Raw genomic sequence first — 57,671 nt, forward strand, 5'->3', positions numbered from 1 at the left:
TTTTTACCACAAGAATATGAAGAAGAAAATGAGCAAAAGGATCTATTAGGAAGTTTAATTGTGTTTGCCCTTACAGTAAGAGATTATATATTACAACTGGACTATAAAGAGGATTTAGAGGACTACATTGATAATCTTAAAAATTTCTGGAATGGATTAGAAATAAAGTTAATTCAATTTATATTAGAGAATGATCAAAATTATTATGCATGGGTACCGAAAGAAGCAAACATCCCAAATATGTATGAAGTGAAGATAGAGGTTGTCGAAGTAGAAGAAATTCAATAACCAGTACATCAAAAACATATAGAATTCAATAAATAAAAGAGGTTATAAATAGTGGTAGTTTGGGGAATCCGACTGTCACTATTTTTGTATTTACATACGGCTATGTGATTTAAGTAGAGTGTTGAAAATTTTCCGGAAAACGAAAAATCATATAAAGAGCATAATAGCCTTGTCTTTAATACAACTTAGATGGGAAAACTGAATCATCATAGTTGATTAAATTTTTATGGACAGGTTAATAGATAAATAATGGGTTATAACCTAATGAACTTAAATATGTAGAGGAGGACTACTAGGTGATTAATTGGAAAGAAAAGATAACAACTTTAGCTTTAGTGAAGCAAGATTTAATGAAACAAGATGTAGAGAAAATATGGCCACATCACTTTCCTGAAGTAGGAGCAAGTGAAGAGTATGTGTATGCTCTTGAACAAGAATTGGGTTATAAACTGGATTTAATATATCGAGATTTTCTACAACATGCCAATGGTTGGAAAGGTATTTATCAAACTGTGGACTTATTTAGCATTGAACAGCTGAAGAAATCAGCTATAATGGATCACGCTCAAATGTTATTAACAGTTATTGATGACGATGTTTTAAAAGAAAGTGATGTTTTAAGACAGGAGCTATTACCAATAGCGGTCGCTGAATTTGATAAGGACTTATTTGTTTTATGTTTATCAAATTCACGTAAACCAGGTGAGGTAATTTGGTTTGCAGGGGAAGAAATAGACAGATTTGAGAATTTTGAAGAGTATTTCTTGGCAATGGTTGATTACAATAGAGAAGAAATATTGGCTTTAAAAGGTAATCAGCTAAAGAGAGAATTAAATTTTGAAATACCTGTATACAAAAATAGTTCCTCAAAAAAATATTGACGAGGCTAATGAACAAGGGGGTATTATTCGTGATATTAAAGGAAAGGTGTATAACATAATGGGAATTTATTATTACGATAAGTGGTCTAATCTACAAAAGAAATCGTGGAATAGAATTAATGAGAAGAAAGTAAAAATCTTTTTTAAAAATTGTGACCTACATACTACTGTTTTAAGAACTGGAGGGTAGCAGAAGAATATGTGTGAATTAATTTTGAAATGATTAAATAAAGAAATAAATGGAAGGAAGGTATAAATATAATATGAAACAGTTAATTGAAATAATAAAAACATTACCAAATTGTCGGGTTCATGGGCCTACAAGATTACCTGAATTTGATAAGGATAAGCATGTGCTTCCAAGTGATCTGAAAGAGTTTTATAGTCTTTGTGGAGGACTTGTTTTATTTGAAAATGAGGAATACGCTATTCATATTGTGGCGCCAGAGGAATTTGTTTTAGCTAATCCTATAATCATAGGAGAGTTATGTGCGGATGATATTTCATCAAATTGGTATATTATAGGTAAAGATTGTATGGATGGGTATGTAACGATGGATTTAAGTGAAGAGAGATTAGGTAGATGTTATGATAGTTTCTTCGATCGGCACGGTATAGTTGGAGAGTCACAAATTATCGCAAATTCTTTTACTGATTTACTTATAAACCTCATTAACAATCAAGGGCAATATTGGTATTGGCTAAAAAGAAATTTTAAACCACTTGGAGATGCTTATGATGAAGGAGAGAAGGTTATAGATAAACTTTGATGTGATATAAAAGAAAAACGATATTTGAAAAGGTATACATATATTGTTATGAGTTTTTATGTGCAGTGAAATGATTACGTGAAGCTAAGGAAAAGCATTTTTATATTGAAAATATAAATAGAAGCCGCAAAATAAGGAGTAGTAGTTAATGAATAAAGAGGAATTAACAAATTTTATTAAAGAACATGAGGAAATAGACGACTTTACAGGCGGAGTAAATGAAAGTCAAATTTATGCTGTTCAATACAGGCTGAGTGTAGAATTACCAGATAGCTATAAGTGGTTTTTAAATACATATGGTTCTGGCGGGTTATTTGGTGTCGATATATTAGGGATTGGTAAGTCAAATATGGCTTCAGTTGTTATTGTAACGGAGAACTATAGAGGCTTAGAAATGAGTGACAATTTAGTAGTTATTGAAGATGCTGGAGAATATGCGTATTGTTTAGATATGCGTCATATGGAAAATAATGAGTGTCCAATAATTGCCTGGAATAGACAAGGCGGACTTGATGACTATAGTACAGCAAAGAACTTTTATGAATTTTTATCACAAAGGTTAATAGATGCAAAAGAAGTATGGGAAGAAGAGTTTTAATATTAGAAATTTTATTGGTGTTAATAACGAAAGTCTATATAAGGCAAGTTGAGGAATGCAGATTGAGTGAGGAAATTCAATAGAAGTGGAGAATATTGATTTGAAAACAATAATCAAAAATATAGGTAATAAAAATATAAAAGCTAAAGTAGAAGAACCATTAAGTCTTCATGTAAAAACTCTATTTAATTTATTATCTAATGTAAAAGATAAATTAGCAGATAGATTTTCAATACAAATTGGATGGTCTGTTTATAGTTTATATAAGTATGAAGATTATTATCAAATTATCACCCGGGATTATACTAGAAACCCTTTTATAGATACAACGGAAGATTTAACGATTGCATTATGGGTACAACTTGAGCAATCGCATTGTTTACGTCGATTAAATATAGAGGGAGAATTCATAAAATTTAACGATAAGATTGTGATAGCGAAAAATGTGTTGCAACAAGAAGAGGTGTATTTACAAAGATCTAGTGGTTGTGATGAAGGTGATTCAGGTTGGTATATAGGTCCTATCAATGAAGAAGTATCAGGAGAATTGGAAATCATATACGCCTACGAATTATTAAAAATGAAACCTGCAATTATTCAAGTGCTAGCTTTACCGTATGAGTATTTAGTAGTATTTGAGAAGGACAAAATTAAAGCGATTTTAAATGAATGTGATGTTGATATTTGGAGTGAAATAGAAAATAAATGAAGTGACTATAACGGGGAAAGTTTCATGGAGGATTAGAAAATGAATGTAGAAATGAAACCTGAAATTAAAGAAGTTCTGAAAAAAATTAAATTTATAGATAGATATAAAAAATTGTCTGGAAACTTTAGCTCAAATCTTAATGATTTAAATGATAGACTTGAGGGTTATGATATGGAAAAGGTAAATGAAATATTTATAAGGTTGGGATATGCAGCAACTTTTGATAAAAAGGAGAAATTTTTTAAGGTAGGTGTTCTAGATTATTCTCCAAATTATATGGTATGGTTTCATATAATTTTAGAACATGGAATGACAGTGTTTGTATGGGTTGTCTATCATAATAATGAAGTAAGACTAGGTAGTCCTTGGAGTGTTTATTCAAGGTTATTGATGAATGCAAGTGAAAGAATAAAAACACCAGTATATCGAAACTATATGGAGTTAGAGGAAATATTAAAAGAGGCATTTTTAATGTATGATGATTTTAAAAGTGAAATAAGTAATGTGTATAGTAAAACCCACAATTGAAAGTAGTAAGTAATACGATACTGTAAATTATTATACATAAGTGATTCATATACTCAAAACATTATTACTTTGTGTGAATGCAACAACCAGATGAAAAAACTAGAAAATAGGCATGTTTTTAAGAGGTATAGAAGGTAGGGATTATTAACTTTGAAAATTTATTATTGTGACGAATGGTCAGATATTAGAAAGAAACCTTGGAATATAATTGATGCATGTAAAGCATACTTGTGTCATCAAAATCACGAACCATATACGGCCGTGTTAACTGAAGGTGAAAGGATTAAGTATGTTATTAATGTTACAAAAGATTGGGTTTCAGTTGGGTTTTATGATGACTTAGTTCGTAAGTATTTAAATTATGATTTTGAAGTTATAAATGATAATAGAATTTTCTTAAGAACAGCTATGTATTGGGAATATAATGATACGAATGAAAAAGAAAAAGCTAGCATGATTTTCAATTTCCGCGAAAATGGTTATACAGTAATGGAAAAGGTGGATGTGAATAGAGGATTAGTTGAGGAACGAGAGGGTGATGATAATCTTGAAAATCACTGGGATGTGTTTCCTGATTTTGGTCATTATATTCATTTGTGCAGAGAGGAAAGATAGTGAATGTATATAAGGTGTCAAATGCCCAATATGAAAATTACGTGAGTTAAGCACTTCATTGTCAACGGACGACAATAGGTGCTTTTTTTACGTGCAGTGAAGAAAAAATATAAGTTTCCTTTTTGCTCTATTTCATATTTGAATTACATGTTATAATTTGGAAAAAATATGTATTGTTAATTTCCGGATAATAGAAAAGGTGGTAGATACTGTATGAGTACATTAAAGAAAATCACTAACAATATCTCGAAGGTTATTATAGGAAAAGATGAATCGATTGAACTTGCAGCTATAGCTCTTATAGCAAAAGGGCATATTTTATTAGAAGATGTACCTGGGACGGGAAAAACAACATTAGCGAAAAGTTTAGCGAAAAGTGTGGACGCTAAATTTCAAAGAATACAATTTACAGCGGATACTTTGCCTGGAGATGTTATTGGTCTTGAATATTTTAATGTAAAGGAATCGGATTTTAAAACGAGATTAGGACCTATTTTTGCAAATATAGTATTAGTCGATGAAATTAATCGAGCTGTACCGAGAACACAATCTTCGTTACTTGAAGTTATGGAAGAACGTACTGTTACGATTGCGAAACAGACACATTCATTACCAGAACCTTTTTTAGTTATTGCAACGCAAAATCCACTCGAATCAGCAGGTACATTTCCTTTACCTGATGCTCAATTAGACCGATTTTTACTTACGATTCGACAAGGTTATCCTACGAGGGAAGCAGAAAAGGAAATGATGAATCGTTTTCAAAAGAATGATCCGCTAGATACGTTACATTCTATTATTTCAGGTGAAGAAATTATTATGATGCAAAAACGCGCAAGGGAAGTGCTAGTAACAAATGATGTGCAAGATTATCTCCTTGAAATCATTGAAGCAACTCGTAATCATGAGCTGATTGAAATTGGAGTAAGTCCGCGGGGGACGTTGGCATTTATGAGAGCGATTCAAGCACGGGCAATATTAAATGAAAGAGATTATTGTACGCCAGATGATATAAAACTACTAGCTGCATCTGTTTGCGCTCATCGTTTAACGTTAACGATTGAGGGAGAGATGAAAACGACGAAAGAACAAATCATGAAAGAAATCCTTCATACAATTAGTGTGCCAGTGGAGAATGTACGATGAATCAACAGCTTGTGTATACACCTTTAGCGGAGCCTTTCGTAATGGGAGTTATGTCAGTTGTAGCCGTTATTTTAAGTGTATTTTCAAGTAATCTATTGTTTTTATCTCTCGTATTTTTGTATGTAATTTTAATAGGTGCTATGCATGTGTACATGCGTAAAGTATCTCGTGTTGAATGGGAATACAGTCAGGGGAATTCAAACGTTTTTATAGGTGAAACGAATACGTGTAAAATTAAAATTTCAAACAAGTCGATATTTCCTATTCTTAATATCGTATTTCGATTTAAATGTGAAAATAAGCTAACTTGGAATCATGATGAAATAAATAAAAATTATAGTACAGGTTCAAATTATTATATGAATTTTAATTTAAAAGGAAGAGAGTCAGTTTCATTTGATTTACAAGCTGTAGCGTTAAAAAGAGGAATTGCGAAATGGGAAGAAGTTGAAATTGTTATTACTGATCTCTTTGGATTCATAACGAACCATATAACATATAAACAAGTTGATACGCCCTCCTATTTAGTCTTACCAGCTGTTCCGAAAATGCAAGTTCCTGAATTACAAGAATGGTCACGGGGATTTCGAAAAGCGATGTCTTCACCGCTATATGATGAAACGAAAGTAATGGGAGTGAAGTCTTATGAAAATGAAGATTTTCGTTCCATCCACTGGAGTGCAACAGCGAAAACAGGGACGATAACTGCGAAAAAGTACGAGCGAACACAATCAGATAAATATGCGATTTATCTCAACTTGCAAAATAAAAGTGGTGTTTCTTTGCGAAATGATACAGAAGAATTAATTGAATTAACGGCAGGCATATGTAAACAACTGCTCATGCAAAACTGTTCATTTGAAGTATGGATCAATAGTGTAAAAGATAACGGTTTGCTACATATAAAAAATGGGGATAATCGGAAACATTTGCAAAATGTATTAAAGGTACTTGCCTCAATATCGAATCAGGACACGCCAGTATCTTCTTCTTATTTTTACACAGCAGGCTTTCGTCGAAAGAAACTGGATGCGGTTCCTTTAATTATTGGTACTTCACCAAAGAAATACAGTAGAACGAATAAATGGATTGTAATTAAAGAATAAGAAGGGGCTTATGTCATGGTTAATAAAGCGCGGCATATGAAAGTGAAGTTATGGAGTGTTAGAGTTTTAATGCTACTTTTCTTTACGGTTAGTGCGATAACGTTATCACAAGGTGTGGTGCATGTGCAAGACATAGTAAAAGAACGTTTTTTTAATAAGACGGAGACAATGTTGGAAAGAAACTATGATTTTACTAGTATAAACGAACAGTTTGATGAGCCTGAAAGAATTATAGATGAAGAAACAGGAGTTGTAGATACAAGAACGAAAATAGATAGGAAAATCCCGCTTTTTAAACGGGAGAATTCATGGAGTGATGTGCTTTCTATGCTTTCAAATTCATGGATTAGTATAGGTTTTTATGTAGTTATTGCAGGGGTAATTATATATTTTCTTTATAAATCCGTTAGGAAAAAGTTAACGAAACCAGAAATAGAACAGGAGAAAAAATCGGTAACAAAAGAAAATACGGTAAGAACCGAAAATAACAAGAAAGTCATTCATCAGTTAGAACAGTCGTTACCGACAGATACGATAAGAAAAACGTTAGTTGGATGGGAAAGAACATTACCATTTCATGAACAGAGAAGGTCCTATGAAACGATGCAACAGTGGTTAAAAAGAATTAGTAGAACGAGAAATATTACTTCGTTATATGAGTCTGTTCGTTATGGTGAAAAGACGTATACGGATTTAGATGTGGAAAAAATAATGAAGTGGGTAGAGGGAGATGGGAAGGTGGATATATAAATATCCACCTTTTCTTTTTTTATACGTAAATTTGATTAACATGAATTATTTTCTTATATGAAACCGTCTTCAAATAGGAAAACAAAATTAACTTTATTTACTTATACTTGATTACATGTTAACCTATACTTAATTTTTATAAATTATAATTAATTTTTAAGTTTTTTAAGGGTGTGAATGTGTAATGAAATCGGTATTAAAAAGCATACTTATTTCCTTTGTTTTTTCAGCAGTAGGTATGTGTTGGTTACTGTTCTTATTATTCAAAGGGGACGGAGACTGGTTATTGTCTTGGATAGGCGTATTAATGGCATATTTATCTTTATTCACTTTAATAGATTTATTTTGTAAAAATACATACGATAAAAAAATAAGTAAGTGGCTTATAAAAACAGCGGTGACTAGCTTTAGTTTTGCTGTATTAGGAATCTCATTTTGTATCATACACGAGCTATTAACACCATGGAGTCTCAGTTTAATGGTGTGGTATTGGTTGGTAATGTTAGTTTTATTTTTAACAACCATAATATCGTTAGTCAGTCTCGTATTTGTTAATCGTAAAAATCATAATTTCACCGGTGTATATAGAATACTTATACTTCTAAATGTACTGCTTACGTTAGGACCAGTATTATGGCCACTATTACTTTCTATTATCGGAAATGGTATGAACGCTAGTGCAGGAGGGTAAAGGTGAATATAGATTAGTTGCTTAAATAAAAAAGAACGTGTTTACATAAAAAGTGAAAACACGTTCTTTTTTTATTCATTTTAATACGAACACAATGAATAAATCATCTTAAAATAATTAAGACAAGGTGAAATGAAAATGGGGGCAGTTAAGGGACTGTCCTTATTTTTTTATGCCCTTTTTATTTTCATACATAATTCTTTCTCAGCTTATCGTAACAAAATTTGAACGTAAGTATTTCGTAAGGAATGGATAAGAAAAAAGAGAGGTTTATCATATAGGATTAAGGTATAACTTGAATCAATATGATATGAACAGAGGAGAGAACCTTATGAAAAAATGTACTTCAATAAAGTTAGGAAGTTTGGCAGTATTAATAGCGAGTACTAATTTATTCACGCCAGGTTTTACTGTGAAAGCAGAGTCTACTCAAAATATTTCTACTTCGTCACAAGCGCATGATCAAAAGAATCGGAATGGTTGGAAACGAGTCATGCAGGAAACAATCCAAATTGGAGCGCCAGGGGTATTAGCTAAGACGTATAATAACGGAAGAGTTAGTAGTTATACTGCTGGTTTGGCGGATTTAAATACAAAGAAACCAATGAAATTAGATTATCGTTTTCGGATTGGAAGTGTGACGAAGACTTTTACTGCTACGACTGTTCTTCAATTAGTAGGAGAAAATCGTGTGCAACTTGACGATCCAATTGAAAAGTGGCTACCGGGAATTATTCAAGGAAATGGGTATGATGGCAATCAAATTACGATACGACAACTTTTGAATCATACGAGTGGTATCGCTGAATACTTAAAGTCAAAAGACGCTGATATTATGAATTCGAAAAAAACGTATACAGCAGAAGAAATAGTGAAAATAGGCCTTTCTCTGCCTCCAGATTTCTCGCCGGGTAAAGACTGGTTGTATTCAAACACAGGATACGTCATATTGGGAATGCTTATTGAAAAAATAACTGGAAATAGTTATGCGGAAGAAATTGAAAAGCGAATTATTGAGCCTTTGGATCTGTCAAATACATTTTTACCAGGAAATTCACCCGTCATCCCAGGAAAGAATCATGCTCGTGGGTATATGAAAATTGACGAAACAAGTGAGTTGAAAGACATGACGTATTATAATCCGAGTTTAGCAAATGCAGCTGGAGATATGATTTCTAATGCGGACGATTTAAATAAGTTCTTTTCATCTTTACTTGGTGGTAAGTTACTGAAAGAACGCGAGCTAAAAGAAATGCTTACTACAGTTCCTATAGAAGGGAAAGGTCTTGGTGATGGATATGGTCTTGGAATCTATGAAACTAAACTTCCAAATGGTGTCTCAGTTTGGGGGCACGGCGGATCAATTCCTGGGTTTATGACTTTTGCTGGCGGAGTAATGGGAGGCAAGCATACATTTGCTGTCAATGTTAACTCTTTAGGTCCGGTTGATATTCTTACACAGTTTAATAAAATGATGCAAATAGAATTTAAGAAATAAATGAAAAGAAAACGAATGGGATCCTGCTTTAAAGGATCGTATTAGCATCCATAGTATGACATCAAGTGTAATTCAATCGTATAGTTTAGTATAAAAAAGGATGTCAGCTGCATGACATCCTTTTTATTGTGGGGTAAAGAGGTATGTTTCATTTTGAAAATTGTTATTTTTGCGAGTATTCCATATAATGATAGGTATAGGGGCTATACAGGGGAATTATGAATGAAAAATACTTTAGTTTGTTAATTGTTTTTATTTTAATAAATAAAAGTAAATTGATGTGGAGTGAAATACATTGGGAGAAAATCAGTTTAGATGGAGTAACACACAATTACGAGAACATGTTGAAGTAATAGACGGCACAAGAAGTCCGCACATTTTATTAAAGAATGCAACATACTTAAATTCCTATATGCGCGAGTGGGTGCAAGCAAATATTTGGATCTATGATGACCGCATTGTATATGTAGGAGAAAAACTACCAGCGCAACTACATGAATGTGAAGTCATTGATTGTGATGGAAAGTATGTAGTTCCTAGTTACATAGAACCGCATGCACATCCATATCAATTATATAATCCAGAGACTTTAGCGAATCATGCGATGCAATTTGGGACAACAACTTTCATTAATGATAATTTAACTATATTTTTAACATTACAACGTGAAGAAGCATTTCGTTTATTAGATGAATTTAAAAAGATTCCAGCAAGTATGTATTGGTGGTGTCGTTTTGATGGACAAACTGAATTGCAAAACGGGGAATCTATGTTTAATAGTGAAGAAATAATAGAGTGGCTGCAGCATGAAGCAGTTCTGCAAGGTGGTGAGCTAACAGCATGGCCCAAACTATTACATGGCGATGATGAAATGCTAACTTGGGTGCAGGAAACAAAGCGATTACAGAAAAAAGTAGAAGGGCATTTTCCAGGAGCATCTGAAGCAACGTTAGCAAAATTAAAACTGTTAGGTACAGACTGTGATCATGAAGCGATGACAGGTCAAGAGGCGTTAACTCGTCTTATGCAAGGTTACACTGTTTCCCTAAGAAATTCTTCAATCCGCCCAGATTTAGAAGTTTTACTGAAAGAATTGTTGGAACTAGGAGTAAATCAGTTTGATAGATTTATTCTTACTACAGACGGCTCACATCCTTCGTTTTATGAAAATGGAATGACAAACGTTATGATATCTACCGCGATAAAACAAGGAGTCCCAGTAATAGATGCTTATCATATGGCAAGTTATAATATCGCTCGTTATTATAATATGGAACATCTACATGGTTCAATTGCGACAGGTAGAATGGCTAATATGAATATTCTAGAAAGTAAAGAAAACCCAGTACCAATTAGTGTCATTGTAAAGGGACAATGGGTGAAGCGTGACGGTGTAAATACACATGAAGCATTACATATAGACTGGAGTGAATGTAAAGTAACTCCATTATCATTAGATTGGACAATAGAAAAAGAGGATATGATTTTCTCAAATAAAACGGGTATACACTTATTAAATAACGTGATAACAAAACAATATATGAGTGAAATCGACATAGACTGTGATGAATTGTCCATAGATCATGATGAATGTTTCCTTATGATGATTGCTCGTGATGGTACGTGGCGAGTGAATACAGTTGTAAAAGGTTTTGCCAAGGAACTAGGTGGTCTTGCTAGCACTTATTCTGGTACCGGCGATATCATTCTTATTGGGAAGAATAAAGAAGATATGCTTATAGCTTTTCATAGAGTAAAAGAGCTTGGCGGGGGAATGGTAATAGCTGAAAAGAATGAAATATTACACGAAATCGCATTACCATTGCTCGGAATTATGTCTAATTTAAAAATGAGTGAATTAATACAGGAAGAGAAACAAATGGTGAAACTACTCCAAGAGCGTGGTTACGCGTATGACGATCCGGCATTTACCATTTTGTTCTTTTCTGCGACGCACTTGCCTTTTATACGGATAACGCCTATAGGACTATATGATGTGAAAAATAGTAAGGTACTGGACTCACCGGTAAATTTAATAAAGCAATGTTAATATGAAAGGCTCTATAAAAGTCCAATTTATAGGGCCTTTCACATTGTTAGCATAAGAATATTGTAAGCCTCAAATAATATAGTATCTAAATTACTTGAGGTGAAACGTAAGTATGAAAAAAATATTGTATATTTTAACTGTATTTATATTATGTGTATCTATTCAACAAGTTGTACATTCTCAAACAGATGCACCAGAGCTATCTTCTGATTGTCTTGAAAAAAGGAAAATTCGAGATGACAAGCATGTGAAGAATATAATAAGTGATATTAAATCCACATTTAATTTAAAAATTGATGAACATAGTTTTTTGGAAGTAAGTAAAAGAGACCTGGATGCGGCCTATTTGATATATGGCGGAAAAGAAAATGATTCTTATTATAATTCGCTAACTAAAATTTATGATAGTGGTGGATTTAGCGAGCAGCCTAGCTTATTCGTGAGGGCACAAGAAGCATTTTTACTTTATAAAGAAAAAGATAATATCAATGTAATGAAACGCCTAAAACTAGATGTTGAAAAAGGGGAATGGCTCGTTATAAAAACGAAAAAGAAGAAAGGGAAAAAAGTTAAATTCAAGCCGTTGCAATGTGAAAAAGATTATATGAAAAAGAGAAATGAGTACCATAATCTAAAATGAAATAACGGAATTTTAAGTGAGGAAAATTTGTTAATAATTGTAAATTAAGTGGTAGAAATTCCTAGTGATTTTGCCATAAAAAAACGTCATTTTTTATTTTTAAAATGACGTTTTTTTATATACTTAAAGCTTTTGCATCGCACTTTCAATCCTCTTCACCAAATCAGCAGACACTTTATGAAAATACCCCAAAACTACCTTTCGAATATCATCGGATATAACTTTCAAATCACTAGCTAAGTTTTCAGCGAGATGTTCTTTTTCTATCGGCTGTAACTCCGTATAAAATTCCCCAGCCTGCGTAAAGTCATCTTGTTTCGTTATAGAAGTTCTTTCAAGTTTACCTTCAACGTACCTTCCGTCACCGCTCGTTATTTGATTAGCAGGTGTCCAATCTTGCTGTTGGTTAATCGTTAATTTGCGGAATTCAGGTCCAATTCTTCTTCTTTGAGAATCGCTGTAAATGTTAGCTCGCCCTTGCAACATTTTATCATCTGATAGTTCTGCACCGTCTAGTAAATTAGAAGGGGAGAAGGCGACTTTTTCTACTTGCTCCATATAATTTTCAGGGTTTTTATTTAATACCATTTTGCCTACTGGTATAAGAGGATACGCCTTTTCATCCCATACTTTTGTATCATCTAAAGGGTCATAAGAAAGATGTTCTTCATCTTTCGGATCCATGAGCTGGACATATAAACCGTATTCCACTGGCTTACCATTTGCAATTGCATCATATAAATCTCTCCCGCTATAATCAGGGTTTTCGGCAGCCAGTTTATTTGCTTCCTCACTAGTAATGAATTGTACACCTTCAAATGGGTACCAATGATACTTTACATACTTTCGATTACCTTCTGCATTTCTCCAAATATATGTATTTACACTATGCCCTGGGATATGGCGCAGACTTTTGGCTGTACCAGCATCAGAGTATAAATGGACAACGAAATGAATGGATTCAGGTGCTTTAGCGACAAAGCTCCAAAATCTATTCGGGTCTATTAAGTTATTTTTAGGTGAAGGTAACAACGCTTGAATTGTTTCTGGGAAACGCATCGGATCACGAACGGAAAAGACAGGAATGTGATTACATAAAAGATCGAAAATGCCTTCTTTTGTATAAAATTTTGTGGAAAAACCGCGTACATTCCTAGCAGTATCAGGTGTTCCTTTCGTACTAACAGCTAATGAAAATCGCACCATAACAGGAACTTTCTCATTAGAATGTTGTAGAAAACTAAGTTTAGTATGTTCAGACATGGGATAGATCGTTTGAAAATAACCGAATGCACCAAATCCTTTTACATGAACAGGTCTTTCTAAAATTTTTTCGTGAATAAATTCTTGTAACGCCTCGTGAAGTACGCTATCTTGCTTTAGAACAGGTCCACGTGAACCAACTGTTTGAGAGTGAAGTATAGCTTGTTCATTACGTTCTCCATTTTCATTAAAGCCTTTCCCTAGTAAAGATTGCCCTTGTTTATCATAGTTTTCATCCATCGATATAGCCTCCAAATCTTTTTTGCCCATTGTTACTAAATATGATTTCATAGCCTTGATTATGTATGACACGCAAAGTTCAAAATAGTAACAGACCGCTAGATGAAAAAAACGCGTATGCAGTGGACCTGTTGAAATAGAAGAAATTATGGAAAAATGAATATCGGGAAGAAAATTACTATAAAATTTCAATCTTAAAAATGAATTTATACATGATTTTATAGAGAATGAACATCAATAAACAGGGAAAATAATTAGGAGGAATTGAACATGTCGGATTGGTTTCAATTAGATAAAGAATATATGATGCCCACGTATTGTCGTACGAAGGTTGCAATAGAAAGAGGAGAAGGTTGTAAACTGTATGATGTGGATGGTAAAGAGTATATAGATTTGTTTTCTGGCGTAGGAGTAAACGTATTAGGCTACAATCACCCGAAAATTGTGCAAACAACTATGGAGCAAGTTACGAAATCGTTGCATCTTCCATTTCATTTTTTAAACCCAGTTGCGATTGAGTATGCAAAGAAATTAGTTGATTGCTCTTTAAAAAATGGAAAAGTCTTTTTTACAAACTCAGGTACGGAAGCGACAGAAACAACGTTGAAATTAATTGATAAATATAGAGCTAATACGCATGAGGAACGTGAAGGAATCGTAGTGTTGAAGAATAGTTTCCACGGGCGTACGTTAGGAGCACTTCATTTTACGAGACAAGAAAGTGTATATCAAAATTTCCCTAAAACATCGATTCCGGTATATGAAGTAGAGCGCGAGAATATAGGACAATTAGAAGAAACAATTGTTAAAGAAAATCCAATTGCGATTATGCTAGAGCCAGTGTTAGGAAGCGGGGGGATATATCCTTTATCAAGTGAATATTTACATGGTGTTCAAAACTTATGTGAAAAATATAATGTCATTCTTATCGTTGATGAAGTTCAAAGTGGTATGGGGAGAACTGGTAAACTATTTGCTTATCAAAATTTCAATATTACACCCGATATTATTCAAATTGGTAAGGGAGCAGGAGGCGGGATACCGCTTGGTGGAATTATTGTAGGTGAGAAGTTATGTGATGTATTTTCACCAGGAGATCACGGCACAACGTTTGCTCATTCTTCAATGGGAACGGCTTTAGGGTTAACGGTTTTACATACATTGATTGACGATGGTTTAATGCAAGAAGCGTATGAAATGTCACTATATTTACATGATAAATTGAGAGAAATTCAGAATGAAAATTCTTATTATATTCAGGAAGTACGTCATGCTGGTATGATGTTTGGAATTAGTTTGAATGATACGAATAAAAATGTAAAAAAAATACAGATGGAGCTAATGGAAAAAGGGATGTTAGTTGACGTTACACAAGGGAATATCATCCGTTTACTCCCTCCGTATATAATTACAAAAGAAGAAATTGATGCATTTATTTATGAGTTTATCGCTTGTATTCATAGCTTAGCAGCAATAGCAAGTGTTTAAAAAGCTTTATGAAAAAGTACCTTATTTTTAATGCAAATAGGAAGAAAATAGGGTTGAAAAAAATAAATTTATGTATTTAAATAAAAAGCTGAAAAAGGTACTCGTATAGCGCCTTCTTCAGCTTTTTAAAATAGTAAATTACTTAACATAGGGAGCATCTCATTGGACAAATAATTAATTATGTGAAACAATAATAACAGATAAGGAGACATTAATTTTCCTTAAGTGCTTCGAATTAATTTTATTCAATAAGAGAAGGTGTGCTTAAAGAAGTTAAATTAAATAAGGAGCTGTTTTATTATATGCAACAAAATAATGATTTAAATTTTGAACCTCAAGACGTTAATATTGTCAATCCTAAACAAGCCAGGAAAGCAGTAGTTGCTACTGGTATAGGGAATGCAATGGAGTGGTTTGACTTCGGATTATACGCGTATTTAGCGGTTATCTTAAGTCAATTATTCTTCTCAGGTGTTGATAATAGTGGATTGCAACTTGTACTTACATTCGGTACATTTGCAGTAGCCTTTCTCGTTCGACCAATCGGAGGTGTATTCTTTGGTAGAATAGGAGATAAGTACGGCCGAAAAATCGTGTTAAGTACTACTATTATTTTAATGGCACTTTCTACATTATTCATCGCATTACTACCAACCTATGAACAAATTGGTGTATGGGCACCAATACTACTTTTAGTTGCCCGAATGATTCAAGGCTTCTCTACAGGCGGCGAATATTCAGGTGCAATGGTTTATATCGCAGAATCTTCTCCAGATAAAAAGCGTGGTATACTCGGTAGTGGTCTTGAAATTGGAACACTCTCAGGTTACATTGCTGCATCGGTAATTGTTACCATTTTGACGTTATTGTTAACAGATGAGCAAATGCTCAGCTGGGGCTGGCGTATTCCTTTCTTAATAGCTGCACCAATTGGTTTGGTCGGTTTATATTTACGCCGTCATTTAGATGAATCTCCCATTTTTGAAGAGATGGAAAAAGCACAAGAGGAATCTGAAGACAACGAACAATTTTCGTTTATGGATATATTAAAATATCACAAAAAAGACTTCTTATTAAGCACAGTAATTGTCGCCTTCTTTAATATTACAAATTATATGATTCTTTCGTATATTCCTTCTTATCTAACTCAAGTACTTAAAGTCAAAGAAACAACTGGCTTATTAATTATTTCGATTACGATGGCACTTATGATTCCACTAGCATTATATTTCGGTAAATTAAGTGATAAAATTGGTAATAAACGCGTCGTGCAAATTGGTTTACTTGGTTTAACTGTATTTGCAATTCCAGCATTTTTACTAATAGGTAACGGACATATTGCAGCAATATTTGCAGGTATTTTCGTATTAGGTTTCTTCCTAAGTGTTTATGAGGGTACATTACCTTCATTATTACCATCACTATTTTTCACTGATGTACGTTATCGAGCACTTTCGATTTCCTTTAATATTTCTGTATCAATATTCGGTGGAACAACACCGCTCGTATGTTCATACTTAGTTCATGCGACTGGTAACCCGCTTGCACCAGCATTTTATTTAACAGGTGTAAGTATTATTGGATTAGTTGTATTTAGTGTATTATTCGTTACAACATCAGGACGTGCACTAAAAGGTTCATATCCTACAGTAGAAACGAAAAAAGAAGCACACCAAATCGCTAAAGAAGACCCTGAAGAAACGCTTTGGTGGCATGAAGAGTCATTAGAAATTGAAGCAGGGAAAAACGCGTCAATTTAAAAAGTAACGTAGAAATATAAAAAGACTCCTATGAAAATAGGAGTCTTTTTGTTGTGTTATTTTTTTCTTTTCTTCAAGCTTTTCTGATACACGTAAAGCTTATGAACCTCTTCCTTAAATTCCTGAAGTAGCATCATATTCTCATCATTTGAATAACGCACTGTATTATAAGCATTTATAATAATATGACTCTCAATATTTACATCTACTTCACTATTTATTCTATCTAACCATGCCTCAATAGTTTCTCCTCGATTTCTATTTAAAGGGGGAGTTAACTTACTTTCAAGCTTAAAAATCTCTTTTCGAATTTCGTTATGTGGCGGTTTGTTTCGTTTCAAACGTTTTTGGCTCATTCCTTCTTTATCAGTGATAATAGTAGATTCGAAGGCAGGCATATTTGGTAAACTAAATTGCTTTCGTCTTTTTATTATTTTCCAAACGACGTAAATAGCAATGGTTGTACATACTATAATTGTAATGCTATTTATGAGAGTTGGATCAAAATCACGCTGTCCAAATTCCTCCTTAATTTGAGGGTCTTTTAGATTTCCTTTATTCGACCAAAAATCGTCTGTCTCTTTTGATTCCGCTGCTGAAAATAAAGGATTGATAGCGTATCCGAATCCTAATGCAACTATTTCGACAATATAAGAAAAAATAAGACGTATATAAGGAAATACTAGAATAAGTAAAGCGCTAAATGTTCCAATTGTAATAATAGAAGTAAAACGTAATAACTGTTGATTACGATTGGAACCCGTTAACCAAAATGCAATCATAATGTGTAAGACTAATAGTAATAATTTCCATAATGGTGGAAAAGGTGCGAAAAATATAGCTGAAAAGACGAACCATACAATACCACCTAATGACTTTTGAACTGGATATCCAGGACCGACTACATGTACGATAAAGAAGAAAAGCGGTAACATAATTGTGCCAAATAGAGAGAAAGAGAGAAAGATTGAACAACCGATTATTTGAGTAAGTAACAGTATGACAAACCCTATTGTTTTTTTCTTCATAAATTTATGAATTAGAAATACACCCATATAGCCTGTTACTAAAAATATAGCAATAGAAACAAGTTCATCCCTTTCTGTTACTAACGAAAGGAGGAGCAGCAGAATAAAGTCATGAACGTGATAGAGCCAAGTTTTCAAGCTTTTCCACCATCCCTTCGTTAGTAATGAGAAACGTAGGCTGCGAGAGAAGAGGGAGTTCATTTCTCTGTAAACCAATGTATATCATTGTAGACGTTCGTTCTCTTTTTCTCGTTACATAATGAAGAAATCCTTGTTTCGGAAGTAACGTACTATCATCTGAAATACGTGCTAATTCTTCTAAAGATATTCCGTAATGTGCTTGCCCTTCGTTTAATGGTAAGTGCAGTGGACCACCTTCAGCTAATACACTAATAAATAATTCAAACGGTATTTGATGCTTCGTTGCGTATTGACAAATGTATGTTGCAAATGAAATAAGGTCTTCTATATTATCTTTCCAACCAAACCCGCGATCAGCAGCTAATGAAAGACAAATTGTCCAACTATAATTTTTTACAGGTTCATATTGCTTCGCCTGTAATGATTGCATTTTAGCAGATGCTTTCCAATGAATAGAACGGAAAGATTCACGCTCATATCGTTTAACACCGATAATAGATGTTTCATCATTGTAAAAAGAAAAATTCGTTCGATAAGATCCTGTTAAAAGTTGCTGAAGTTCTTGCAAACCTGCTACTTCTTTAGGTGATGGATACACAATAATTTCAGTTCTTAATTTATCAAATACAGGTAAATGTACAGATAATAAATGAAAAGGATCTTTCAAAACGCATTCGAACTGTTCAATTTGAAACACACCACGCTTCGTTGCGGTTAATGTTAAATCCCATTTTTGCGCTGAATGAGCAGGTTGTGAAAATGGGAAAGAGAATAGTGTTTTTGATATTTGTTCAATTCCTTGATCTTTTTGTGGTAGTAGTGACGGATTTAAATGAAAATAACAAACACCGTTAACGAGTGGTATATTTGCACCATTTTTTAAATGAATAAAAAACTGTCCAGATTCATTAGGGAATAACCGAGTTATTTGTTTCTCGTTTATCACTTGAAACCTTTTCTCTATATAAGCGACATATTTATAAATGAAAATCGCAAATAAGTAATAGAAGAAAAAGAGAAACATAATAATTCGTTGTGGCATAAAAAATGTAAATAGTATAGCGCCTGGGACGGTTAGTTGAATAATATGGAGTTGGAAGAATAACGGTACAGTTACAACGCGCTGTCCATTCATGCTTGCTCAATCTCCACTGGTACGTCAACTTCTTTTAAAATTCTTTGCATAATTTCATTTTTTGTCGTACGTAATGCACCTTCCATTGATAAGACGATACGGTGATTCCAAACAGAAGGAACTAAAAATTGTATATCTTCTGGTGTGCAATATTCTCTCCCTCGTAAAAATGCTAATGCCTGTACTGCACGCACTAAAGCAAGTGTGGCACGTGGACTTACACCGTTAGCGATGTAATCATGATTTCTTGTAGCATGAGCAAGTTTAATAATGTAATGTTCTAACGGTTCTGATACGAAAATCTCCTTTACTCGTTTCTGTGCTTCTAAAATGTCTTCTAAAGAAATAACAGATGTGACACTTTCTAGAGGTGTATCCTTACGAAAACGTCGCATCATTTGTAGTTCATCTTCAGGATTCGGATACCCTATTGAAATTGTCATTAAAAAACGATCAAGCTGTGCATCTGGAAGAGGGAAAGTTCCTTGTGATTCAATTGGATTTTGCGTCGCAATGACAAAGAAAGGTTTCGGAAGCAGAGTAGATTGCTTTTCAAGCGTTACTTGTCGTTCTTCCATCGATTCTAATAAACTAGACTGTGTTCTCGGCATAGCGCGGTTAATTTCATCGGCAAGCAAAATATTAGTCATGACTGGTCCGAGTCTTAACTCGAATTCACTCGTTTTCGGATTGAAATATTCAATACCTGTCACATCGCTCGGAAGTACATCCGGTGTAAATTGGACGCGAGAAAAATTACCACCAATACTTTTAGAAAGTGTTTTCGCAAGTAACGTTTTCCCAGTACCAGGCACATCTTCGAGTAATACATGCCCGTCAGCAAGCAAGGAAACAAGGAGTAAATCTATTACATTCTCTTTGCCAACAAACACAGAACTTATATTTTCTTTTAATTTATTTATCATATGTATCATTCCTTTCAAAATATAAACGGATATTTCTATATTTTAACAAATTATTCAGAAAATTGATATGATTTTTCAATTCAAAGAAATAAATATTCGATTATTAAATTATACTCTTGCATATTTTGGAATGCGAATATATAATATCGGTATACGATGTATCGTGAGTCGATATATCAGAAAGCGATGTATCGGAGGTGGTTATAATGAATGCGAAAGCGCAAAAATATATTCCGTTAACTGAAGCAACATATTACATATTGTTGTCATTAGTAAAGCCAATGCACGGTTACGGAATTATGCAAATGGTAGAAGAGATGACAAATGGAGAAGTAAAACTCGGTCCTGGTACTTTATACGGGAATACGACGAAGTTATTAAAAGAGAAATTAATAGTTGAAGTTGCCTCTACAGATAGAAAGAAGTGCTATGAGTTAACGTCCTTTGGGAGAGAAGTGTTGGAACTAGAGTACAACAGGTTGCAGAGATCAGTAAGAAATGGAAATAGTATTTTAGGGGAGTGAATGGAAGATGGAGACTAAAAGGGTATTCAAATTTTTTACGGCATGGAATTTAGAAAAAGAAGAAGCTTTTTTACGAAAGATGCATCAACAAGGTTGGGGATTACAAAAATATAATTTAATGTATACGTTTAAGAAAACTGAGCCAAAAGATGTAATATATAAAGCTGATTTTAGATTGGCCTATAGAGATTCAAAAGAAAAACAACAAGAGTATTTCGAAATATACGAAATGTCAGGTTGGAAACGCGTAACAAGTTTCACAAGATGGAATTATTTTTGTAAAGAAGTAGAAGAGGTAAATGAATTGCCTGATATTTACTCAGAAAAGGAGACGAGGATACAAAAACTAAATGAATTATTGCTATTCCTTGTTATTATATCAGCAAGTATATTACCATCAATGTATAACCTATTTTTAAGCCCGATGGAATCAAGAGTGCCAATTTGGGCGAAAGTTATGACAGGTCTTTCAGGTTGTATGTGGATGTATATCTTTATAAGACTCTCTTGGAAAATTAAGAAATTAAAAAGTGAAATATTATAATAAATAAAAAGTGGAGTTCAAAAGAAGTTGATTTTGTAAGGGGAATATCGGAATCAACTTCTTTTGTTTCTATATAATTATATTTTTGTTCACTCTTTTTTATATAATAAAAATCTATATGAAGGTACAAAATTAACAGTTACAAAGATAAACCCCACAATACCCCGAAAATAATGAATGAAGAAAAAACGATTTATATCGAGGATCAAAAAATAAAAGATGACTAAAAAGGTGTGGGGTGTGATTTATAATAAGGAAGAAAAACGTTTTTTATTAACATATAAAACGAAAAACCCCCTATAGAAAATTGGTAGGGGGTAATAAAAATGTTTAAGAAAAAGACTGATTTTGAGCAGGTTTAATAAATTGCTCAGGATTTTCAACAAGTCCACATACAGCACATTGGACGCGGTAAGTTGGTCCTTGATAAGCCATATGAAAAGCATTCATCGTTTCATTTGTGTATTCTTCTTCTACTTGACCAGTTTGTGGATTTAATTTGACTGGTTTTACTTGTTGCTCAAGAATATTAAAGCGAGTACGGTTCGTTTTACAACTTGGACATAGCATTGGTTCCATATGTATACACCTCCATTTGTAGCATTTCTTAAACTTTTTAATTTTATGCACGTAAAAAAACTTTCTCAATATAAATGGGTATTTAAAGCATTTAAAATTCAGAAAAAATAAAATATAATAAAAGTACGAACTGGTTATGTCCAAACCAAATCTCCTGTTTTATGCCAATAAGCTGGGGGCCGAGAAATCGGCCTCATTTTTTTGTGCTCGTTATTATAGGAAACAAGGTTTTTATGAGACTTTTGTCGAACTTTTAGGGATGGATATAAAGGGGGATGTAAAATGAATTTAAAAATGAAGTACATCATTTTATATGTAGAAAAGTTTGAAGAATGTTTAAGGTTTTATAAAGATGTTCTACAGCTACCTATAAAAGCAGAGCACGGTACATATATCGAATTTAATACGGGAACTACCATTTTAGCGATGAACACACGGCAAGATGTGAAAGAATTAACAGGACTACCACTTACAGAAGGCGAGTTACAATCTTCCCATTTCGAATTAGGGTTTGTTGTCGAAAATGTACAAGAAACGATTGAGCAATTTAGAGAGCAAGGTATTAAGATTTTAGTTGAACCAATTGTGAAACCGTGGGGACAAACCATTGCATATATTGCAGATCCAGATGGGAATTATATTGAAATTTGCAGTTCATTAGAATAGAAGGAGAAAAAGAGATGGGGTTTCCGAAACTAGAAACAGAACGTTTACAATTAAGAGAACTAACACTGTTAGATGCAGAAACGATGTTCCGTTATTTTTCAAAAGAATCTGTTATACGTTATTTTGGAATGGATTCTTTTGAAAATATTGAGCAAGCGAAAACAACGATTCAAGCGTTTAAAAATCGTTATGAAGAGGGAACTGTATTTCGCTGGGGAATTGAGAAAAAGGGCACAGGCCAATTAATCGGAACGTGCGGATTTCATTTAATAAACAAGCATCATAAGCGAGCTGAAATTGGTTATGAATTAGACGATACATATTGGGGACAAGGGTATGCAACGGAAGCATTACAGGCGATTTTAGGTTACGGGTTTGAAACGTTGCAACTTATAAGAATTGCTGCGGTTGTATATGTAGAAAATAAAGCTTCTCAAAAATTATTAAGTAAAGCAGGATTCCAAGAAGAAGGATTACTTCGAAAACATATGATTCAAAATGGAGTTGCTCATGATACGATTTTATATTCTTTATTAAAAGAAGAGTGGAAGAAGTAATGAGTACAAATGAGCTTATAAAAATAATGAAGAAACATAAAGAAAATAGGTTCATTCTAGGTATAGATGGCTTAAGTCGATCAGGAAAAACAACATTTGTAACAAACTTAAAGGAAAATATGAAACAAGAAAGTATTCCGTTTCATATTTTCCATATAGATGATCACATAGTCGAGCGTAATAAACGATATCAAACTGGCTATGAAGAATGGTATGAGTATTATTATTTACAGTGGGATATTGAGTGGCTTCGGCAGAAGTTTTTTCAAAAGTTACAAAATGAAACAAAACTGAAATTACCGTTCTATAATGATGAGACAGACTCATGCGAAATCAAAAAAGTACAGATCCCCATAGTAGGTGTAATTGTAATTGAAGGTGTTTTTCTACAGCGAAAAGAATGGAGAGATTTCTTTCATTATATGGTGTACTTGGATTGTCCAAGAGAGACAAGGTTTCTGCGGGAAAGCGAAGAGACCCAAAAGAAACTTTCGAAGTTTCAAAATAGGTATTGGAAAGCAGAGGATTATTATTTAGAAAATGAAACACCACAGAAGAGAGCGAACTTACTTATAGAATGATTAGAAAATAGAAGGGTGAATAGAATGAAGATTTTATGGGATTTTGATGGGACGTTATTTGATACGTATCCTGCATATACAATGATACTTTCTGAAGTATTAGGTGATACAGTAGATAAACAAGAAATATACAAAAATTTAAAAATATCATACTCACATGCAATCCATTATTATAAGGTTTCATGTGAGCAGGAAGAAAAGATTAAAGCTTTGAAGGGGAAATTCACTCCAAAAGATATGAAACCTTTTGCAGGTGTCGAAGAGATTTTGAAATTTGCGGATAAAAATGTGATTATGACCCATAAACATAGGGCGGGGGTTATGGGGATTTTAGAATATTACGGCTGGGACAAATACTTCGTAGACATGGTTACTATTGACGATGGTTTCCCACGTAAACCGAACTCTTTAGCGTATGATCACTTACATAAAAAGTATAATATTGATTTAGCTATTGGAGATAGAGAGTTAGATTTATTACCTGCAAAAGAATTAGGTATTTCAACATGTATGTTTCAAGGGAACTGTGATGCAGCGGATTATTCTATATCGCATTACTCGGAATTTTTTAAGGTAGTGAGTGATAAAAAACTCCCTTTATAAATAGTTAGAACAAAACCTCAGCTTTTTGCTTGAAAAGTTGAGGTTTTTCTATGTTATAACAAATTATTTTTTAAGTATTGAGAAGGAGATTATTACAACAATTTGAATTATATAGTTATAGATAAATCTATAGATGAAAAGATTTCAATAAAGCGAGTGATCACATGAGTATTTTTATTTTAGAAGACGATGTCATACAAGCACAGCAATTAAAGAGGCTAGTTGAAGAGATTTGCGAGAAATATATGTTGCCCTTTGACTTTATTGAGGCAACTAGTAAAAGTGAGAACATTATTACTAATATTCCTAAGGCGAGGTATGTCCCAATCTATTTTTTAGATATAGAGATAAAAAGAGAAGAGCGTAAAGGTTTACAAGTGGCGCAAGAAATACGTAAGTATGACACGCAAGGGATTATTGTGTTTGTAACAACGCATTCTGAATTTGCACCTATTTCATATCAATACATGGTATCAGCTTTAACTTTTATTGATAAAGGGTTGCGATACGAGGAGAGGCGTAAAGTTTTTGAACAATGTTTACTTCAGTATGAAGCGCGTAATAAGCATATCGTTCCATCGGACGATTTTATCGTTGAAAATAGTAATGCAACTGTGCGGGTTCCTTTTCATGAAGTTGAATATGTTATGACTGATGAACCGCACCGTTTAGCATTAGTGACGCTAGATCGTATCGTTTATTTTTATGGAACATTAAAGGAGATAGAAATAATAGATGAACGTTTATTTCGTTGTCATCAATCATATATCGTGAATAAGAAGCAAATGTCTTCTTACGATGCGAAGCAAAAAATGATAGTTTTAAAAAGCGGGAAACGCATTCCAGTATCACGGCGTTTAGTGAGTAAAGTACGTAATATGTTAAAGGGTGAGATGTGATGTATATTTATGATTTATTTGCAATCCTGCTTACTAGTATGTGCCATACGTTTTTATACATTCAATTAATCCGGTACAACAGATTGTCAGTTAGAATGTTACTAGCTTTAAGTGCAGTATTCATTATTTTACTAGCTATTGTTGTAACAGTAACGAGATATCCAGAGTTGAATAGTACGATTGTGTTATTTTTAATAAGTTTAGGATTAATGCAAAATGAATTGAAATTTAAGCATAATGTATATTTTGCACTAGTCAGTATGGTTATTATAACGTTAGTGAAAATGTTGCTTTTTGATTTAGGAATGAAAATCTTTATGTTAACGCCATTCAATTTATATTTATGGACAGGTAGCATGATTCATCTTATCGTATCGATACTTACTTTTATCGGTATTTTAGTAGCTCGTAAAAGAATTCAAAAAATTGCTCAATATATAGTAGGTAGTCCGCTATACTATGTAACTTATGTATTATTAATTGTCGGATTTATGATTGAACTAATTTTGACTCGGCCATCTACTGCATTTTTAGCAAAATTAAATCAACAATACAGTGAAGAAAGTTATATTTCAGCGATTATTGTATTTTTATTATTACTAATCATTGTACTAATAAGCTCACACTTATCGAAAGAAAAGTTACGAGAAGAGCATGAAAAACGTTTAGATAAAGAGTTATTAGATTATGTCGAGAAATTAGAGGATATGCATGATGAGCTTGCTAGTTTCCGTCATGATTATATGAATGTATTACTATCGTTAGAAGAGGGAATACGTACAAAAAATGTGAAGGAAATTGAACAAGTGTATTATGATGTGATAGCTCCTACGTTAAAAACAATAAATGATCATGAACTTGATATTGCGAAATTATCTCGCATTCATATTCCTGAAGTGAGAAGTGTATTAAGAGCAAAAGTTGGAACAGCCCAGCAGCAACAAATAAAAGTAATGCTCGATATACCAGAGAACATTGAAAGTGTTTCGATGACGATCATTTCATTTATTCGCATCATTTCAGTTTTAGTAGATAATGCAATTGAAGAAGCGGTACATAGTGAGGAAAAGATATTGCAAATCGCATTCTTTGAGATGGATTCACGACAATATTTTATTGTGCGTAATAGTTCAAAGGGTGAAGCGATTGATTTGCAAAAAATTTATGAGAAAAACCATTCAAGTAAAGAAGGGATTAGAGGATACGGGTTATTTTCATTAAAACGTATCATGAATAAAACAAATAATGCGACGTTAGAAACAACTTATGTAAGTCCTTATTTCACGCAAACATTCATATTAAAAGAAATGAAATGACCATCTATGATGAAAATGAAACCGAATAGGAAATAGCTACATATTTTCTTCACTCGTTTTTATACACTTTAAGTAAGAGGTGAAGCGAGATGAATGGTCTTATTTTCACAACAATGATTAGCTTTGGTTTACCGCTTATAGCACTTTTATATGCTGTTTGGAAGAAACGTTATATTCCATATATGTTAGGTGTATTGGCTTTTGTTGTATCACAAATATTGATCCGCATACCAATACTGAATTATGTAAATGGAACTAGCACAAATTTTCAGATGTTTTCTGTTATGCAGCCTGTACTATTTGCAGTTTTGCTTAGTGTATCAGCTGGAATTTTTGAAGAGATAGCTCGTTTTATCGCAATGCGCTATTTTATGAAACAACGAGATTGGCAGTCTGGTTTTTTATTTGGAGCAGGGCATGGTGGTATTGAGGCGGTACTGATAGTTGGTATCCCGGTATTGTCTTTATTATTGTCACAAACAGTCATCCAAAATGGTGATAGTTATTATTTCGGCGGTATTGAGCGCATCTTTGCGATGGTATTACATGTTGGGCTTTCCTTCATTGTATTGCAAGCTGTCGTCCAAAAGAAATTTCGTTATGTTGTATATGCAATTCTCATCCATGGCACTGCAAATGCATTAGCTGGAATTATATCGCTATATGTACCAGGGAAAAGCGGGATCATTATGTCAGAAGTTTCAATAGCAATTTGTGCTTTAGTCGTTTTTAGTTATAGTTTCATTTTAAAAAGAAAGGGTGTATGAAAATGAGAAAAATGTTACTTATTATGATAAGTGCTATCGCGGCGTTCGCGCTCGCAGCATGTACCGGTAATAAAGTAGATGAAAGTACGTCTAAAAAATTTATTCCGAAAGCGGAAGAAATTGTATCATTATTAAATGAGGCGAAATATAAAGAAGTGCATGAAAAATTTGATAGTAAAATGAAAGCTGCATTGCCAGAAGAAAAGATGAAAGATCTTACACCTGTAATTGAGAAAGCTGGTACATTCGAAAAAATTGAAAAACAATCGATTGAAGAAAAAGATGGTTTATATACTGTTATTCTTGTAGCGAAGTATAGTAAAGAACAACGGACATTTATTATAACTTATAATGATAAAGAAGAAATAGCAGGTTTAGTTATTAAATAAAAGCAGATACAGTGGGAGTTTCCGCTGTATCTGCTTTTTGTTTTAATTAAATTATGGTTATTTTTGCTAATATGAACTTATAGTTATATAGAAGGGATGGGTTAGTATGAAAACTGAACTAGTTCCTAAAAAGAAGTACAGTATAATAAGCTACATATCTTTACTCATCGGCATTTTATATTTTCTGTTCGTATTTATTACACCGACAAGAATAGCGAATGTGGGTAATGTAGTGGGAGATTATATTACAGTTGCCCTCACAGTTGCAGGTATCATACTTTCTGTCATTACGATGAAGAAAAGAACAGAGAAGAAGGGGATTGCTATTCTTTCATTCATACTGTCCTTATCATTATTTATATTTTGGGTTATCACGATTATATTATTGTTTACTGGTCAAATTAGTTTTGCGCCGTAATATGCAATAAAAAGAGTCCTTCTCGTATGAAGGACTTTTTTTATTCGGTATCTTCAGGTTGATATTCTAAAATATCCCCCGGTTGGCATTCTAATGCTTTACAAATGGCTTCTAAAGTTGAAAAACGAACTGCTTTTGCTTTTCCGTTTTTCAAAATAGAAAGGTTAGCCATTGTAATCCCAACCTTCTCCGAAAGCTCTGTTACACTCATTTTTCTTTTCGCTAACATTACATCAATATTAATAATAATTGCCATATTATTCACCTCAGACCGTTAAATCATTTTCTGATTTTATATCTATAGCATCTTTTAATAGTCTTTGGAGTACGGCAGCAAAGACCGCGATTACCATTGAAGCAAAAATCATAATCATTCCGATAATAATAATGCCAGGGGCGTCATCTCTCTCTGCCACAAGATAGAAAAGTGGCATACCTAATACATATAATACACTAATTGCTAGTGCACTGTACTTAATATTTTTTAAAGCTTTAACTGACAACTCTGAGAATGCGTTGTTTTTGTCAATATAGTTTAAAAGTTTAAATGTTTGATACAGCGCAAAATAATATGGTATTGCTGTTGCGTATAAGTTGATAAACACAAGATATTTAATATATGCAATATCAGGATATAGCTCTGCAGCGAAAGTACCTATTTTAGGGACTAAAAAAATGCACATAGCAAGAACGGGGATACCCATTAGAATCACAGCTGTCTTTAAGAAGAGTGTGGATCCTTGTTTCATAAAAAGCACCTCATTTATTTAATATCTTATTAATTTACCACGAAATTTATTGTTTAACAATAAATTTTTATTCCACATAACCATGTTTTTATTGTTAAATAAATTTTATATTTAAATAAATTTAATCGTTCCTTATTTCTGTAAATGATGTTATGTTAAAAGTAATGATTAATCCTTTTGTATATTAAGAGTTTTTAGAAAATCAATATTTTGCGTAATTTGACGAGGTGTTAATGAAATGAAATCGTACACACAATTTGAACGAAGAAAACACATACTAGATGAGTTAGAAAAGTATAACCGAGTGATGGTAAATGATTTAGCAAAGGTATTAAATGTTACAACAGAAACGATACGAAGAGATTTAGATATGTTGCACAAGGAAGGACAGCTTACGAAGATACATGGTGGTGCAATTAAGAAAAAAGATCAAACACTAGAATTTCATTTTGATAAACGTCGATCTGAGAATATTGAAGAAAAACGAAAAATTGCAATGAAAGCAAGTAAAATCGTAGAAGATAATGATATTATCGCAATTGAAATTGGGACAACCACAATGCAAATTTTAGATTACATATACAATAGAAAGAATTTGACGATTTTAACAAACTCAATACCAGCTGTCAATAAAATTATTGAGCTGAAAGAACAGTATGATTCCTTTGATTGCAGGTTAATAGTCATTGGGGGAATATTGAATACGAATTCCTTAGCATTGTCTGGAGAAATGACGTTAAACTATTTGGATCATTTCACTGTTAATAAATTATTTGCTTCTTGTGATGGTATTTCACTAGAAAAAGAACTGACATGTTCGTATATTGAAGATGCACAAATATTTAAGCAGCTAAAGAATAATGCAAAACAAGTTGTAATGATGGCTGATGAGTCAAAATTTAATTTAACAAAGTTTTATAAAAGTGGGAATTTTAGTGATATAGATGCATTATATACAAACGCTAAACTCGATGAAGTATGGCAAAATATTTTAACGAGTAATGGGGTTGAAGTAATAACAGTATAGAAAAACGAAAAGACTATTTCTTAATAAGTTGAGAAATAGTCTTTTTTATTGTTTATGTGTTGTTTTATTTTGATAATTTGTTGTTTTTACAATCAGTTAACAAATTAACAACATTGTGTTAATAATATCCTCGTACAATATGAATTAGGAGGTGGCAAGAATGCAAATAAAACTATCAAAAGCTGTGTTCTTTTTACTACCAGTTGGAATACCTCTAATCTTGTTTTGGATTATTCCGAATTTCATTAGTTTAGGTATTAGTTTTACTGATTGGGATTTTATGACGAATGATTTTAATTTTGTTGGTTTAGAAAACTATTTTAATTTATTTACACAAGATTCTTTTATGCAAGCATTGCTCAATACGTTTTATTTCGGAATTGGAACAGTCATTCCAACAATTGCATTGGGATTAGGTTTCGCATTATTTTTCCGAAAAAAATTCAAAGGTTCTGCATTGTACCAATTAATGATCTTTTCACCTTGGGTAACGCCAACAATAGCTGTATCCATTGTGTGGTCACTCTTATATGAACCTCAATTTGGAGTTATTAATAAAGTTCTAAACTTTTTTGGAATACCAGGTTTGGACTGGCTTCAAAGTAGTCAAACAGCGATGTTAGCAGTCATTATAATGACAGTTTGGAAATTAGTTGGTTGGACGATGATCTTCTATATCGGCGCACTAGAAAAAGTTCCAGATAGTTTATATGAAGCAGCTAGTATTGATGGAGCAAATTCATGGCAGAAATTTCGATATGTAACACTGCCAATGGTTTCATCAACAACTTTCTTCTTAGTTGTCGTTAATACAATTTCTTCGGTGCAGGCTTACGATCAAATAAAAATTTTAACACAAGGTGGGCCTAGTGGTTCAACGCGTACGTTACTGTATTTATTCTTCCAACAAGGGTTTGAACAGTTTGATATGGGATCTGCAACGGCAATCGCATTTATCATACTAATCATTACAATTTTACTATCTGTTATTAACAAAATAATAGGTGATAAGTGGGTGAACTATTAAGGTGAATAATATGAAAAAAGGTCCATTAATCGTAAAGCATCTCTTTTTAGCATTATCAAGTATACTATTTGTTTTTCCGTTCATATGGATGGTACTTGGTTCGTTTAAAACATCTAGTGAAGTATTACAAGGGGGATTTTGGCCTAAAGAATTTCACTGGGAAAATTATCAGCAAGTATTAGACATACTACCATTTAACACATATTTATTTAATAGTTTTTATACATCTTTCATCATTACAATTTATGTGCTTGTTTCATCTGCACTGTTTGCTTATATGTTGGCATTTTACAAGTTTAAAGGTAAAAATATTACATTTAGTGTCGTGATGGCAACCTATATGATCCCTGGAGCTGTATCATATGTTCCTGTATATGTAATGTTAGGGAAATTCGGGCTACTTGATTCACATTTTGGATACATGATTTCTATGGCTGTTAGTGTATTCGGTATTTTCTATTTAAAACAATCGTTCCACAAAGTTGGTTTTGAAATAGTAGAAGCAGCCAAAATTGATGGAGCAAGTGATTGGCGTATTCTTTGGAAGATTATCTTTCCAATGACACGATCATCATTTGTAACACTAGGATTGGTCACATTTATTGGTAATTATAATAATTACATGTGGCCAGCTCTTATATTGAAAGATAATACGCAAAAGTTAATTACGAATGGAATTGCTGATTATTTCATTAATAGTTCCTTAGGGCGAGATTGGTCACACATTATGGTTGCAAGTACAATCGCAACAGTTCCGCTCTTAATCGTATTTTTGATTCTGCAAAAATGGTTCTTATCTGGTGTTACTGATTCAGGAATAAAGGGGTAATTAAATAGTAAAGGAGATTTGTGGGATGAAAAAACTATTCATGCTTCTAACAGTTATAACATTGTTTGTTAGTGCACTTGCGGGTTGTTCAGGCGGAAAAGGAAGTACGGTTAAAGCGAGTAAAGAAGGGGAGAAGGTTGTTGTTCCATTCATTAATGGAGTAGGGGGCTCTCTTGCAGATAGTGTAGATCAAATTGTAGAAGAATACAATAAAAGTCAGGACAAATATGTAGTGAAAACGACAAAAGCAGGTAGCTACGATGAGTCATATCAAAAGCTACAAAGTGGATTTGCAGCGAATAACCAAGAAGCAATTGCATTACTAGGTTCAGATGTCATTCAAGAATATGCTAAAAAGCAGTTAATCGTACCTATAGATGAATATGTTAAAAATGATACTAATTTCAAAAAAGAAGATTATGGAAAAGGGTTTATGGAGCAAGCAACAATTGACAATAAGTTATATGGCATTCCGTTTTACGGTACAACGCAAATTTTTTATTACAATAAAAAAGCATTAGCGGAGAATGGCTTTACAAAAGATGATTTAAAGACGTGGGAAGGTGTAGAAAAGGTAGCAAAAACAGTCGCAAAACGTGGTGAAAATGGAAATGTAACATATGCGGGCTGGATGCCGATGTGGGGCACATCAAACTTAATTGATGCGGTTCGCAGTGCTGGTGGAAATGTATTAAGCGAAGATGGTACAAAAGTATTAATTAACGATGGCACTTGGGTTTCGGTATGGGAGAAATTCCGTACATGGCTACATGAAGATAAAATTATGAAAATACATTCAGGTGGAACTGGATGGGAATATTGGGATAAAACTGTAATTGATTTAGTTGAAGGTAGAACATTAGGATTTACAGGCTCATCTGGTGATCAAGGATTTGTTTTTAAATCATTAGGAAAAGGAATGACGGAAGAAGAACGCCTTAACACATTTGAAGCATTACCTCAGCCTGCTTGGGGTAATAATAAACCAGCGCCAAAACTAGAAACATATTTATTCACATTAACGAGAAACATTGATCCAGAAGTAGCAAAAGGCGCGTATGAATTTATGAAGTTTGCGACAAGTACGGAGAAAACAGCTGAATGGTCCATGGCTACAGGATATATCCCTGTTCGTAACAATGTAACAGAGTATGGTCCATATGCTGAATTCGTTAAAAAACAACCACAAGCATTAGTTCCATTAGAACAAGCTAATAATAATGGAGTGGGACCATTTGTAGATCCGACGGGCGGTAAAATTAATGACGCCTTAAATGTAGCGAAAGATAAAGTAGAGATTGAAGGAGTTCCAGCGAAAAAAGCATTAGATGAAGCAGCTAAAGTTGCGCAAGAAGAGTTAGATAAAGTTCTGAAAAAGAAGAAGTAATATTACCAACATGAGGTGCTTTTGAACGAAGGAAGTGCCTCTAAAATTCCTTCATTAAAACGTAAAAGGTGTGAGAATGATGATCGAAATAACAAGTATGATAAAACTTTCTCCATTCGTAAAAAATAAACATTGTTTCCAAATGGATGAAACTGATATTAAAAATTTCACATTAACTATTGATCAAGGGGACAGCCGGAAAATCCCGCTTTTATTAATCTTGCGAGGCCCTAACGGTTATGTACGTATACAATATCAAACGCCAATTGTAAATGAAAAACTAGTCGTTTCAAAAGATTCAATATTTTGTTCTGCTGGTTGTATTGGAGGAGAAATACAGTCAGGTAATTGGGAATTAGAAGTCATATATATCCCTCATTGTGCAAAGAAAGCAGTAAAGTTTACCGGAGAAAAAGTTGACTACACAGTAAATATAGTAGTGAATGATCAGTTGGAACGAAAGTATAATAGAGATCATTTTTGTAAGGGAAATGTTTTTATCAATGAAGACCGTTTTAATAAGGTAGTAAATGAAGAACATCGCTGGTACAAAGGGGATTTTCATGAACATACAGATTTAACAGACGGCGAGATAGACGATGAACTTGGAATGCAAGTATGTGAAAAACAAGAATTAGATTTTTTATATGCGACGGAGCACAATATTGTTATGCCATCGTATCAAAAAGGAAACACATTAATTATACCATCTATGGAACTTACAACTCCTTACGGTCATTACAACATATTCGGGATAAAGGAATACGTTGATTTTACAGAGTATGTAGATGAATCATTTAGCGCCGAAAAAATGAATGCACTATTTTCACTCATGAAAGAAAAAGGTTATGTATTGAGTATGAATCATCCGTTTATGGAGCCTTGGGCGAACCAAGTGAATATTAACTTAGAAAATGTTCATACGATGGAAATTATGTGTGATCCAACTTATAAAAAAAGTAAATCATCCACTTTAGAAGCTTTACGTTGTTTCGATCAAATGTGGTCAAATGGTCTTAAAATCTGGGGAATAGGGGGAAGTGATTCTCATTTACATCCGTCTAAAACATTCCCAGGATCAAAAGACCCATCCATTTACGGTGATCCAGGAACATATGTATTATGTAATGTTTTATCAATTAAAAACTTAAAATCTGCGATCAAAAAGGGACGAATTTATTTCTCTCGATTTAGAAAACTAGCGATAGATATTCAAAACGAAGGTGAAACGATTTATGTCGGTGATGAGGCTAAAGGAAATATTATTTACAACATTTCTACTGACAAACCGTGTGAGTGGAGACTAGTAATAAATGGGCAAATAATTGAACAAAAATTTGGCAGAGATGTAACCTTTGCATTCTCTTTAAATGAAGGGGAATACGCTAGGGTTGAGGGATGGGAAGAGGACGAATTAGTAGCGTTTATTAATCCTATTCATAATAAAGTTGAGAATAAAAATATGAAAACATGGAATGAAGTTATAGGGGGAATAAAAGGTGAATAAAGCAATTATTTTTGATAAAGATGGAACATTAATACAGTTAGATTCAGTTTGGTACAAAATTGTGCATCGTGTGTTAGATGATATCTTTCAAACATATTCAAATGAAAAAAGTAAACGAGATGATTACTTAACGATTATCGGCATGAATAATAACGATTTTGAGAGTACAAGTTTACTAGCCTGTCGCACAAATTACTTTATTGCGGCTGCATGGTATTCGTTATTAGAAAATCAACATTTAGATAAAGATAATTTCATTCATAATGTATGTCTTCTATTCAAAAAGTACTCTACAGCAGATGATCTTGTATTTACAGAAGTGGAAGGTGCAAAGGAAACGTTACGATATTTAAAAGACAATGACTATATTATTGGGGTTGTTACAGCAGACGATGTAGATGCAGCTACTCATTCTCTGAAGATGACTGAGTTATATGATTACGTAGATTTTTTAGGCGCGGATGATGGTGTGAATAGAACAAAACCTGAAAGTGACTTTTATCATATGTTTAAAGAAAAATTTTCACTAACTGAAGAGGAAGTGATTATGGTAGGTGATACATTAACAGACGTTACATTTGCGAGAAATAGCAACATTAAAGTAGTGGGCGTTTTATCCGGCGCGAGCAGGAAGGAAGATTTTGAAGGGAAAACGGATTATATTTTAGACAGTATGAAGGATATTTCGAAAATTTTATAAAACAACTGAACACCGAATTTTCTCAATAAGAATATCTACAAAACAACTCAAATTCTAGGAGGATACTATGGCTCAACTATCATTCAAAAACATTTACAAAAAATATGATCATGATGTGACAATCGTAAAAGATTTTAACCTAGAAGTAAATGATGGAGAGTTTATCGTTTTGGTTGGCCCTTCAGGGTGTGGGAAATCTACAACATTACGTATGATTGCAGGACTTGAAGAGATTTCAGATGGCGACTTTTATATCGACGGAAACCGTGTAAATGATATTACACCGAAAGATAGAGATATTGCAATGGTATTTCAAAACTATGCGCTTTATCCGCATATGAGTGTTTATGAAAACATGGCATTTGGATTAAAACTACGAAAATATAGCAAAGAAGAAATTGATCAGCGTGTGCAACGTGCAGCAAAAATTCTTGGGCTTGAGCAGTATTTAAGTCGAAAGCCAAAAGCACTTTCAGGTGGACAGCGTCAGCGTGTTGCCTTAGGTCGAGCGATTGTTCGAAATGCAAAGGTATTTTTAATGGACGAGCCTTTATCAAACTTAGATGCAAAGTTGCGTGTTCAAATGCGTGCTGAGATTACAAAATTACACAAGCAGCTACAAACAACAACTGTGTATGTTACGCACGATCAAATAGAAGCTATGACGATGGCAACCCGCCTTGTTGTGTTAAAAGATGGGATTGTACAACAAGTCGGTACACCGAAAGAAGTGTATGAAAATCCTGAGAATATATTTGTAGGAGGATTCATTGGCTCTCCTGGAATGAATTTTTTTAAAGGATTATTAACAGATAACGCGCTTATGATTGATAAGTGGGAAATTGAAGTGCCAGAAGAGAAAATGAAGGGCTTGCGAAATAAGGGCTATACGAATAAAGAAATCATAATAGGAATACGTCCAGAAGACTTTTATTATGGAAAAGCAATCGAGGCGTTATCATATAACGCAAAAGTAACGGTATGTATTGATGTAGCAGAATTAATGGGGGCGGAAACATATCTATATTCCAGCCTAAACGGACAATCTTTTGTTGCACGTGTGGATACTTCTTTAGATGTGAAAAGTCAATCAAATATAGATTTAGCTTTGAACATGAACAAAGTTCATTATTTCGACTTAGAAATTGAGAAACGAATTGTTTTATAGATAATAATTATGACATTATATTTTTTAAGTTTCTCCAATTACTACAATTAAATAAAAAGTAAAAAAAACGATTATCCTTTCCATTACAGGATAATCGGTTTTTTTACTTTTTAGGAAACAAGTTGTTGTTAGCTTCGTGATAATAGGGGATTACTATTATAAACTTACATAAATACAGCGGGAGATTACCGTCTTGTATACATACAAAGATGAAATAGTCTATGGAGGGACAGCTATGCCGAATTGTAGTAAAAAGATAATAGGAATCATGATAACCTTAAGTATGTTAGGGACAGGAATAATAATGAAAGATAGTGAGATAAAAGCTGAGACGAAAAAAGTAGAACACCAGCCGAAAAATGTAATAATGATGGTTATGGACGGAACGAGTTCTTCAGCGACAACATTGGCTCGATTGTACAAAGGGAAACCATTTGCATTAGATGAAATTGTAACAGGAGGAGTTCGTACATATTCGGCGGAATCAGCTATTACAGACTCAGCCCCGGCAGCAACAGCTTTAGCGACGGGGAATAAATCGAATTCAGGATATTTAGGTGTATTACCTTCTACTGTGAGTTCACCTGGCTTAAAACCAATAGAAGAAGAGGACAAGTTACGGCCAGTTGCCAATGTTTTAGAAGGTGCCAAACGTACTGGTCGCGCAACTGGAATTGTTGCTACAGCTGAAATTCAACATGCTACTCCTGCTGGATTCTCCGCTCATCATGTGAATCGTAAGAATTTTGAAGTGATCGCGGAGCAACAAGTGTATCAAAATATAGATGTCGTATTAGGCGGGGGGAAATCGGCACTGCTCCCTATAAAAAATAACGGAATTCGAAAAGATGATGAAGATTTAATAAAAGTGATTCAAAACAAAGGATATGACTTTGTTGAAACGAAAGATGCATTATTGAAATCCAAATCTAATAAAATTTGGGGCTCTTTCTCACATAATGCCTTAGCATTCGATATGGATCGTGAAGCAACAAATCCGGAGCAGCCAACACTTTCTCAAATGACAGAGAAAGCAATTCAAACGTTATCAAAAGATAAAGATGGTTTCTTTTTATTTGTGGAAGGAAGTAAGCCAGATTGGGCAGCTCACGCAAATGATCCAATTGGGATAATTAGTGATGTGTTGGCATTTGATGAAGCGGTAGCAAAAGCGTTGCAATTTGCAAAAAATGATGGTAATACGATGTTAATTGCTGTAGCTGACCATGGTAATAGCGGGATTTCTATTGGGAATATGAATACGACAAAAGGATATAATACTACGCCGGTTTCTACATACATTGATCCATTGAAAAAGGCGAAGATGACACTTGAAGGGACTACAAATAAACTGAAATCTAATTTGTCGAATGTAGAAGATGTAGCTAAATTATACGGTTTGGACAATTTAACTTATGATGAAAAAGAAAGATTAAAAGCAGCAAAAAAGAAAATAGATGTAGGTCCAATTTATACTACATTATTGGCCAATCGTGCGAACATAGGCTTCACAACAGGAGGACATACAGGTGAGGATGTGTTTTTATATTCTTACGGTCCTCAAAAGCCATACGGTTTGATCCAAAACACAGACATTGCGAAGACAATGGCGAAAGCAATGGGCTTTAATTTAGAAGAAGTAACAAACAAATTATTTGTAGAGAGTGAATCAGTCTTTAAACAAAACGGTGCAACTGTAACGATAGACAAAACTGATGCAGCAAATCCTGTGCTCATAGTAAAACGTAATAATGTAAAAGCTCAATTATTGGTTAACAAAAATATTATTCGTATCAAGGGTAAAGAGTATGAATTAGGAAGCGTTGTTGTAGAGAGTAAAGGGAAATTCTATGTACCAGAAAAAGCAATCCACTTATTTATAAAGCATTCTAGTTAAAAAAATGTCAATTCCTTAACTTGTACTTAGGAATTGACATTTTTTTGTGTAGATGAAATTTCACTCGAAAAAAAGAGTAAAGAGAATCGCATTTTCTGTAAAAAAACTTGCTATCAGTTTATAAATTATTTTGCATGGAGATTTTGCAATATTAGACGTATTGTTATTTTATATTTTCACCCTGCATAAAAAAATATTTCTCAACAATTGTACATCAATAAAATATTGAATATTCACATTATAACGAATATTATGTTGTTATCGATAAAAAACGATGATTCTCAACAATCGGGGAGGAAATACATTGAAAAAGAATAAGAAGTTAAAACCTTTATCAGTATTAGCAACAGCCGCAGTACTAAGTAGTACTTTTGCTTTTGGAAGTCAAGCAGCATATGCTGATGCGCCATCATCTCTACCAATAGATGAGCATTTAATACCGGAGGAGCGTTTAGTGGAAGCGCTGAAACAACGGGGAGTAATTGATCCGGCTGCATCACAGGCTGAGGCTTCAAAGGCTGTCGAAAAATATGTTGAGAAAAAGAAAGGGGAAAACCCTGGGAAAGAAATTTTGACAGGAGATAGTCTTACGCAAGAAGCTTCTGATTTTATGAAAAAAGTAAAAGATACAAAAATGAAGGAAAATGAACAGGCGCAGCAACCTGAAGTAGGACCAGTGGCTGGACAAGATGCAGGATTGAATTCTAGAAAATTAAATGGAAAAGTACCTACAACACCAGCTAAGCAAGAAGAGTACAATGGAGCTGTTCGAAAAGATAAAGTACTTGTTTTACTCGTAGAATTTAGCGATTTTAAGCATAACAATATTGATCAAGAACCAGGATACATGTATTCAAAGGATTTTAATCGTGAACATTATCAAAAAATGTTATTTGGTGATGAACCATTCACTTTATTTGATGGATCGAAGATTAATACATTTAAGCAATATTATGAAGAACAATCTGGTGGTAGCTATACAGTTGATGGGACTGTAACAGAATGGCTTACTGTTCCGGGAAAAGCGTCAGATTATGGTGCTGATGCGGGTACAGGGCATGATAACAAGGGGCCTTTAGGACCAAAAGATTTTGTGAAAGAAGCATTAAAAGCAGCGGTAGCAAAAGGAATCAATTTAGCAGACTATGACCAATTTGATCAATACGATCAAGATGGTGATGGAAATAAAAATGAGCCAGATGGAATTATTGATCATTTAATGGTTGTACATGCAGGGGTTGGTCAAGAAGCTGGCGGTGGTAAATTGAAAGATGATGCGATTTGGTCACATCGTTCAAAACTAGGTTCAAAGCCATATGCAATTGATGGCACGAAATCTTCTGTCTCGAACTGGGGCGGAAAGATGGCTGCATATGATTATACAATCGAGCCTGAAGACGGAGCAGTTGGTGTGTTTGCGCATGAGTATGGCCATGATTTAGGCTTACCAGATGAATATGATACAAAGTACTCAGGACAAGGTGAACCAGTTGAGTCATGGTCTATTATGAGTGGTGGTAGCTGGGCTGGAAAAATTGCAGGAACAGAGCCAACGAGTTTCTCACCACAAAATAAAGAGTTTTTCCAAAAGAATATGAAGGGGAACTGGGCGAATATCCTTGAAGTAGATTATGACAAACTTAACAAAGGAATCGGTGTTGCAACATATGTAGATCAAAGTACTACAAAATCTAAACGACCTGGAATCGTTCGTGTTAACTTGCCGGACAAAGATATAAAAAATATCGAATCGGCATTTGGTAAGAAGTTCTATTACAGTACAAAAGGAAATGACATTCATACAACACTTGAGACACCAGTATTTGACTTAACAAATGCAAAGGATGCTAAGTTCGATTATAAGGCATTTTACGAACTGGAAGCGAAGTATGATTTCCTTGACGTATATGCGATTGCAGAAGATGGAACGAAGACACGCATTGATAGAATGGGCGAAAAAGATGTAAAAGGTGGCGCGGATACAACGGATGGTAAGTGGGTTGATAAATCATACGATTTAAGCCAATTCAAAGGGAAAAAAGTAAAACTGCAATTTGAGTATGTAACAGATATTGCAGTAGCTTATAAAGGATTTGCGTTAGATAATGCAGCCTTAACTGTAGATGGAAAAGTTGTTTTCTCTGATGATGCAGAAGGTCAGCCAGCAATGACGTTAAAAGGCTTTACTGTATCTAACGGATTTGAACAGAAAAAAAATAATTACTATGTAGAGTGGAGAAATTACGCTGGTTCTGACACTGCGTTACAACATGCACGTGGCCCAGTATTTAATACAGGAATGGTTGTGTGGTATGCGGATCAAAGCTTTACAGATAACTGGGTAGGCGTTCATCCAGGTGAAGGGTTCTTAGGTGTAGTAGATTCTCATCCAGAGGCAATTGTAGGGACATTAAACGGACAACCTACTGTGAAGAGCAGTACGCGTTATCAAATTGCCGATGCGGCATTCTCATTTGATCAAACGCCAGCATGGAAAGTAAATTCGCCAACTCGCGGTATCTTTGATTATAAAGGATTACCAGGTGTTGCGAAATTTGATGATTCTAAGCAATACATCAACAGTGTTATTCCAGATGCCGGACGTAAGTTGCCGAAACTAGGATTGAAGTTTGAAGTAGTAGGTCAAGCTGAAGACAAGTCTGCAGGTGCAGTTTGGATCCATCGCTAAAATAAAATGAAAAGGAGCTGTCATAAGTTGGTGAAACCTGACTTGTGGCAGCTCTTTTCTTCTTGTGAAAAAGTTCTCAGTTTTTTTATATATTTATTGGCAAAAATAGAAGTTTCTTCGATAAATGAAATGCTCCATCTGTCCGATTATATAAGCTATTTTGGACGTAAGTAATTTGTAAGTAATGAGTAAGAAAAAAGAGATTTTTATATTATATAATATTTATTACATCTACTTTTAACACCTGATACTAATAGTATGCTATAATGTGAATTAGCATCAAAAAGGAAAGGAATTAGAACAATGACATTAGAAAATACTAAAAATTTAAAAAAACAAGTTGCTCCGTATGAAAAATCAACGATTAAAAAAAGTGTGTGGCAACTTATTAACACAGTCGTGCCATTTATTGTTTTATGGTACCTTGCTTATAAAAGCTTGTCCGTTTCTTATTGGTTAGCATTAGTGCCATCTCTGTTAGCTGCTGGTTTTATGACAAGAATTTTCATAATTTTTCATGATTGTACCCATTATTCATTCTTTAAAAGTCGACCTGCAAATAGAATAGTAGGGACATGTATGGGTGTGTTAACATTATTCCCGTTTGATCAATGGGGACATGAGCATTCTATTCATCACGCTACAAGTGGTAATTTGGATAAACGAGGTACAGGAGATATTTGGACGCTTACAGTGGATGAATATGTAGCTGCGCCATTTAGACTTCGTTTAGCATATCGTTTATATCGCAATCCATTTGTTATGTTTGGATTAGGTCCAATTTATGTTTTCTTGCTTAAAAATAGATTTAACCGAAAAGGTGCTAGACAGAAAGAACGTATGAATACGTATTTGACGAATATTATAATCGTTGCTTTAATAGCTATACTTTGCTGGGCAATTGGGTGGCAATCGTTCCTGTTAGTGCATGGTACGATATTCTTAATAGCAGGTTCAGTAGGAATTTGGCTGTTTTACGTACAGCACACATTCGAGGATTCTTATTTTGAAGAGGATAAAGATTGGGAATATGTGAAAGCGGCAGTGGAAGGAAGTTCATTTTATAAACTTCCAAAAATCTTGCAATTCCTAACTGGTAATATTGGATTCCATCATGTTCACCATTTAAGCCCAAGAGTACCTAACTATAAATTAGAAGAGGCACACAATAATACGCTTCCGTTAAAAAATGTACCAACGATTACACTTGCTACAAGCTTACAATCACTCCGTTTCCGTCTTTGGGATGAGCAAAGCAACAATTTTGTTAGCTTTAAAGAATTCAAAAAAATAATTAAAAACAATGTTTCTGTTCGAGTGAAATCTGAACTATAATTTCATCGAATATAAAAAACTCTCCTTAATCATTTTCGATTTAAGGGGAGTTTTTGTTTAAATAGTAAATGTCAGATAAGAAGAAAACTTAAAGAATTCAATTTGTAATCGCGGAAGATTAGGAAATGTTCGTTAGGCATGAATATAAGATAACAGTAATTATATTATGTTAACAACTTGAGGTGTTATGAATTTTTTATATATTATTATGACTGTTCATAAATCCGCCGAAAATTAATAGTAAAAGGGGGATAGTACAAAAATACTTGTAGAATAATATTTAAAAATAAGGAAAAAAGCTATTCTTTTCGTAAGAATAGCTTTTTTGTAAATGTTCTTAAGTTGATGGGCATGGGATAGAATATAAAAAATAAGGATTCACAAAGCTAAGAAGTTTTTATTTACTTTATTGAATTAAAGAAGCTGCTAATTCAATAGCAAATGATTACAACCCGCTATTTCTCCCAAAGCTCGATCAATCGACCTTCAGGGTCCTTTATCCAAATAAACTTTCCAAAATCACTAATTTCTTCTTTCTTTTCCAGAGGTACACCAATTTGTTCAAGATGCTGAATAGTCTCATTCATATTATGTACTTGGAAATTTAACATTACTTGCTGTTCTATTGGAAAATAATTATCGTTTTCGGTAAAGAAAGAAAAAATAGTCTCATTTCCTAATTGGGGTTTAATCACAGTCCCATTCCAATTGTCTATTTCAATTTTCAACACATCACTGTACCATTTTTTTATAGCATCAATATTTTTAGTTCTCCAAAATATTCCCCCGAAACCTTTTATCATCGTAGATAGCCCCTGTCTCTTTTAAAATTTTATGGCATTATATATTCAATATATCAAAACAGTAATAGTAAGGGAAATAGAAGAGTTTGACGTTCCAGTATTAAATATGGGGCCGGTAGGAAAAGATGCACATCAATGGACAGAACGTCTCGACGTGAATTACGCATTTGAAACGCTATTAGATATGTTACCGAAATGCATTGAAAAATTATTAGTTTCTAATAAAATTACACAAGCGTAGTAGGGCGTAGGTAAGGGATAAAACTAGATTTAAATGTTTATAAAAAAGTCGCATCGTTTTGAAAAAAGCTTAACCGTTTTACAATTATACCCAATGTGCTAAAATCACTTTGGGTATATGGTAGTTTTTTAAAAATTCTATATTAAAAAGAGACAGGTGTAGGGATATTTTCTTAACTGCTTTTTTTATTAATGTGGGTTAGAAAGAGTTTGTTTCGAAATGATGTTAAAAAGTTAAATGATGAGACTTATCAAAAGGAGTTGGACACTGTGATTTATGATAAAGCTAAGTACTACTTTGACGATATTCCAGAGGATCTCCCAATTGAGCAAGCATATGTACATACTGGTATGTTTCTTGGGTGGATAATTGAAAAAAATTTATATAGTAAAGAATTTGAAGAAAAATCTAAAGATGATATTAATAGGTTTAAGCTTAGACAAATCACCGGTACGCAAATCTATATGAAGTGGGGTGGTGTGTTTGCAGACGACATGTTAAATGATGAGGGCAATCAATTTGCAATGTATTACTTTAATACTGAAAAGCGTTGGGAGTATATGAATGATTATATGGATGTTTTTGTACATGTTGGCGAAACACTTTATCAAGTACAAGATAATTGGGAAAACTATTTTGAATTAAAAGAAGAGATTGAATATAGCTATATGTTTTGGAAAAGTAATATACAGAAACTGTAATAGCTTATTCTTGAAAAAAAGATTAGTTAAGAAATACGAAAGAATAGTATAATGTCGCATGTAATGGGGGATTGATTTTTTATTTAATCACAGCAAAATAACTAAATTGTTACTTAACAGTTTCATAATCCACCTTTCCATTTAGACGTTTTGTTCCTTTTTTCTATCCGCTTTTTTAGCTTTCGAATCAAATATAGAAAGAGGACAAAACGTCAATTTAAATTTTATTCTTACAAGAAATCACAATGTGCGATCCATTCATTTGTTTTACTATTTTTAGCAAAGTAAATTCCGCCGCCATGAATAATCTTTAATTGTGCTTTTGGATCGTCTGTTATTTGAAAAATATATTCATAATCCGCGGGCCATTGGATACCTGATTGGGCAAAGCTAGCATAACCTCCTAATTTGTGTATGTAGTGATTTTCTTCAAATATGTCCTCGTAGTAGTCAATCTCAATTGTGTTTTCAAGTTCAGAAATTCTATCTTGCAAGTTGTTTGGGAAATCTTCCGTATCCCATTGTGGAAACTCATTAGTTACTAACCTTGGTATTAAAGGAAAAGGTTTTAAATTTGGAAACGTAAGTGACATTTCATTCGGTACTAGTCCCTCTAAAGAATCATATTCTCTAATACAAAAATTTCCTGATAAATTAGATAAATCTTTAGCAAAGTTTGGAGAAAGAAATACTGCGATGGCTTTCAAATCTTTTACTGCTTCTGGAATGAAAGGTAATTGAGTTAAATTAAGCATCATGATTGCATACATTTTGTCTTGATAACGGTCGATTGGGTAAGTTTCACCTGGTAATGAATAGAGAATCTTTCCAATCCAACTTTCATTTATACATAATTCGGGTCTTTTTCCACCTGTTTGAAAAATAGTTGCTCTTCTTCTTAGAATATTCTTTATATGATCTAATTCCAAAGTGTTTCTCCTCCTATATATTTCATACTCTCTTTATTTTAATGGTTTTGAAATAAAGTTCCAATGCTTATAAAAAAGTTACGATGATTATAATAAAGTGGCGATAAAATATAAAAAGGAAATTGATTTTTTGTTAAAAATCAATTTCCTTTTTACGTGTTAAAAATATTTTAACTTTATTAGAACCTAAATCATAGCCTGTTTTAATTATAGCTACAGTTGAAATTAAAGCTAATGAGTATTTAATATATTGATTGTTGAGGAATTTCTTTATGTTTTTCACTTTGTACATCTCCATTGTATTGATAATATTAGTTTATAGTATCACAAAAGTAATGATTAATAGTCATTACTTTTCTAAGGAAAGATACTTAATTGACGGAAAACTCAACAAAATAATGGATAACATAACGATGAAACTTTTTTTAAAATTTCATCGTAATTCACAAGGAAAGACTTCATTCTGATTCAATCTTTTATCAAAATAGATCATATTTGTTAACTATAGAATACAGATTTGTAAGAGGTTATTGATCAAACTTTTTTTGAAACTACACTAGAATCTCAAAAGAATATTAAAATAAAATTATTACAATATAATAAAGAATGAAACGGGAGAGTATGTAATCCACTATTTCCTAATTAAATGCATGTAAATTCATAGCTAACGTGATCTCTTTTATACTTTTACTTTTTCGTTTGTCCAGATAATTCAACAGACTTTTGCGTACAGCGCTGCATTGCTGAAATGATAGCTGTTCGTAAGCCTTTTTCCTCTAATGTTGCTACAGCTTCTATCGTTGTTCCGCCAGGAGAACAAACCATATCTTTCAATTCACCTGGATGTATGCCTGTTTCTAGCACCATTTTTGCAGAGCCTAATACAGCTTGAGCTGCAAATTTATATGCTTGATTTCTTGGCATACCATCTAGCACAGCAGCATCTGCCATCGCTTCTATAATCATATATACGTATGCTGGTGAAGAGCCACTTACAGATGTTACAACGTCCATTAATTTTTCGCTTACAATCTCTGTTTGACCAAAGCTATTGAAAATGTTTAGCACATCTTCTAAATCTTTTTCTGTAACCATTTCATTAGGGCATAATGCAGACATTCCTTCTCCAACAAGAGCAGGTGTATTAGGCATTACTCTTACAACCTTTAATTTTTTATCAAAAGATTCCTCTGTACTTTTGATGCTTTTTCCAGCAGCAATTGTTACAACAATAACATCGTCTTTTATCTGCTCTTTCACTTCGTTAATTACTGAAGAATATAAGTCTGGTTTAATTGATAAAATTAAAATATCAGCATTTTTAGCGACTTCATTGTTGTCAGTAGTTGTAGTTAGTCCATATTGTTCACTAGCATTTTTTAAATTCGTCGTGTTTAAATCTGAACAAATGATTTTATTTGAAGACACTATATTTTTATTTAGCATCCCGCCAATGATAGCCATCCCCATATTTCCGCATCCGATAAATCCAATTTGTTTGTCCATAATAACTCAATCTTGCTCCTTTTATCATAAATTATATCGGTCTGATATTGTTATTCTAAAATAATAATGATATCTTCATGCAATATAAAGAAACATTCTAAGAGAATATATTCCTTTTTGCAACACCAAAAGTTAAAAATCAATTATATTCGACATTATGTAAATATATACACTGTAATTTAAGGTTTAATATTTATGTATATGACTTAATATTATATCGATTTGTATTTTCATTCAGTAGATCAATAATTTCATACAAGTAACTTGCGGCTCTATTTATTTTAAAAATACCTCTTGACACCGAATCGAACTATATCGCATAATATAAAAAAATTAAACCGAAAATCGTTGAAGGGAAATAGTACATATGTCTTCTTGCGAAAGAGAGTGGAATTCACCGGCTGAAAGATTCCTCGTATAGAATATATCGAACCTATCCCTGAGTCTTAAATGAAAGTTTAGGCGTTTGCCTGCGTTATAGGCACCAAGTGGATATCTATGTATATCAATTAAGGTGGTACCGCGGAACAATGACCGTTTCGTCCTTTTTATTTTATTAAGGGCGAAGCGGTCATTTTTATTTTGTCCTCTAATACGATAGGTGCAGCATTGATGAGAAGAGACATAGCAGCAAATTGTATGAATAAAAGTGTGATTGATAAAAAACTTTGATTTTAGACTTGGGGGATATAAAAGTGAAAAAACAACGAATTGTTGTAAAGATTGGGAGCAGTTCTTTGGCGGATAGTCACGGGAGCATCTCTATAGAACAACTTTCAGATCACGTTGCCGCATTGGCTCGATTGAAAGAGGAAGGGCACGAGGTGTTATTGATTACATCTGGGGCTGTCGCTGCAGGTTTTTCGGCTCTAGGATATCCTAACAGACCTGTGACAATTAAGGGAAAACAGGCTGCTGCGGCTGTCGGACAAAGTTTGTTAATGCAGGCGTATACGGAGGAATTTCGTAAATATGGCATCGTTACTGCGCAACTATTACTGACGAGAAGTGATTTTTCTAGAAAAGAACAATATAGTAACGCTTACGCTACTTTAGGAGAGTTACTAAACCGTTCTGCTCTTCCAATCATTAATGAAAATGATTCCATCTCTTTAGAGGAGCTAACATTCGGTGATAATGATATGCTGTCAGCTTTAGTAAGCGGGCTTGTTTCGGCGGATGTGCTTATGATTTTTACGGATGTGAACGGTTTATATGACAAAAATCCGCAGAAAAATGCGGATGCGAAAAAATATTATTTCCTTCCTGAAGTTACGGAAGAAATCGCTTCTCTTGCAGGAGATGCTGGCTCAAAACTTGGGACTGGCGGTATGAAATCAAAAATTGATGCGGCAAAAACGGCACTATCTCTTGGAGTGAGTGTATTTATCGGAACAGGACGTGGACAAGAGAAATTTGTAGATGTGTTGAAGGGCAAAGGTGACGGAACGTATATCGGAAATGCTCCTCAAAAAGAAATGAAGATGAATAAGCAATGGATTGCTTTGCATTCGCTTGTTAGCGGACAAATTGAAGTAGATGCCGGGGCAGCTTCTGCTATCATTCAGCATGGTAAGAGTCTTCTTCCTGCTGGTGTTACGAATGTATCAGGATTTTTCAAAGTGGGCGAAGTCGTAGAAGTGATCACGCAACAAGGGCGCATAATTGGAAAAGGACAATGCACATATAGCGCAGAGGAACTAAGAGATGTCAAAGGTATGCAAAGCCAAGATATTCAAGCAAGAGGCGACAGGCATAATTATGAAGTCATCCATAGAGATCATTGGGTTTCATTTTAAGAATAGAGATCACTTTAACATTAAGAAGGAGGAAACAAAAATGAATGAAGTGTTGGCAAAAGGGAAAAGGGCAAAAGAGGTTGCTCGAGAACTTGTGCTTAAATCTACAAGTCAAAAAAACGAAGCACTTGCTGCAATTGCTGAAAGGCTAATAGTAGAAACAGCTTATATTTTAGAGGAAAACAAACGTGATATCGAAGAAGGGAAGGCGAAAGGATTTTCTCATTCTCTTCTTGATCGCCTTATGCTTACGGAGCAGCGTATTATTGATATGACAGAGGGGATTAAGCAGTTAATTGAATTACGTGATCCTGTTGGAGAATGTGTAAGTGCATGGGAAAGGCCAAATGGATTATCTATTCAGGAGATGCGCGTACCACTTGGTGTTGTTGGGATGATTTACGAGGCAAGGCCGAATGTAACCGTGGACGCTGCTACAATTTGCTTGAAAACAGGAAATGCAGTTATATTACGTGGTAGTTCTTCTGCTATTCATTCTAATAAAGCTATTGTTGCTGTACTTCACCGAGCACTTAAACAAACGAGCTTGCCACAAGAAAGTGTACAACTCATAGAAGATACGTCGCGAGATAGTGCAAAGCAGTTGTTTACAATGAATGATTACCTAGACGTTCTTATTCCAAGAGGTGGCAAACAATTAATTGATACTGTAGTGAGAGAAGCCTCTGTTCCAGTACTTGAAACGGGTGCGGGAAATTGTCATATTTTCATTGATGAAACAGCGAATAAACAAATGGCATTTGATATTATTATAAACGCAAAAACGCAGCGTCCATCTGTATGTAATGCAATTGAAACGATTGTACTTCATGAGAATTGGGCGCAGCAATATGGTATCGATTTGTTTTTTAGATTGAAGGAAAGAGGCGTGGAGTTACGCGGTGATCAGAAAGCACTGGCAATTGATTCTTCAATGGTACTTGCTTCAGAAGAAGACTGGGAAACGGAATTTTTATCTCTCACGTTAGCAGTGAAAGTAGTTTCTTCTATAGAAGAAGCGATTCATCACATAAATACGTATGGATCTATGCATTCTGAAGCGATTATTACTGAAAATGAGGAAAACGTCAGCAAATTTTTCACTTCTGTTGATGCGGCGGCACTTTATCATAATGCATCAACTCGTTTTACTGATGGATCTGAATTCGGATTCGGAGCAGAAATTGGCATCAGTACACAAAAGCTACACGTAAGAGGACCAATGGGGCTTCCAGCATTAACTTCCACAAAATATGTGATTCGTGGAAATGGACAAATTCGAAAATAAAAATAAAAGACACTCAATTCGTTTGGGTGTCTTTTATTTTAAAAACTATTTACCATACAAATAACCCAACAAGCATAGCGCTTAATAAGGAAACAGCCATTCCACTCACAAGAAGCTTCCAAACATTTTTCCCGATGACTGATGATTTTTCGCCGCCAAATAATGAATTGTAAGTTCCATAAATCATACCTACTGTACTAAAGTTAGCAAAAGAAGCTAGAAATGTTGTTGCAACCGCAACTGTATGCGGTTGTAAAGACTTTAAGTTTGATTTTAAATCCATCATGGCAACAAATTCATTCGTCGTTATTTTGATCCCCATTAGTTCAGCTACATACATAGCATCACTGCCCGATAAACCGAGTAAAAAAGCGAAAGGACTAAAGATAATGGAGAAGATTTTTTGAATTGTTAAACCTGTTACAAAAAATCCTAAAATCCCATTTAAACATGCTGTTAAAGCTACATATCCAATTACCATAGCTAAAATAACGATAACCATATTCATCCCGACTAACATACTGTTTGAAATAGTAGAAAAGAAATCCTTTTTTTCATGTTTTGAAGGTGTATATACGACATCTTCTTCTTTCGAAACTTCCACAGGATTTAATACATTGGCTAAAATTAATGCGTTAATACAGTTTAATGGGATTGCGCTGAAAATATATGTTGCTGGAACCATTGATAAATAAGCGCCAAGAATGGATCCGCTTACGCTACTCATACTCATAATTCCAAAAGTCAACAAACGATTTTCTTTTAACACAGATAATTGATCACGAACAACTGCAAGTGCTTCCGTATTTCCTAAAAACATCATTTGAATGGAAAAGAAGCTTTCTAACTTTGGCAAACGAGAAATCTTTGAAATAACTGCACCTACTTTATCAATAATCCAAGTTAAGATTCCGAAATAAGATAGAATATCGAAAAAAGTAATAACAAAAATGATAGGAAGTAATGCACTAAAGAAGAAATCAATGTGTGGACTGTCCATAGCTGAAGGAAATGCAAATCGAATTCCTTCATTCGCACACGATAGTAGCCAACTGAAAAATGACGCAATTTTATTAATGATAATACTGCCGAGCTTCGTGCCTAACATAAACCATGTAATAAAGAGTTCCAATATGATTAGAATAACGATCGGTCTCCATTTTATATGTTTTTTATTAGGCGAACATAGAAAAACGATTAATATGACAACGAAAATCCCTAACATATTTAATATGAAATGCATCTCAACAACTCCTTGAGAGTTATTATTTGTATATAAAAAAGCTCCTATTCTTCCTAATTTAGAATGAGTGTATTTCAATTTATATTTTTTATGAATTCTAAAAATTTAGAAGGTATAATTCGATAAAAATAGAATTTAATACATAACAAACAAGGAGGGGATAAAAATGGAGGTCTATCACATAACGAGTAGAAAGAGGGAAACTTATAACGTTCAAGTAAAATATTCGATACTTTTCGAATGCGCGCTTGGCATTGCAGCAATTACTCATAAAAGGCTAATCGATACTCTTGAAAAGAGTCAAACTGAATGGGAAGAAATTAAGGAATCCTTAACAAAAGAAATGAGAGAGCACTTACAGTTTGTAGAAGAACATAATACTTGGAAAGCTTTGCTTCAGATGTTGTATGAAGAGGATTCTCAGGACTTATCGCAGTTTAATTTTAAAATTGATTCACTTTTAGAAGAAGATTTGAAATATATATGTTTACCGTATTTAGGAGAGAAGTATGAAGAGAAAAGACGTTTAGCAGCAAGTGGAAACGTAACTGCAATACATGAACTAATGGAACTGACACAAGAACATCAGTTTTTCTCTACTTATATTCGTTTTATATGTGATGTTAATGTACAAGTGCTGAAATCTCATTTAATCGCTGTTATGACAGGTTGGTATGAGAGCGTTATTCAGAAAGAGGAAGAAGAAATCCTTTCTATATTAAAACGAGACTATGAAGCGAAAAATGAAATGAATAAAAAGATGAAACCAGAAGAGTTTGTCGAGTGGGCGACTGGCGGTGTGAACTATATGCCAGAACCGAGTGTTCATCACGTGCTTCTTATCCCGCAAATGACATACAGACCGTGGAATATTGAGGCGGATATTGAAGATACGAAAGTATTTCATTATCCAGTTGCAAACGAAAGTATCCATCCTGAAGATCCATATGAACCGAATTATTTTTTAGTTCAAAAACATAAAGCGCTTGGAGATGAAGCGAGGTTACGCATTGTAAAAATGTTGTTCGAAAAAGAACGAACATTGCAGGAAATAACGGAAAGACTGCAACTTGGTAAATCGACTGTACACCATCATTTGAAATTGTTACGTGCAGCGAAGTTAGTGGATATTCATGATGGAAAATACGTATTAAGAAAGAAAGCAGTACAGTCTTTAGCGAAAGAATTAGATATGTTTTTGAATAGATAATTAACAACGAGAATGTACATAAAGGGAGGAATATAAAAGAAAAGTTGGTGTATGAAATTGAAAAATGTATTGAAAAATCGTTCGTTCTTTTTTATGTGGATTGGTAGTGCAATCTCAGAATTAGGAGGGGGTTTCGGAACGTTATGTAATTCAATTCTAGTATATGAGTTAACAGGATCGGAAATGGCATTAAGTAGTATGTGGTTATTATATTTCATCCCATCACTCATACTGCAATTAATAAGTGGCCCATTTATTGATAAATGGAGCCGGAAGTGGATTATGATTTTTTCACAATGGATACGAGCGTTCGTATTCTTATTACCTTTGGTGATGCTAGTTTCAGGTAGTATAGAAGTTTGGCACATTTATGTTGTTCAAATTGTAGTGGGACTTATTACACCACTTTATACACCTGCAAGTCAAGCAATTACACCGAGCATTGTAGGGACAGAACAACTTCAAGATGCAAATGCGTACATTGATGGAATGACTCGCCTTATGATGTTTCTTGCGCCAGTATTAGGCGGAGTAGTCATTCATTTAATTGGAACAGAACTTACATTATCTTTTGTATGCATTTGTTTATTTGTTAGTGGTGCATTATTACTTAATATAAAAGAAAAAAGAACAAAACAACCTATTCGGAAAACATGGCTAGAACAGTTTCTTCGCGGCTTTACATATTTTTTCACAAAACCAGTTATTGTTTGGCTCGGTATATTTCTTACTTTCGTGCAATTTGGGGCTGGCGTAACGATGGTTACAAATCTTCCTTATATAAAAAACGAGCTGTCAGCGGGATATGCGGAATATGGTTATTTTATGGCCGGATTCCCACTTGGCTATGTAGTTGGATCTATACTAGTCGGAAAAGTAACGTATAAAAGCCGACGTATACTTATGCTTGGGGGATTGTTTATAGGAGGACTAACATACATTTCTCTAGGGTTCAATCATAGTATAGTAATTGCGGTGTTCATTGAAGTAGTTGCAGGTATTTGCATTGCCTTTTTCAATGTTCATAACACAACCATTTGCCAAAAAACAGTACCAAACAATATGATAGGACAAGTATTTTCAGTGCGATTATTTTTCATACGATCCGCTATGCCGTTAGGTGTGTTATTAGGAGGCATACTGAGTGAAATGTGGGGAGTAAGAGCGCTATATTTAATTATCGGTGCAATTATATGTGTCACTTCTTTAATAGGAATATTACTTCCGTATTTCAAATTTTTAGATGAGGCGATAGAAGAGAAATCAGCATAATTCAAAAAATTAAAACTTTATAATTGAAAATAATTATCATAATCAACTATAATAGAAGAATACTAGTATTCGTATTACAAAGAGGGAGTGGGAGTATATGTTTATTGAAACGAAGACATTTACAGTAAAAGAAGGTACATCAAATATAGTCGTAGAACGTTTTACTGGAGAAGGAATTATTGAAAAATTTGAAGGTTTCATCGATTTAAGTGTTCTCGTGAAAAAAGTAAGACGCGGAGACGAAGAAGTAGTCGTTATGATTCGCTGGGAATCTGAAGAAGCATGGAAAAACTGGGAAACAAGTGAAGAACATTTAGCAGGGCATAGAGCGAGTCGTGGTAAACCAAAACCAGATCATATCATTAACGTTGATCACGCAGTTTATTATGTAAAATCATCGAAAGCGGCTTATCAACAGTCGTAATATATATGTAAAGATAGAGGATATTTGTTTAGTAATAAACAAATATCCTCTTCTTTTGATTTATAGTAAAATATGGATGTGATATATGTTTAATTGTTTCGTTATAAATGGAGGTAAATGAAGTGGAAAAAATGTTTCTAATGGCAGCCTTGGCGACGACATTATTATCAGCGTGTAGTAATAATAATGTGAAAGAAGAAGTATCTAACAATGAGGAAGAAAAACGTGAAACTAGTGCAAAAATAGTAGAGCAGAAAGAGTATATTATTATTGATAAGAAGTATAATGAAATATTTCTAAAAGATGCTAGCTCAAATAAAGAAGATAGTGTGAAAATAAGTTTAAATGATTTAAATTCAACAAAATGGGAGGCACCTGTAAGAAATGGTATCCCAGATATAGGTGATTATATTTCTTTAGAAAAAGAAGAGGGTAAGTATACACCTACATTAGTAAAAGATCTTGTTGGCGAAATAAAGTATGATGGTACAATTAAATATAAAATTTTAGAAGCAACTAATAAATCAGTAAAGTGGTTTCCGCTAAATAAAGAGAACAATGGAGGATATGTTCCGCCAGAGATGGTAAAAGTAGTGAATGCTTCGAAAATAAAAGCTGGAGATATTGTTACAATTCAAGATAAAACAAAAAGTAGTAAAGACGCAATTGTATATGAACTGACAATCGTTGAATAAGTAAGTAGAAGGTTATAAGAAAAGTACAATATATTTAGGTGAGGAATAACTCCATAATAATATGTTTGGAGGTTACAAATGTTAGAAGCACAGACATCTATTAAACATGAACAACATAAAAAATTAGTGCAAACAATAGTAGCGGAAACCTTATCTATGGAAAAGGTAAATGGATTCATGCTAATTGGATCTGTCGCAAGAGGTGATGCATATCCTGATTCGGATTTAGACTTATATATTCTTTTAGAAGACGGACAAAAGAAGAAATTTCATTCTGAAACGAGAGAAGATATTTTAGTTGAATATAAGTATGCAGATGTTAATCAAATACTAGTAAACTTTAAAAACAATCCGATGGAACTATACTCATTTTTAGAAGGGAAAATTTTATTTGATAAAAGCGGTGAGTTGAAAAAGTTAAAGGAAATAGCTACATATGAATTTGAAAACTATCGTGTTTCTAGCGACAAAGTGAAAGGCATTTCTCATTGGTTGCATAGTTCGTTTATTAAAATTCAGTCTGCTTTGAAAGCAAGTGATGAGTTAAAAGCTTCATACATAGTTCATACGTCAACTTGGACATTGTTAGAAGGGATATGGGCTATTAATAATAAGCCAGTACCGCCAGCTGGGGCTGTTTTAAGGTACATTCAAACGTTACCGAATAAGCCAATTCATTTAGATGAGTTACTTAATAAACTATTTTTAGGAGATACAACAGAGCGCACCCCTGCAGCAATTATCATGATTGAGTGGGTTTTACACAATTTGAAAAATAAATAATGTGGCTATTTTCTATAGGTAAATTAATATTTCACGTTGAACGGTTTATGTAATTACAGTCATAAAAAAACGTTCTAGGCTATGGAGAATAGTATTAGACTATAAAACATAGTCTTAGACGGAACGCTTGAATATCTTACCTTACATATTTAAGTGTTATGAAGAAGAGTCTACATACCCACTGTTTAAAAGGAGATGAGTGAATGAAGTTAAATCATTTGAATTTATGTGTTGATGATTTATCAGAAGCGAGACATTTCTTTGAAACATTTTTTGATTTTCAATTTTTGGAGCAAAAGGGAAAGGCACTAGTAGTGCTGAGTGATGAATGTGGATTTATACTTGTGCTAAGCGATCCAAAAGCATTTAAGGGGAATAAGGAAGCTATGTACCCAGAAGCTTTTCATATTGGTTTTTTAGTGGATACTTCAAGTGAAGTTGATCAAGCATATAATCGTTTAGTAGCTGGCGGCATTGAAATAGACAAGGCACCGTATGCGATGAGAGGTAGTAGTTATGGTTTTTATTTTACAGTATTTAACGGCTTATTAATTGAAGTGTCCTGCCTTGACTATAAAGATGGTAAGAAAGTTCAATAGCAATCAACAAGAGTAATTGTTTGAAGGTGTAAATATAGCCCCTTATCCAGTTTGGAAAGGGGCTTGATCATTTTATTTGTATGATAAGTGAACATCGATATAAATAGGAGGTTACCGCTATGACAGCTGTATTTAAAGATATGGCGTTCCAGTTAAAAACGGAACGACTCGACCTAAATATGTGGGAGGAATCCGATGCAGTTTGACTTAGAAAATTAGTTGGTGAACGTGGTGTAGACATGCCATCCCTGGACTCTGTTCGTAGCAGTCTTATTGAGATGCGTAAGAAAGCAGCTGAAAATGGTATTTCTCTTCTCACTATTCGTAGACGAGACGAAGGCGATTTCATCGGATACTGTGGCTTAATTATCGGTCGTTCCACTCTTGAAGAGCCGGAGATTGCATACGAGTTATTCCGCAGTGCTCATCGCATGGGTTATGCGACAGAGGCAGCATCAGCAGTACTGGAGGCTGCGATTGCTACGGGTCGCCATAGACTTTGGTCTACTGTAGGTGCTTGGAATACAGCGTCTTTCCGGGTATTAGAAAAGATAGGATTTAAGCGGCATCACAGTACGTTTGGTGAACGCGGTGAGATTGTTTGGAACGTACGCGATCTGTAGAAATCTGATTAGATTCGAAACAATAAAAATGTAAAAGGAAGCCCATATGTTAGATATGGGCTTTTCTTTATAGTAAAAATTGATTTTGAATATATTTAAGTGTAATAGTCTATCTTTTACCTTAGTTTTTTACATCATTATATAATTCCAGCGCCTCTTTCACATTTAATCCATTCTTCACAATACCATGAATTGATTGAATCATCGCAGCTGGATGTTCAGATTGCCATATGTTTCGGCCCATATCTACGCCGATTGCACCTTCTTGCAATGCATTGTGCGTAATGTTTAATGCGTCTTCGATTGAATCTAGTTTCGGTCCGCCAGCGATTACGACTGGGGCAGGGCATGTGCTCGTTATTTTTTCAAATCCTTCGCAGTAGTACGTTTTAATAATGTCAGCACCCATTTCAACGCATACGCGGGAAGCAAGTGCTAGAAAGCGAGCTTCACGTTTTTGTAATTCTTTCGCAACAGCGGTAATGCCGAGTACTGGTAAGCCGTAATCGTGAGCTTCTGAAACTACATTTGCGAGATTCGTAACTGTTTGTGTTTCATAGTCTGATCCGACGAAAACAGACACGCCGACGCCAATTGCGTTTTGTTTTACTGCTTCTTTTACAGGTGTAACAATTGTTTCATTCGCTAAATCTTTACCAACGACAGTTGCTCCGCCAGATACACGCATAACCATCGGTGTGCTGCAGTTTTCAGGAATACAGGAGCTAAGTACGCCACGCGTTAAAAAGAGAGAATCTGTGTAAGGAAGTAAGTTTTTAACTGTTTCAAGTGGTTGTTCTAGCCCGTGAATGGGTCCTAAAAAGTAGCCGTGATCTATCGCTAACATTACCGCTCTGCCATCAGGTAAAATTGTATTTAATCGATTTTTAAATCCCCAAGTCATTTGAAATCACTCCTTCGTTAATGTTGGATTTTCCGTTTGTACCGTATCTTTATTTGGTAAATGTGGTGACTTAATAAAAACTGCTTTAAAAGGTTTGTCAGAATGGTTAATTAAATAGTGAGATTCATGAGGGCGAACTTGCAACACATCGCCTTGTTTAATTGGAACTCTTTCGTTATTCACATAGAAATCTATTTCACCTTCTAATGCATAAAAGACTTCCTCGCACGTTGTATGATAGT

Annotated in this window: 61 protein-coding genes, 1 pseudogene and 1 other annotated feature (1 of these 63 running past the window's edge); of the genes and pseudogenes, 48 read left to right on the top strand and 14 right to left on the bottom strand. The window is 33.9% G+C overall.

Features of this window, described 5'->3' with window-relative positions; genetic code table 11:
* The 14 genes and pseudogenes from ACXY7N_RS18105 to ACXY7N_RS18170 form a co-directional block, all read left to right on the top strand.
* Positions 1 to 288 (top strand): annotated as a pseudogene (locus tag ACXY7N_RS18105) (hypothetical protein); the annotation flags it as partial.
* A gap of 296 nt (positions 289 to 584) precedes the next feature.
* On the top strand, positions 585 to 1,169 hold the full coding sequence (locus tag ACXY7N_RS18110; protein WP_088083899.1) for an SMI1/KNR4 family protein: 585 nt from the start codon (positions 585 to 587) through the stop codon (positions 1,167 to 1,169).
* A 263-nt stretch (positions 1,170 to 1,432) separates the two neighbouring features.
* On the top strand, positions 1,433 to 1,939 hold the full coding sequence (locus ACXY7N_RS18115) for an SMI1/KNR4 family protein (protein WP_088083897.1): 507 nt from the start codon (positions 1,433 to 1,435) through the stop codon (positions 1,937 to 1,939).
* Between the two features lie 148 nt (positions 1,940 to 2,087).
* Complete coding sequence (locus tag ACXY7N_RS18120; RefSeq protein WP_088083896.1) at positions 2,088 to 2,537, top strand: SMI1/KNR4 family protein; 450 nt, start codon at positions 2,088 to 2,090, stop codon at positions 2,535 to 2,537.
* A 100-nt stretch (positions 2,538 to 2,637) separates the two neighbouring features.
* Positions 2,638 to 3,246 (top strand): immunity protein Imm33 domain-containing protein, encoded by a 609-nt coding sequence (locus tag ACXY7N_RS18125; protein WP_116363367.1) that lies wholly within the window; start codon positions 2,638 to 2,640, stop codon positions 3,244 to 3,246.
* Positions 3,247 to 3,285: 39 nt separating this feature from the next.
* Positions 3,286 to 3,774 (top strand): hypothetical protein, encoded by a 489-nt coding sequence (locus tag ACXY7N_RS18130; RefSeq protein ID WP_016087354.1) that lies wholly within the window; start codon positions 3,286 to 3,288, stop codon positions 3,772 to 3,774.
* A gap of 150 nt (positions 3,775 to 3,924) precedes the next feature.
* Positions 3,925 to 4,389 (top strand): hypothetical protein, encoded by a 465-nt coding sequence (locus ACXY7N_RS18135; RefSeq protein ID WP_016087355.1) that lies wholly within the window; start codon positions 3,925 to 3,927, stop codon positions 4,387 to 4,389.
* Between the two features lie 213 nt (positions 4,390 to 4,602).
* Positions 4,603 to 5,535 carry an AAA family ATPase gene (locus ACXY7N_RS18140; protein WP_016087356.1) on the top strand — a complete coding sequence of 311 codons (933 nt, stop codon included), beginning with the start codon at positions 4,603 to 4,605 and terminating at the stop codon, positions 5,533 to 5,535.
* Positions 5,532 to 6,641, top strand: coding sequence for a DUF58 domain-containing protein (locus ACXY7N_RS18145; RefSeq protein ID WP_016087357.1), 1,110 nt, complete (start codon positions 5,532 to 5,534; stop codon positions 6,639 to 6,641). Before ACXY7N_RS18140 ends, ACXY7N_RS18145 begins: the two co-directional genes overlap by 4 nt.
* Before the next feature lie 15 nt (positions 6,642 to 6,656).
* On the top strand, positions 6,657 to 7,391 hold the full coding sequence (locus tag ACXY7N_RS18150) for a hypothetical protein (protein ID WP_016134794.1): 735 nt from the start codon (positions 6,657 to 6,659) through the stop codon (positions 7,389 to 7,391).
* A 184-nt stretch (positions 7,392 to 7,575) separates the two neighbouring features.
* Entirely contained in the window at positions 7,576 to 8,082 is a 507-nt protein-coding gene (locus tag ACXY7N_RS18155; RefSeq protein ID WP_488592535.1) for a DUF3902 family protein, read from the top strand.
* A 331-nt stretch (positions 8,083 to 8,413) separates the two neighbouring features.
* Entirely contained in the window at positions 8,414 to 9,580 is a 1,167-nt protein-coding gene (locus ACXY7N_RS18160) for a serine hydrolase domain-containing protein (protein WP_116363368.1), read from the top strand.
* Positions 9,581 to 9,875: 295 nt separating this feature from the next.
* Positions 9,876 to 11,630 carry an adenine deaminase C-terminal domain-containing protein gene (locus ACXY7N_RS18165; RefSeq protein WP_116363369.1) on the top strand — a complete coding sequence of 585 codons (1,755 nt, stop codon included), beginning with the start codon at positions 9,876 to 9,878 and terminating at the stop codon, positions 11,628 to 11,630.
* 112 nt (positions 11,631 to 11,742) lie between these two features.
* Positions 11,743 to 12,270, top strand: coding sequence for a hypothetical protein (locus ACXY7N_RS18170; RefSeq protein ID WP_000723234.1), 528 nt, complete (start codon positions 11,743 to 11,745; stop codon positions 12,268 to 12,270).
* Between the two features lie 123 nt (positions 12,271 to 12,393).
* Here ACXY7N_RS18170 and ACXY7N_RS18175 read toward each other — a convergent pair whose 3' ends face one another.
* Positions 12,394 to 13,773 (bottom strand): catalase, encoded by a 1,380-nt coding sequence (locus ACXY7N_RS18175; protein ID WP_488592536.1) that lies wholly within the window; start codon positions 13,771 to 13,773, stop codon positions 12,394 to 12,396.
* A 270-nt stretch (positions 13,774 to 14,043) separates the two neighbouring features.
* Between ACXY7N_RS18175 and ACXY7N_RS18180 the strand changes: the two genes are divergently transcribed.
* Together ACXY7N_RS18180 and ACXY7N_RS18185 are read left to right on the top strand one after the other, a co-directional pair.
* Positions 14,044 to 15,261: an aspartate aminotransferase family protein gene (locus tag ACXY7N_RS18180; protein WP_016087366.1), complete on the top strand. Its 1,218-nt coding sequence runs from the start codon at positions 14,044 to 14,046 to the stop codon at positions 15,259 to 15,261.
* A gap of 302 nt (positions 15,262 to 15,563) precedes the next feature.
* On the top strand, positions 15,564 to 17,021 hold the full coding sequence (locus ACXY7N_RS18185; RefSeq protein ID WP_016087367.1) for an MFS transporter: 1,458 nt from the start codon (positions 15,564 to 15,566) through the stop codon (positions 17,019 to 17,021).
* A 56-nt stretch (positions 17,022 to 17,077) separates the two neighbouring features.
* On the opposite strand, the gene ACXY7N_RS18190 is transcribed toward ACXY7N_RS18185, so the two are convergent.
* The 3 genes from ACXY7N_RS18190 to ACXY7N_RS18200 are packed head-to-tail and all read right to left on the bottom strand — an operon-like array spanning position 17,078 to position 20,251.
* The gene (locus ACXY7N_RS18190) at positions 17,078 to 18,187 is read right to left on the bottom strand and encodes a DUF4018 domain-containing protein (protein WP_431154187.1); all 1,110 of its coding nucleotides are present in this window, start codon (positions 18,185 to 18,187) and stop codon (positions 17,078 to 17,080) included.
* Positions 18,159 to 19,325, bottom strand: coding sequence for a DUF58 domain-containing protein (locus tag ACXY7N_RS18195; RefSeq protein WP_088083889.1), 1,167 nt, complete (start codon positions 19,323 to 19,325; stop codon positions 18,159 to 18,161). The genes ACXY7N_RS18190 and ACXY7N_RS18195 overlap by 29 nt, the downstream gene beginning before the upstream one ends.
* Entirely contained in the window at positions 19,322 to 20,251 is a 930-nt protein-coding gene (locus ACXY7N_RS18200; RefSeq protein WP_016087370.1) for an AAA family ATPase, read from the bottom strand. The genes ACXY7N_RS18195 and ACXY7N_RS18200 overlap by 4 nt, the downstream gene beginning before the upstream one ends.
* Before the next feature lie 206 nt (positions 20,252 to 20,457).
* On the opposite strand from ACXY7N_RS18200, the gene ACXY7N_RS18205 reads away from it, so the two are divergent.
* Entirely contained in the window at positions 20,458 to 20,775 is a 318-nt protein-coding gene (locus ACXY7N_RS18205; protein WP_016087371.1) for a PadR family transcriptional regulator, read from the top strand.
* A 7-nt stretch (positions 20,776 to 20,782) separates the two neighbouring features.
* Positions 20,783 to 21,319, top strand: a complete 537-nt coding sequence (locus ACXY7N_RS18210) for a DUF2812 domain-containing protein (RefSeq protein ID WP_016087372.1) — start codon at positions 20,783 to 20,785, stop codon at positions 21,317 to 21,319.
* A 330-nt stretch (positions 21,320 to 21,649) separates the two neighbouring features.
* Here the strand turns inward: ACXY7N_RS18210 and ACXY7N_RS18215 are convergent, their stop codons facing one another.
* On the bottom strand, positions 21,650 to 21,898 hold the full coding sequence (locus ACXY7N_RS18215; protein WP_000433610.1) for a hypothetical protein: 249 nt from the start codon (positions 21,896 to 21,898) through the stop codon (positions 21,650 to 21,652).
* A gap of 282 nt (positions 21,899 to 22,180) precedes the next feature.
* Here ACXY7N_RS18215 and ACXY7N_RS18220 point away from each other — a divergent pair, with 282 nt between their 5' ends.
* The 9 genes from ACXY7N_RS18220 (at position 22,181) to ACXY7N_RS18260 (ending at position 28,094) form a co-directional block, all read left to right on the top strand.
* Positions 22,181 to 22,564 (top strand): VOC family protein, encoded by a 384-nt coding sequence (locus ACXY7N_RS18220; RefSeq protein ID WP_016134785.1) that lies wholly within the window; start codon positions 22,181 to 22,183, stop codon positions 22,562 to 22,564.
* Between the two features lie 14 nt (positions 22,565 to 22,578).
* A complete protein-coding gene (locus tag ACXY7N_RS18225) occupies positions 22,579 to 23,121 on the top strand; it encodes a GNAT family N-acetyltransferase (RefSeq protein WP_016134784.1) in 543 nt (180 codons plus the stop codon).
* Positions 23,121 to 23,702: a kinase gene (locus ACXY7N_RS18230; protein ID WP_016087375.1), complete on the top strand. Its 582-nt coding sequence runs from the start codon at positions 23,121 to 23,123 to the stop codon at positions 23,700 to 23,702. Before ACXY7N_RS18225 ends, ACXY7N_RS18230 begins: the two co-directional genes overlap by 1 nt.
* A 24-nt stretch (positions 23,703 to 23,726) precedes the next feature.
* Positions 23,727 to 24,305: an HAD-IA family hydrolase gene (locus ACXY7N_RS18235; protein ID WP_016087376.1), complete on the top strand. Its 579-nt coding sequence runs from the start codon at positions 23,727 to 23,729 to the stop codon at positions 24,303 to 24,305.
* Positions 24,306 to 24,469: 164 nt separating this feature from the next.
* Complete coding sequence (locus ACXY7N_RS18240) at positions 24,470 to 25,204, top strand: LytR/AlgR family response regulator transcription factor (RefSeq protein ID WP_088083888.1); 735 nt, start codon at positions 24,470 to 24,472, stop codon at positions 25,202 to 25,204.
* Entirely contained in the window at positions 25,204 to 26,520 is a 1,317-nt protein-coding gene (locus tag ACXY7N_RS18245; RefSeq protein WP_088083887.1) for a GHKL domain-containing protein, read from the top strand. The genes ACXY7N_RS18240 and ACXY7N_RS18245 overlap by 1 nt, the downstream gene beginning before the upstream one ends.
* Positions 26,521 to 26,609: 89 nt before the next feature.
* Entirely contained in the window at positions 26,610 to 27,287 is a 678-nt protein-coding gene (locus ACXY7N_RS18250; RefSeq protein ID WP_016134783.1) for a YhfC family glutamic-type intramembrane protease, read from the top strand.
* Between the two features lie 2 nt (positions 27,288 to 27,289).
* On the top strand, positions 27,290 to 27,676 hold the full coding sequence (locus ACXY7N_RS18255; RefSeq protein WP_016134782.1) for a DUF3887 domain-containing protein: 387 nt from the start codon (positions 27,290 to 27,292) through the stop codon (positions 27,674 to 27,676).
* A gap of 106 nt (positions 27,677 to 27,782) precedes the next feature.
* Complete coding sequence (locus ACXY7N_RS18260) at positions 27,783 to 28,094, top strand: hypothetical protein (protein WP_116363371.1); 312 nt, start codon at positions 27,783 to 27,785, stop codon at positions 28,092 to 28,094.
* 40 nt (positions 28,095 to 28,134) lie between these two features.
* Here the strand turns inward: ACXY7N_RS18260 and ACXY7N_RS18265 are convergent, their stop codons facing one another.
* Complete coding sequence (locus ACXY7N_RS18265) at positions 28,135 to 28,350, bottom strand: helix-turn-helix domain-containing protein (RefSeq protein WP_000974619.1); 216 nt, start codon at positions 28,348 to 28,350, stop codon at positions 28,135 to 28,137.
* Positions 28,351 to 28,360: 10 nt separating this feature from the next.
* The gene (locus tag ACXY7N_RS18270) at positions 28,361 to 28,843 is read right to left on the bottom strand and encodes a DUF2975 domain-containing protein (protein WP_016087382.1); all 483 of its coding nucleotides are present in this window, start codon (positions 28,841 to 28,843) and stop codon (positions 28,361 to 28,363) included.
* 238 nt (positions 28,844 to 29,081) lie between these two features.
* Between ACXY7N_RS18270 and ACXY7N_RS18275 the strand changes: the two genes are divergently transcribed.
* From ACXY7N_RS18275 to desA, 10 genes are all read left to right on the top strand, one after another.
* Positions 29,082 to 29,870, top strand: coding sequence for a DeoR/GlpR family DNA-binding transcription regulator (locus ACXY7N_RS18275; protein ID WP_088083885.1), 789 nt, complete (start codon positions 29,082 to 29,084; stop codon positions 29,868 to 29,870).
* 160 nt (positions 29,871 to 30,030) lie between these two features.
* A complete protein-coding gene (locus ACXY7N_RS18280; protein WP_078182215.1) occupies positions 30,031 to 30,897 on the top strand; it encodes a carbohydrate ABC transporter permease in 867 nt (288 codons plus the stop codon).
* 10 nt (positions 30,898 to 30,907) lie between these two features.
* Positions 30,908 to 31,726, top strand: a complete 819-nt coding sequence (locus ACXY7N_RS18285; protein WP_000715649.1) for a carbohydrate ABC transporter permease — start codon at positions 30,908 to 30,910, stop codon at positions 31,724 to 31,726.
* Positions 31,727 to 31,751: 25 nt separating this feature from the next.
* On the top strand, positions 31,752 to 33,113 hold the full coding sequence (locus tag ACXY7N_RS18290) for an extracellular solute-binding protein (RefSeq protein WP_088083884.1): 1,362 nt from the start codon (positions 31,752 to 31,754) through the stop codon (positions 33,111 to 33,113).
* Between the two features lie 79 nt (positions 33,114 to 33,192).
* Positions 33,193 to 34,620, top strand: a complete 1,428-nt coding sequence (locus ACXY7N_RS18295) for a CehA/McbA family metallohydrolase (protein ID WP_088083883.1) — start codon at positions 33,193 to 33,195, stop codon at positions 34,618 to 34,620.
* Positions 34,613 to 35,320 carry an HAD family hydrolase gene (locus ACXY7N_RS18300; RefSeq protein WP_088083882.1) on the top strand — a complete coding sequence of 236 codons (708 nt, stop codon included), beginning with the start codon at positions 34,613 to 34,615 and terminating at the stop codon, positions 35,318 to 35,320. Before ACXY7N_RS18295 ends, ACXY7N_RS18300 begins: the two co-directional genes overlap by 8 nt.
* 67 nt (positions 35,321 to 35,387) lie before the next feature.
* Complete coding sequence (locus ACXY7N_RS18305) at positions 35,388 to 36,488, top strand: ABC transporter ATP-binding protein (protein WP_088083881.1); 1,101 nt, start codon at positions 35,388 to 35,390, stop codon at positions 36,486 to 36,488.
* A gap of 235 nt (positions 36,489 to 36,723) precedes the next feature.
* On the top strand, positions 36,724 to 38,385 hold the full coding sequence (locus tag ACXY7N_RS18310; RefSeq protein WP_088083880.1) for an alkaline phosphatase: 1,662 nt from the start codon (positions 36,724 to 36,726) through the stop codon (positions 38,383 to 38,385).
* Between the two features lie 304 nt (positions 38,386 to 38,689).
* Positions 38,690 to 41,074, top strand: a complete 2,385-nt coding sequence (locus ACXY7N_RS18315; RefSeq protein WP_353811178.1) for an immune inhibitor A domain-containing protein — start codon at positions 38,690 to 38,692, stop codon at positions 41,072 to 41,074.
* A 303-nt stretch (positions 41,075 to 41,377) separates the two neighbouring features.
* Complete coding sequence (gene desA, locus ACXY7N_RS18320; protein ID WP_116349106.1) at positions 41,378 to 42,409, top strand: Delta(5) desaturase DesA; 1,032 nt, start codon at positions 41,378 to 41,380, stop codon at positions 42,407 to 42,409.
* Between the two features lie 455 nt (positions 42,410 to 42,864).
* Here the strand turns inward: desA and ACXY7N_RS18325 are convergent, their stop codons facing one another.
* Positions 42,865 to 43,212, bottom strand: coding sequence for a VOC family protein (locus ACXY7N_RS18325; protein ID WP_016087386.1), 348 nt, complete (start codon positions 43,210 to 43,212; stop codon positions 42,865 to 42,867).
* Positions 43,213 to 43,243: 31 nt separating this feature from the next.
* Between ACXY7N_RS18325 and ACXY7N_RS18330 the strand changes: the two genes are divergently transcribed.
* Positions 43,244 to 43,453 (top strand): hypothetical protein, encoded by a 210-nt coding sequence (locus ACXY7N_RS18330; protein WP_016087387.1) that lies wholly within the window; start codon positions 43,244 to 43,246, stop codon positions 43,451 to 43,453.
* A gap of 269 nt (positions 43,454 to 43,722) precedes the next feature.
* On the top strand, positions 43,723 to 44,154 hold the full coding sequence (locus tag ACXY7N_RS18335; RefSeq protein ID WP_016136724.1) for a DUF7832 domain-containing protein: 432 nt from the start codon (positions 43,723 to 43,725) through the stop codon (positions 44,152 to 44,154).
* Positions 44,155 to 44,384: 230 nt separating this feature from the next.
* On the opposite strand, the gene ACXY7N_RS18340 is transcribed toward ACXY7N_RS18335, so the two are convergent.
* The 3 genes from ACXY7N_RS18340 to proC form a co-directional block, all read right to left on the bottom strand.
* Positions 44,385 to 45,083: a DUF1963 domain-containing protein gene (locus ACXY7N_RS18340; protein WP_016134776.1), complete on the bottom strand. Its 699-nt coding sequence runs from the start codon at positions 45,081 to 45,083 to the stop codon at positions 44,385 to 44,387.
* Positions 45,084 to 45,216: 133 nt separating this feature from the next.
* A complete protein-coding gene (locus ACXY7N_RS18345; RefSeq protein ID WP_176553800.1) occupies positions 45,217 to 45,366 on the bottom strand; it encodes a hypothetical protein in 150 nt (49 codons plus the stop codon).
* A gap of 404 nt (positions 45,367 to 45,770) precedes the next feature.
* Positions 45,771 to 46,589 (bottom strand): pyrroline-5-carboxylate reductase, encoded by an 819-nt coding sequence (gene proC / locus ACXY7N_RS18350; protein WP_016087390.1) that lies wholly within the window; start codon positions 46,587 to 46,589, stop codon positions 45,771 to 45,773.
* Between the two features lie 339 nt (positions 46,590 to 46,928).
* Positions 46,929 to 47,139, top strand: a binding site (T-box leader).
* Between the two features lie 145 nt (positions 47,140 to 47,284).
* Between proC and proB the strand changes: the two genes are divergently transcribed.
* On the top strand, positions 47,285 to 48,388 hold the full coding sequence (proB, locus tag ACXY7N_RS18355) for a glutamate 5-kinase (protein ID WP_016087391.1): 1,104 nt from the start codon (positions 47,285 to 47,287) through the stop codon (positions 48,386 to 48,388).
* A 40-nt stretch (positions 48,389 to 48,428) separates the two neighbouring features.
* Complete coding sequence (locus ACXY7N_RS18360; RefSeq protein WP_016134774.1) at positions 48,429 to 49,676, top strand: glutamate-5-semialdehyde dehydrogenase; 1,248 nt, start codon at positions 48,429 to 48,431, stop codon at positions 49,674 to 49,676.
* Between the two features lie 49 nt (positions 49,677 to 49,725).
* On the opposite strand, the gene ACXY7N_RS18365 is transcribed toward ACXY7N_RS18360, so the two are convergent.
* Complete coding sequence (locus ACXY7N_RS18365; protein WP_016087393.1) at positions 49,726 to 50,919, bottom strand: NupC/NupG family nucleoside CNT transporter; 1,194 nt, start codon at positions 50,917 to 50,919, stop codon at positions 49,726 to 49,728.
* Positions 50,920 to 51,085: 166 nt separating this feature from the next.
* On the opposite strand from ACXY7N_RS18365, the gene ACXY7N_RS18370 reads away from it, so the two are divergent.
* The 7 genes from ACXY7N_RS18370 (at position 51,086) to ACXY7N_RS18400 (ending at position 56,525) form a co-directional block, all read left to right on the top strand.
* On the top strand, positions 51,086 to 52,129 hold the full coding sequence (locus ACXY7N_RS18370) for an ArsR/SmtB family transcription factor (RefSeq protein ID WP_488592537.1): 1,044 nt from the start codon (positions 51,086 to 51,088) through the stop codon (positions 52,127 to 52,129).
* Positions 52,130 to 52,180: 51 nt separating this feature from the next.
* Positions 52,181 to 53,401: an MFS transporter gene (locus tag ACXY7N_RS18375; protein WP_488592538.1), complete on the top strand. Its 1,221-nt coding sequence runs from the start codon at positions 52,181 to 52,183 to the stop codon at positions 53,399 to 53,401.
* A gap of 97 nt (positions 53,402 to 53,498) precedes the next feature.
* Entirely contained in the window at positions 53,499 to 53,825 is a 327-nt protein-coding gene (gene hmoA / locus ACXY7N_RS18380; protein ID WP_000469503.1) for a heme-degrading monooxygenase HmoA, read from the top strand.
* A gap of 107 nt (positions 53,826 to 53,932) precedes the next feature.
* On the top strand, positions 53,933 to 54,520 hold the full coding sequence (locus ACXY7N_RS18385) for a hypothetical protein (protein ID WP_488592539.1): 588 nt from the start codon (positions 53,933 to 53,935) through the stop codon (positions 54,518 to 54,520).
* Positions 54,521 to 54,598: 78 nt separating this feature from the next.
* The gene (locus ACXY7N_RS18390; RefSeq protein WP_488592540.1) at positions 54,599 to 55,303 is read left to right on the top strand and encodes a nucleotidyltransferase domain-containing protein; all 705 of its coding nucleotides are present in this window, start codon (positions 54,599 to 54,601) and stop codon (positions 55,301 to 55,303) included.
* A 203-nt stretch (positions 55,304 to 55,506) separates the two neighbouring features.
* Complete coding sequence (locus ACXY7N_RS18395; protein WP_098486704.1) at positions 55,507 to 55,902, top strand: VOC family protein; 396 nt, start codon at positions 55,507 to 55,509, stop codon at positions 55,900 to 55,902.
* A 239-nt stretch (positions 55,903 to 56,141) separates the two neighbouring features.
* Positions 56,142 to 56,525, top strand: a complete 384-nt coding sequence (locus ACXY7N_RS18400) for a GNAT family N-acetyltransferase (protein WP_488592541.1) — start codon at positions 56,142 to 56,144, stop codon at positions 56,523 to 56,525.
* A gap of 121 nt (positions 56,526 to 56,646) precedes the next feature.
* Here the strand turns inward: ACXY7N_RS18400 and lsrF are convergent, their stop codons facing one another.
* Positions 56,647 to 57,429, bottom strand: a complete 783-nt coding sequence (gene lsrF / locus ACXY7N_RS18405; RefSeq protein ID WP_488592542.1) for a 3-hydroxy-5-phosphonooxypentane-2,4-dione thiolase — start codon at positions 57,427 to 57,429, stop codon at positions 56,647 to 56,649.
* Positions 57,430 to 57,435: 6 nt separating this feature from the next.
* Positions 57,436 to 57,671 carry the 3' portion of a cupin domain-containing protein gene (locus tag ACXY7N_RS18410; RefSeq protein ID WP_000909986.1) on the bottom strand. 127 nt of this gene lie beyond the right edge of the window, so only the last 236 of its 363 coding nucleotides appear in the window; its start codon lies off the right edge, out of view; the stop codon is at positions 57,436 to 57,438.

The organism is Bacillus sp. 5w2 (assembly GCF_054353775.1).

Coding starts and splice junctions, on each gene's coding strand:
- ACXY7N_RS18325 (WP_016087386.1), bottom strand. CDS start 43,212: ATGATAAAAGGTTTCGGGGGAATATTTTGGAGAACTAAAAATATTGAT.
- ACXY7N_RS18195 (WP_088083889.1), bottom strand. CDS start 19,325: ATGAATGGACAGCGCGTTGTAACTGTACCGTTATTCTTCCAACTCCAT.
- ACXY7N_RS18375 (WP_488592538.1), top strand. CDS start 52,181: ATGAAATTGAAAAATGTATTGAAAAATCGTTCGTTCTTTTTTATGTGG.
- ACXY7N_RS18175 (WP_488592536.1), bottom strand. CDS start 13,773: ATGGATGAAAACTATGATAAACAAGGGCAATCTTTACTAGGGAAAGGC.
- ACXY7N_RS18130 (WP_016087354.1), top strand. CDS start 3,286: ATGAATGTAGAAATGAAACCTGAAATTAAAGAAGTTCTGAAAAAAATT.
- ACXY7N_RS18385 (WP_488592539.1), top strand. CDS start 53,933: ATGGAGGTAAATGAAGTGGAAAAAATGTTTCTAATGGCAGCCTTGGCG.
- ACXY7N_RS18170 (WP_000723234.1), top strand. CDS start 11,743: ATGAAAAAAATATTGTATATTTTAACTGTATTTATATTATGTGTATCT.
- ACXY7N_RS18235 (WP_016087376.1), top strand. CDS start 23,727: ATGAAGATTTTATGGGATTTTGATGGGACGTTATTTGATACGTATCCT.
- ACXY7N_RS18225 (WP_016134784.1), top strand. CDS start 22,579: ATGGGGTTTCCGAAACTAGAAACAGAACGTTTACAATTAAGAGAACTA.
- ACXY7N_RS18120 (WP_088083896.1), top strand. CDS start 2,088: ATGAATAAAGAGGAATTAACAAATTTTATTAAAGAACATGAGGAAATA.
- ACXY7N_RS18330 (WP_016087387.1), top strand. CDS start 43,244: ATGGCATTATATATTCAATATATCAAAACAGTAATAGTAAGGGAAATA.
- ACXY7N_RS18400 (WP_488592541.1), top strand. CDS start 56,142: ATGCCATCCCTGGACTCTGTTCGTAGCAGTCTTATTGAGATGCGTAAG.
- ACXY7N_RS18260 (WP_116363371.1), top strand. CDS start 27,783: ATGAAAACTGAACTAGTTCCTAAAAAGAAGTACAGTATAATAAGCTAC.
- ACXY7N_RS18240 (WP_088083888.1), top strand. CDS start 24,470: ATGAGTATTTTTATTTTAGAAGACGATGTCATACAAGCACAGCAATTA.
- ACXY7N_RS18155 (WP_488592535.1), top strand. CDS start 7,576: ATGAAATCGGTATTAAAAAGCATACTTATTTCCTTTGTTTTTTCAGCA.
- ACXY7N_RS18390 (WP_488592540.1), top strand. CDS start 54,599: ATGTTAGAAGCACAGACATCTATTAAACATGAACAACATAAAAAATTA.
- proC (WP_016087390.1), bottom strand. CDS start 46,589: ATGGACAAACAAATTGGATTTATCGGATGCGGAAATATGGGGATGGCT.
- ACXY7N_RS18140 (WP_016087356.1), top strand. CDS start 4,603: ATGAGTACATTAAAGAAAATCACTAACAATATCTCGAAGGTTATTATA.
- ACXY7N_RS18255 (WP_016134782.1), top strand. CDS start 27,290: ATGAGAAAAATGTTACTTATTATGATAAGTGCTATCGCGGCGTTCGCG.
- ACXY7N_RS18115 (WP_088083897.1), top strand. CDS start 1,433: ATGAAACAGTTAATTGAAATAATAAAAACATTACCAAATTGTCGGGTT.
- ACXY7N_RS18215 (WP_000433610.1), bottom strand. CDS start 21,898: ATGGAACCAATGCTATGTCCAAGTTGTAAAACGAACCGTACTCGCTTT.
- ACXY7N_RS18290 (WP_088083884.1), top strand. CDS start 31,752: ATGAAAAAACTATTCATGCTTCTAACAGTTATAACATTGTTTGTTAGT.
- ACXY7N_RS18365 (WP_016087393.1), bottom strand. CDS start 50,919: ATGCATTTCATATTAAATATGTTAGGGATTTTCGTTGTCATATTAATC.
- hmoA (WP_000469503.1), top strand. CDS start 53,499: ATGTTTATTGAAACGAAGACATTTACAGTAAAAGAAGGTACATCAAAT.
- ACXY7N_RS18295 (WP_088083883.1), top strand. CDS start 33,193: ATGATCGAAATAACAAGTATGATAAAACTTTCTCCATTCGTAAAAAAT.
- ACXY7N_RS18305 (WP_088083881.1), top strand. CDS start 35,388: ATGGCTCAACTATCATTCAAAAACATTTACAAAAAATATGATCATGAT.
- ACXY7N_RS18280 (WP_078182215.1), top strand. CDS start 30,031: ATGCAAATAAAACTATCAAAAGCTGTGTTCTTTTTACTACCAGTTGGA.
- ACXY7N_RS18205 (WP_016087371.1), top strand. CDS start 20,458: ATGAATGCGAAAGCGCAAAAATATATTCCGTTAACTGAAGCAACATAT.
- ACXY7N_RS18270 (WP_016087382.1), bottom strand. CDS start 28,843: ATGAAACAAGGATCCACACTCTTCTTAAAGACAGCTGTGATTCTAATG.
- ACXY7N_RS18200 (WP_016087370.1), bottom strand. CDS start 20,251: ATGATAAATAAATTAAAAGAAAATATAAGTTCTGTGTTTGTTGGCAAA.
- ACXY7N_RS18275 (WP_088083885.1), top strand. CDS start 29,082: ATGAAATCGTACACACAATTTGAACGAAGAAAACACATACTAGATGAG.
- lsrF (WP_488592542.1), bottom strand. CDS start 57,429: ATGACTTGGGGATTTAAAAATCGATTAAATACAATTTTACCTGATGGC.
- ACXY7N_RS18265 (WP_000974619.1), bottom strand. CDS start 28,350: ATGGCAATTATTATTAATATTGATGTAATGTTAGCGAAAAGAAAAATG.
- ACXY7N_RS18370 (WP_488592537.1), top strand. CDS start 51,086: ATGGAGGTCTATCACATAACGAGTAGAAAGAGGGAAACTTATAACGTT.
- ACXY7N_RS18310 (WP_088083880.1), top strand. CDS start 36,724: ATGCCGAATTGTAGTAAAAAGATAATAGGAATCATGATAACCTTAAGT.
- ACXY7N_RS18180 (WP_016087366.1), top strand. CDS start 14,044: ATGTCGGATTGGTTTCAATTAGATAAAGAATATATGATGCCCACGTAT.
- ACXY7N_RS18210 (WP_016087372.1), top strand. CDS start 20,783: ATGGAGACTAAAAGGGTATTCAAATTTTTTACGGCATGGAATTTAGAA.
- ACXY7N_RS18360 (WP_016134774.1), top strand. CDS start 48,429: ATGAATGAAGTGTTGGCAAAAGGGAAAAGGGCAAAAGAGGTTGCTCGA.
- desA (WP_116349106.1), top strand. CDS start 41,378: ATGACATTAGAAAATACTAAAAATTTAAAAAAACAAGTTGCTCCGTAT.
- ACXY7N_RS18230 (WP_016087375.1), top strand. CDS start 23,121: ATGAGTACAAATGAGCTTATAAAAATAATGAAGAAACATAAAGAAAAT.
- ACXY7N_RS18145 (WP_016087357.1), top strand. CDS start 5,532: ATGAATCAACAGCTTGTGTATACACCTTTAGCGGAGCCTTTCGTAATG.
- ACXY7N_RS18285 (WP_000715649.1), top strand. CDS start 30,908: ATGAAAAAAGGTCCATTAATCGTAAAGCATCTCTTTTTAGCATTATCA.
- ACXY7N_RS18220 (WP_016134785.1), top strand. CDS start 22,181: ATGAATTTAAAAATGAAGTACATCATTTTATATGTAGAAAAGTTTGAA.
- ACXY7N_RS18150 (WP_016134794.1), top strand. CDS start 6,657: ATGGTTAATAAAGCGCGGCATATGAAAGTGAAGTTATGGAGTGTTAGA.
- ACXY7N_RS18395 (WP_098486704.1), top strand. CDS start 55,507: ATGAAGTTAAATCATTTGAATTTATGTGTTGATGATTTATCAGAAGCG.
- ACXY7N_RS18245 (WP_088083887.1), top strand. CDS start 25,204: ATGTATATTTATGATTTATTTGCAATCCTGCTTACTAGTATGTGCCAT.
- ACXY7N_RS18160 (WP_116363368.1), top strand. CDS start 8,414: ATGAAAAAATGTACTTCAATAAAGTTAGGAAGTTTGGCAGTATTAATA.
- ACXY7N_RS18185 (WP_016087367.1), top strand. CDS start 15,564: ATGCAACAAAATAATGATTTAAATTTTGAACCTCAAGACGTTAATATT.
- ACXY7N_RS18250 (WP_016134783.1), top strand. CDS start 26,610: ATGAATGGTCTTATTTTCACAACAATGATTAGCTTTGGTTTACCGCTT.